This window comes from Pseudomonas kuykendallii (assembly GCF_900106975.1).
Taxonomy (GTDB): Bacteria; Pseudomonadota; Gammaproteobacteria; order Pseudomonadales; family Pseudomonadaceae; genus Pseudomonas_O; species Pseudomonas_O kuykendallii.
The window spans coordinates 889765-945593 of sequence record NZ_FNNU01000002.1; the positions used below are offsets into that span (position 1 = coordinate 889765).

Here is a 55829-nt window from a genome sequence, read left to right on the forward strand (position 1 = left end):
CATCACGTCTTCGGTGAAGGTGGCGGAGAACAGCAGGGTCTGGCGTTCGCCCTTCATCGGCGTCTGCCGGATGATCTGCCGCACCTGTGGGATGAAGCCCATGTCGAGCATGCGGTCGGCTTCGTCGAGCACCATCACCTCGACCATGTCCAGATGCACTTCGCCACGCTGGTTGAAGTCCAGCAGGCGCCCCGGCGTCGCCACCAAGATGTCGCAGTAGCGGGCCTCGAGTTGCTTGAGCTGCTTGTCGAAGTCCATGCCGCCGACGAAGGTCATCACGTTGAGACCGCTGTACTTGGTCAGCGCCGCCGCGTCCTTGGCGATCTGCACCACCAGTTCGCGGGTCGGCGCGATGATCAGCGCGCGCGGTTCGCCCATGTAGCGTTCCCTGGGCGGCGGGGTCTGCAGCAGCTGGGTGATGATCGAGATGAGGAAGGCGGCGGTCTTGCCGGTACCGGTCTGGGCGCGGCCGATGGCGTCCTGGCCCTTGAGAGTGAAGCCCAGTACCTGCGCCTGGATCGGCGTGCAGTAGGGAAAACCGAGGTCGTGGATGGCGTGCATCAGGCGCGGATCGAGCTTGAAGTCGTGGAAGCGGGTCTTGCCTTCGGCCGGCTCGACCTGAAAGTCGGCGAGGGTCCAGTTGTCCACCACCGGGGCCTTGGCGCTGCGCTCGCGGCGCGCACGGGCGGGTTTGCGCTCGGAAGGCTTCTCGGCCTCTGTGGCGGGGCGGGGCGGCGTGCTTTCACGCTCGGCAGCGGGTTGGTTCTGGAAGGACGGCAGGCCACGATCGGCGCTGGAAGGGGAGGCGGTTGGGCTGGATACGCCGCCAGTGACGGACTCTTCGGCTTTGCCGAACATTTTCTTGAGTGCTTTGAGCACGGTGATCTCGTCAGTTTGGTTATGGAATGAACGCCTGGCAGTGTAAAGCAAGAAGCCCACAGGGCGAAGCGCCGCGGAGGGCGGGCGCCGGGAGCGGATGCGGCGGCCGCGGGCTCAGCCGCAGAGGCGGTTGCGGCCTTGCTGCTTGGCTTGGTAGAGCGCGGCGTCGGCGCGGGAGATGAGGCTTTTCAGGGGGTCGCCGGCTTCCATCTGGCCGAGCCCGATGGACACGGTGACGCCGGGCAGAACGCCGACCGGGGAATAGAAGGTGTTGATCTGTTCGAGGCTCTGCCGCAGGCGCTCGCCGATCCCGCGGGCTTCGTCGCGGCTCATCTCGGGGAGCAGGATGACGAACTCCTCGCCGCCGAAACGCACCATGCTGTCCTTGGGTCGCAACTGGTTGCGCAGGGTGTGGGACACTAGGCAGAGGGCGTAGTCGCCCGCCAGGTGGCCGAACTTGTCGTTGTAGGCCTTGAAGTGATCGACATCGAGCATGAGCATGCAGAGGTCCTGATCGTTGAAGGCACAGCGCGTGCTTTCGCGCTCGTAGACATGTTCAAGCCAGCGCCGGTTGAACAGCCCGGTGAGGGTGTCGACGTTGGCGTTCTGCTCGGTGTCGAGAATGATGCTGTTGCCGCGACGGACCCTGCCGCAGAGCGTTTCCAGCAGTTTCTCCATGGCTTGCGGCGAGTGGGAAATCAGCCCGAACAGCGCCTGGCGCGGCAGGCGCAGCAGCCGGCACCTGCACTCGGCGACGATATAGGCGGAGGGCGGCTGGCGGTCGATCACGCTTATTTCGCCGGCGCATTCGCCGGGAAGCAGGCTGATCACCGACTGGTTGTCCAGCGAACCGAGGTAGAGCTTCAGCTGACCCTCGAGGATCAGATAAAGGTGGGCGTTGGGGTTGAACGGCGAGAGCAGGATTTCGCCGGTATCCAGTTCGCAGAGTTCGAATTCGCCGCTTACCGACTGCAGCACCTCGTCGCTGACGTTCTCCAGCAGTTCCAGTTGGCGCAGCGTTGGCAGGTCGGGCTGCCACGGCATCGTTTTCATGCCGGGCATCTGGTCGGGTGGTTGGCGAGGGCGGGCGCTGCGGGCATTGCAAGCTTCCTGTCGTTTGGCGAGCATCGGGAAATGGACAGTATTCCTGGGGCAAAGTGCCAGTAACGAATCTGAATATAGCCGGCCGGCTCGGGAGCGCCGAGCCGGCCTGTGCCCCGCCCGTTGCGACTGCTCAGTGAAAGCCCGCGACGCTCACTTCAGACGTTCCTCCAGCCAGGTGGCGATGTCCATGATTTCTTCGGGCACCACCGCGTGGGCCATCGGGTAGTCCTTCCACTGCACCGAAATGCCACGCGCGGCGAGGAAGTCGTGGGCGGCGCGGCCCAGGGCAGGCGGCACCACATCGTCGTGACGTCCGTGCAGGCAGAGCACCGGCAGGTTCTGCTGCGTCTCGGTGAACTCCAGTGCGTCGCTGAAGGTGGGCGCGTAGGTCGACAGTGCCAGCACGCCCCCCAGCGGACCGGCCCAGCGCAGGAAAGCCGTGTGCTGCACCACGGCGCCGCCCTGGGAGAAACCGGCGAGGAAGATGCGCCGCGGGTCGATGCCGTCATCGCGCTGTGCCTCGATCAGGTCGATCACGCGTTGCGCCGAGCGCTCCATCTGGTCGCGATCGATGGCCCGCGATTCGCCGCTTATGGCGAGGATGTCGTACCAGCTGGGCATCGCGTAGCCGTTGTTGATGGTCACCGGCTGAGTCGGCGCCTGTGGTAGCACGAAACGCAGGGTGTTCATGCGCTGCTGTAGTGCAAGCGCGACCGGCTCGAAGTCGTAGCGGTCCGCGCCCAGTCCATGCAACCAGATTACGCACGCGTCGGCCTGATGTGTGGGGTTAAGAATCAATGCTTCGCTCATGTATGCTCCAATTTGGTGCTGTGGCACGTTTTTAGTGCCCTGGTCGTTGCGGGCGCAGGCTATTCAGGAAAGAAGATGTCGCACCGCTGGAAGTTTTGGTATTGACCCAATTTTATCGAGCTTTTCCAATGGGTTGGTACGCGCTTTGCTAGTCAGATCGCAGCGACTGTAACGGTAACAACTGTACCGCAACGTCGTCGCCAACCCACGTAGAACAGGTTTCCCGTCATGCCGCGTGCCGCAAGGCGCTACGCTTGGCTCGTTACGTCTCCCGCCCGCTTTGATCAGCAGGCAACGCCTGGATGAGCGCCGGCAGGATCGCCCGCCGCATCGTCCGGGCCCAGGTCCGCAACCGGCCGTCCTGCTCGTCAGGGCAGTAAGCCCCACAAGGGTGCGGTGAGCGACCGAGACTCCGACACAACAAAGGCAATTGGAGGTTTTGATGAAGATGGTGAAATCCACTCTCGCTGTGCTGACCACGGCAGCGGTACTCGGTGTTAGCAGCTTCGCGCAAGCCGGCGCTACCCTCGATGCGGTACAGAAGAAAGGCTTCGTCCAGTGCGGTATCAGCGACGGTCTGCCGGGCTTCTCCTATGCCGACGCCAAAGGCCAGTACAAAGGGATCGACGTGGATGTCTGCCGCGCGGTCGCCGCTGCCGTTTTCGGTGACGCGAGCAAGGTCAAGTTCAGCCCGCTGACCGCCAAGGAGCGCTTCACCGCGCTGCAGTCCGGGGAAGTCGACGTACTCTCGCGCAACACCACCTGGACCAGTTCGCGCGATGCCGCGATGGGCCTGAACTTCACCGGCGTGACCTACTACGACGGCCAGGGCTTCCTGGTGAACAAGAAGCTCGGCGTTTCCAGTGCCAAGGAACTCGACGGTGCTACCGTCTGCATCCATGCCGGTACCACCACCGAGCTGAACCTGTCGGACTACTTCCGCGCCAACAACCTGAAATACACCCCCATCACCTACGACACCTCGGACGAGAGCGCCAAGTCGGTCGAGTCCGGCCGTTGCGACGTGCTGACCTCCGACCAGTCGCAGCTGTACGCACAGCGCATCAAGCTGGCCGCGCCGGACGACTATGTCGTTCTGCCGGAAGTTATCTCCAAGGAGCCGCTCGGCCCGTCCGTTCGTCAGGGTGACGAGGAATGGTTCGATATCGTTCGCTGGACCCTCTTCGCGATGGTCAACGCCGAGGAACTGGGCATCACTTCGAAGAACGTCGAAGAGACCGCCAAGTCCACCAAGAACCCCGACATCGCCCGCCTGCTGGGCACCGAAGGCGAGTTCGGCAAGGACCTGAAACTGCCGAAGGACTGGGTCGTCAAGATCGTCAAGGAAGTCGGCAACTACGGTGAAGTCTTCGATCGCAACGTCGGTGCCGGCAGCGAGCTGAAGATCGAGCGTGGCCTCAACGCCCTGTGGAACAAAGGTGGTCTGCAATACGCACCGCCGGTGCGCTGACCGTCGCCCCAGCCCGCCTCGTGCGGGCTGGTTCGTTCTGACCAGATGAAGCCTGACGCCCACACCTCGTGGGCGTTGGACTTCAAAGAGGGCTCCTATGCAAAACACAGCACAAGCCCCGCGCCAGCGTGGATCGGTCTGGACCGATCCTCAGGTACGTGCGTGGGTTTTCCAGATACTCGCCGTTATTCTCGTGGTCAGCTTCGGCTGGTACCTGTTCGATAACGCGCAGACCAACCTGGAACACCGCGGTATCACCTCAGGTTTCGGTTTCCTCGGCAACAGTGCCGGGTTCGGCATTTCCCAGCACCTGATCGACTACACCGAGGCCGATACCTATGGCCGGGTGTTCTTCGTCGGCCTGCTCAATACATTGCTGGTGTCGGTGGTCGGTATCGTCCTCGCCACCTTGCTCGGCTTCATCCTCGGCGTTGCACGGCTGTCGCCCAACTGGCTGATCCGCAAGCTCGCCACGGTCTATATCGAGACCTTCCGCAACATCCCGCCGCTGTTGCAGATCTTCTTCTGGTACTTCGCCGTACTCGGCCCGCTGCCGAATCCGCGCCAGAGCCTCAACTTCGGTGACCTGTTCTTCGTCAACAACCGCGGCCTGCAGATGCCGGCGCCGGTGGCAGCCGAGGCCTTCTGGCCGTTCGCCCTGTCGGTGCTGGTGGCGCTGGTCGGCATCGTCGCCCTGTGGCGCTGGGCCAAGGCCCGTCGCCATGCGACCGGCCAGCGGTTCCCCGTGGCACTGACCAGCCTGGCGCTGATCGTCGTGCTGCCGGGCCTGACCATGCTGGTCGCCGGCCTGCCGCTGCACTGGGAAGTGCCGGTACTGCAGGGTTTCAACTTCCGCGGCGGCTGGGTGATGATCCCCGAGCTGGTGTCCATCGTCCTCGCCCTGTCGATCTACACCGCGGCGTTCATCGGTGAAACCGTGCGCGCCGGCATCCAGTCGGTCAGCCACGGGCAGACCGAGGCGGCCAGTTCGCTGGGCCTTCGTCCGGGACAACTGCTGCGCCTGGTGATCATCCCGCAGGCCATGCGCGTGATCATCCCGCCGCTCACCAGCCAGTACCTCAACCTGGCGAAGAACTCCTCGCTGGCGGCCGGTATCGGCTACCCGGACATGGTCTCGCTGTTCTCCGGCACGGTGCTCAACCAGACCGGCCAGGCGATTGAAACCATGGCCATCACCATGAGCGTCTACCTGGCCATCAGCATCAGCATTTCGCTGTTGATGAACTGGTACAACAAGCGCATCGCGCTGATCGAGCGGTAAGGGGCTGCCATGACCACACATACCTTCAAGCCCGACATGCCGCCACCGGCGCTCACCTTCGGGCCGATCGCCTGGATGCGGGCCAATCTGTTCTCCGGCGTGTTCAACACCATCCTCACCCTGATCGGCCTCTACCTCGTCTGGCTGATCGTTCCACCGTTGCTGGAGTGGGCGATCTTCAAGGCCGACTGGGTCGGCACCACCCGCGCCGATTGCAGCCGCGAAGGCGCCTGCTGGGTCTTCATCAGCGACCGCTTCGGGCAGTTCATGTATGGCTTCTACCCGGCCGAACTGCGCTGGCGTGTCGACCTGACGGTGATCCTGGCGATCGTCGGTGCCGCGCCGCTGTTCTTCAAGCGCTTCGCCCCCAAGGCGAAGTACGGCATCGCCTTCCTGGTGATCTACCCGATCCTCGCCTATTGGCTGCTGCACGGTGGCTTCCTCGGCCTGGAGCAGGTCCCCACGTCGCAGTGGGGCGGCCTGATGCTGACCGTGGTGATCGCCGCCGTCGGCATCGCCGGCGCCTTGCCGCTGGGTATCCTGCTGGCGCTGGGGCGGCGCTCCAACATGCCGGCGATCAAGGTGCTCAGCGTGACCTTCATCGAGTTCTGGCGCGGCGTTCCGTTGATCACCGTGCTGTTCATGTCCTCGGTGATGCTGCCGCTGTTCCTTCCCGAAGGGCTGAGCCTGGACAAGCTGCTGCGCGCGATGGTGATGGTGATCTTCTTCGAGGCCGCCTACATCGCCGAAGTGGTACGCGGCGGCATGCAGGCGATTCCCAAGGGCCAGTACGAGGCCGCGGCCGCCATGGGTCTCGGCTATTGGCGGACCATGAGCCTGGTGATCCTGCCGCAGGCGCTGAAACTTGTGATCCCCGGGATCGTCAACACCTTCATCGCGCTGTTCAAGGACACCAGCCTGGTGATCATCATCGGCCTGTTCGACTTCCTCAACAGCATCAAGCGCGCCACCGCCGACCCGGCGTGGCTGGGGATGTCCACCGAGGGCTACGTGTTCGCTGCACTGGTCTACTGGATTTTCTGTTTCGGCATGTCGCGCTACTCCATGCACCTGGAGAACAAGCTCAACACCGGCCACAAGCGTTAGGAGCCACTGATGAACCAACCCAACCTGCAAACCAATGCCGAGCCGATCATCCAGCTGCAAGGCGTGAACAAGTGGTACGGCCAGTTCCATGTGCTGAAGGACATCAACCTCAACGTGCAGCAGGGCGAGCGCATCGTCCTCTGCGGGCCTTCCGGTTCCGGTAAATCGACCACCATCCGCTGCATCAACCGGCTGGAAGAACACCAGCAGGGCAGCATCATCGTCGACGGCATCGAGCTGACCAACGACCTCAAGCAGATCGAGACGATCCGCAGCGAAGTCGGCATGGTATTCCAGCACTTCAACCTGTTCCCGCACCTCACCGTGCTGCAGAACTGCACCCTGGCACCGATGTGGGTGCGCAAGATGCCGAAGAAGGAAGCCGAGGAAATCGCGATGCATTACCTGCAGCGCGTGCGCATCCCCGAACAGGCCAACAAGTTTCCCGGCCAGCTCTCCGGCGGCCAGCAACAGCGCGTGGCGATCGCCCGGGCGCTGTGCATGAAGCCGAAGATCATGCTGTTCGACGAGCCGACCTCGGCGCTCGATCCGGAGATGGTCAAGGAAGTGCTCGACACCATGATCGGCCTCGCCGAAGACGGCATGACCATGCTCTGCGTGACCCACGAAATGGGCTTCGCCCGCACCGTGGCGAACCGGGTGATCTTCATGGACAAGGGGGAGATCGTCGAGCAGGCCGAGCCGAACACCTTCTTCGACAATCCGCAGAACGAACGAACCCGCCTGTTCCTCGGGCAGATCCTGCACTGAGGATTCGCCGGCAAAGAAAGGGAGCCTTCGGGCTCCCTTTTTTATGTTCGCGACGCGCTCAATGTGTGGCGGACTCCTGCTCGCTCAGGCGGCGGCGGAAGGCGCCGGGCGTTTCGCCGCAGAGCTGCTTGAAACGCTTGGCGAAGGTCGCGCGGTCCGCGTAGCCGACCTGCAAGGCCACCTGTTCCAGCGAGCGGGACGGGTTGCGCAGGGCCTCCTGGGCCACGCCGATACGCAGCCGCTGCAGGTAGTCGGCGGGTGTCAGCCCGGTCGCCTGGCGGAAGCGGCGCAGCAGCGTTCGCGGTGAACAGTGCGCCTGTTCGGCCAGGCGCTGGAGATCGATGGGCTCGGCGTGATGCGCGCGCAGCCAGGCCAGCAGCGCGGTCATCGGCGATTCGTGCGCGCCGGCGTCCGGCAGCAGCGGAACGAAGCGTGACTGGTTGCCCCGCTCTCGGTCGACCACCAGGGCGCTGGCGAGGCGTTGCGCCAGGGCTTCGCCGCCGAGCCGGGCGACCAGGTGCAGGCAGAGGTCGAGCCCGGCCTGCGCGCCGCCGGAGCAGAAGCGCGTGCCGTCCTCGGTGAGCAGCCGCTCGATGCACAGCTCGACGGCGGGGAAGCGCTGGCGGAAGGCATCCTCAAGCGCCCAGTGAGTGGTCGCCCGGTGGCCGTCGAGCTGTCCCGCTTCCGCGAGGAGGAAGGCGCCGCTGCACAGGCTCGCCAGGCGCTGGGTTGGCGGCCGCCGGCGCAGCCAGTCGATCAGCGCGCCGTTGCCGGCGAGCGCGGCCTTCACGTTGCTGCCGCTGGCCGGCAACAGCACCAGATCGGCGGATTCGGCCAGACGCAGGTCGCCATCGACCTGGATCCGCATCAGGCCGAGATCCACCGGGCGACCATCCACGCTGACCCGTGACACCTCGAACAAGCCGCCGCCGGCCAATCGTTCGGCCAGTCGAAAGGCGTCGTCGGCCATGCTCAGGCTGGAGCAGACGGTGTGCGGGCAGACGATCAGGGCGACTCGGAACATGTGCGGCTCGGAGAACAAGGTTGGCGCTTTTTGACACAACGTTGTCGTTATCGTCAATCACGGAGGTGCGGCGCAATCCGCCACACTGCGCGGGTCGAAACGTTTCGGAGTCCCTCCATGAGCCACCCCAACGCGCAGCTCATCACCCAGTTCTACCAGGCGTTCCAGCAGCGCGACGCGGAGGCCATGGCGGCCTGTTACGCGCCCGAGGTGCGCTTCTGCGACCCGGTGTTCACCGACCTGCGGGGCGAGGCCGCGGGTGACATGTGGCGGATGCTGTGCGCCCGCGCGCAGGATTTCAGCCTGACGTTCGACGGCGTCGAGGCCGACGCGCAGCAGGGCAGCGCGCGCTGGGTGGCGCACTACCTGTTCAGCCAGACCGGTCGCCGGGTGAGCAACCACATCCAGGCGCACTTCCGCTTCGCCGACGGGCTAATCGTCGAGCATCGCGATCACTTCAGCCTCTGGCGTTGGTCCGCCCAGGCGCTGGGCCTGCGCGGCGCGCTGCTCGGCTGGGCGCCGCCGGTGCAGGGGGCGATTCGCCGGCAAGCGGCCAAGGGGCTGGCGGCCTATCGCGCCGGACGCGGCTGAGGGCAGGCCCGATCCGTGCATGACGGGCGCTTCCCCAAAAGACCGCGCGCTTTCGCCGGCCAGAACAAGGACAGCCCATGCCAAGCCGTCTCAGTGCTTTCACCTTTGCCGCCCTGCTGGGGCCGCTCGCCAGCTTCTCTGCCTGGGCACTGCAGCCCAGCCAACTGAGCGATTTCTCCGAATACACCTTCGCCATGAGCTGGCATCCGGGATTCTGCGCCGGGCAGAAGCAGGCGCCGGAGTGCGCCAACCGCGAGGCCGGCCTGACCCTGCACGGGCTCTGGGCGTCGCTGCCGGATCGGCTCAAGGCCGAGGGCGTGGACACTCCGCAATGGTGGCGCGAAGGCTGCGATCACGTGACCGGCAAGGTGCCGGAGAAGAACTTCTGCGCACTGGCGCCGGTGGCGCTGGACAGCGCGTTGCGCAGTCGGCTCGAGCAGGTCATGCCGAGCACCGAGAGCTGCCTGGAACGCCATGAATACGTCAAGCACGCGGCCTGCTTCGGTTTCGACAAGGACGCCTTCTTCCGCCGGAACATCGAGCTGTTCGACAGCGTCAGCCAGTCGTCCTTCGGCGCGCTGCTGGCCGCGCCGGAGCGCCGGGAGATCGGTCGCAACGAGCTGATCCGAGCCTATGGCGATGCGTTCGGCACCCGCGATACCCGCTCGCTGAAGCTGGTCTGCGACGTCCACGACGGGCGCGCCTGGCTAAGCAGCGTGGAGATCGGCATCACCCGCGAGGGACTGGACACCTTTCCCGCCGCTGCCAGCCTGACGCCGCTGCTGCGCGGCAACTGTCCGGCACGCATCCAGCTGCGTTAACCGCCACGCGCGCGGGCACCTCCCCGGTGCGCATGGCGCACCCTACGAAGCGGTGCGGATACCAACCTCGCCGGAGACCGGTCGAACTCCCGCACGGTGCGCCGCGCGCACCGCCACGCGTGCGGACACCGCCTCGGTGCGCATGGCGCACCCTACGGCGAGCGGCGCGGAAATCGCCCTCGCCATGGATCGGCCGGACCTCGTAGGGTGCGCCGCGCGCACCGCACGCTCCCGCACATCGCCCCGGTGCGCATGACGCACCCTACGGCGTGCGGCGCGGAAATCGACCTCGCCATGGATCGGCCGGACCTCGTAGGGTGCGCCGCACGCTCCCGCACATTGCCCCGGTGCGCCGCGCGCACCGCGACATTCCCGCACATCGCCCCGGTGCGCATGGCGCACCCTACGGTGAGCGGTGCGGAAATCGACCTCGCCATGGACCGGTCGAACTCCCGTAGGGTGCGCCGCGCGCACCGCCACGCGTGCGAACAGCGCATCGGTCACCCTGCCAGAGGTGCATGCGCCGTTGTGCCGCAATTCTTAGCCGGCTATCCTTTTCCGCCCTCCGCTGGGCGACGTCCGTCGTTCGCGGAGCACGATAAAGGACCGGCCAGGACCGGTCGCCCATTGCGAAGCGAGCCGCACATGCCTGATCACGATCGTCCGCTGCCCGACCGGCACGCGGGTTCCCCCGCGCCCCTCAACGATCTGCTGATCGATGCCGAAGCCGACGACGAGCCGGTGTCCCGGCCGTCGCTGCTGCGCCATCCGCTGTTCCTCTTGTTCGGCCTGGTGCTGGTGGCGCTGAACCTGCGCCCGGCGCTGTCGAGCATTTCCCCGCTGCTGGGCGAAGTGTCCGCCAGCCTGCACCTGTCCGCCGCCGCAGCCGGGCTGCTGACTACCCTGCCAGTGCTCTGCCTGGGCCTGTTCGCGCCGTTCGCGCCGCGCCTGGCCCGGCGTTTCGGCGCCGAGCGGGTGATCCTCGGCATCCTCCTGCTACTCGCCTTCGGCATCGTCCTGCGCAGCCTGTTCGCGGTGCCCGGTCTGTTCGCCGGCAGCCTGCTTGCCGGCGCCAGCATCGGCATTATCGGCGTGCTGCTGCCTGGCATCGTCAAGCGCGACTTCCCGAAACAGGCCGGCAGCATGACCGGTGTGTACACCATGGCCCTGTGCCTAGGCGCGGCTACGGCGGCTGGCAGCACGGTGCCGCTGCGCGATGCATTCGGCAGCTGGAGCCTGGCGCTGGGCTTCTGGGCCCTGCCGCCGCTGCTGGCCGCGCTGGTCTGGCTGCCGCAGGCGCGGCGCGGGCACGCCGTGGCGCACGTCGCCTACCGTGTCAGCGGCTTGTGGCGCGACCCGCTGGCCTGGCAGGTCACCCTCTACATGGGCTTGCAGTCGTCGCTGGCCTATATCGTCTTCGGCTGGCTGCCGTCGATCCTCATCGACCGCGGGCTGACGCCGGTGCAGGCCGGGCTGATGCTGTCGGCCTCGGTGCTGGTGCAGCTGATCACCGCGCTGAGCACGCCCTGGCTGGCCACCCGCGGCAGGGACCAGCGTCCCGCCGTGGTGGTGGTGATGGGCCTGACCCTCTGCGGGCTGCTCTGCTGCCTGTACGCGCCGCTGTCCGGCCTGTGGCTGTGGATCGTCATCCTCGGCCTGGGGCAGGGCGGCACCTTCAGCCTCGGTCTGGCGCTGATCGTGCTGCGCTCGCGCGATGCGCACGTGGCCGCCAGCCTGTCGGGCATGGCCCAGGGCGTCGGCTATACGTTGGCCGCCTTGGGACCGCTGGCCATGGGCCTGGTGCACGACTTCACCGGCAACTGGTCGGCGTCGGGGATCATCTTCGTCGCCATCGCTTTGGTCGGCACGCTGTTCGGCCTGGGCGCCGGCCGCGCGCTCTACGTGCGCGCGAGCGCCGAGCGGCTGTGAGCGAAGCGGTCGAAGCGCCCGCCGGCGAAGCCAAGCCGTGGTTCGTCTACCTGGTGCGCGCCGCCAACGGCGCGCTCTACTGCGGCATCAGCGACGACCCGCAACGGCGCTTCGCCATGCATTGCAGCGGCAAGGGCGCGCGCTTCTTCCACTCCAGCCCGGCGCAGGCGCTGGTGTACGTGGAGGCCTGCCCCGGCAAGGGCGACGCGCTGCGCCGCGAGCGGGCGATCAAGCGACTGAAGAAGGTCGCCAAGGAACAGCTGATCGCCATGCATGGCGCTGATGCCACGCCATCCGCCTGAGTGGCTGGGACGCCGGGTAGCCGGCGGGTAAGCTGGCCGCCCACGAACAACAACAGCGGAAGCCAGCATGCACGACCTCATCCTGCACCACTATCCAGCCTCGCCGTTCGCCCACAAGACCCGCCTGCTGCTCGGCTTCAAGCAGCTCAGCTGGCACTCGGTGAGCATTCCGCCGGTGATGCCCAAGCCCGATCTGCTGGCCCTCACCGGTGGCTACCGCAAGACGCCGGTGTTGCAGGTCGGTGCGGACATCTACTGCGATACCGCATTGATCGCCCGCCGCCTGGAGGCGGAGAAGGCCGCCCCCACGCTGTTCCCGCAGGGCCAGGCATTCAACGTCGCCGCCTTCGCCCAGTGGGCCGATTCGGTCGTGTTCCAGCACGCCGTCACCCTGGTGTTCCAGCCCGAATCCGTCGCGGTGCGTTTCGCCCGCCTGTCGCCGGAGGCGATCCAGGGCTTCCTCGCCGACCGCGCCGGGCTGTTCAGCGGCGGTTCGGCGTCGCGTCTGCCGGCCGAGCTGGCGCGGCACAACTGGCCGACGCTGATGACACGCCTTCAGCAGCAACTGGCGCAGGGCGGCGAGTTCCTCTTCGGCGAGGCGTCCATCGCCGATTTCGCCATGGCCCACCCGCTGTGGTTCCTCAAGGCCACGCCGGTCACCGCGCCGCTGGTGGACGCCTACCCCGAGGTCGTTCGCTGGCTGCAGCGGGTGCTGGATTTCGGCCAGGGTTCGCCCAGCGAGATGAGCGCCGCCGAGGCCATTGAGGTCGCCCGCCAGGCGAGCCCGGCGGCGTTGCCGCAGACCTCGATCGAGGAGCCGAACGGTTTCGCGCTGGGCCAGCGGGTGCTGATCGCGGCGACCGACTACGGCGTCGATCCGGTGGAAGGCGAGTTGCTCCACGCCGGTGCCGAAGAGCTGATCCTGCGTCGCGAGGACGCGCGCGCCGGCGTGGTCCATGTGCACTTCCCGCGCGTCGGCTTCCGCATCGAGGCGCTCTGAGGCACGGCTCAATAGGCGGCGAGGATGCTCTGCGGGTCGTAGCCGTGGATCACCGTGCCCTTGACGTCGATCACCGGCACGCCGCGGCCGCCGAGCGCGTCGTAGGCGCGGCGGCCGTCGGCGGATTTCTCGATGTCGAGTTCGCGGTAGGGAATCGCGCGTTCGGCGAGGAAGGCGCGGGTCTTGGCGCAATAGCCGCACCAGGACGTCGCGTAGAGAATCACCTCGCCGGTGCGCGCCTGGCTGGGCACCGGCTGGCTCAGGCCGAGCAAAGGCTCGACGCGGTCCCAGTGTTGCCAGAGGGCGAGTGCGGCGAGGATCAGCAGGATGCGTTTCATCGTCAGTCCTTGCGGCGTTTGAGCTGATCCTTCAACTGGGTCGGCAGCTGGCGAATGATCAGCATGTCGCGGCCCTCGTCGTATTCGATCTTCGACCCCAACAGGTGCGCCTCGAAGCTGATCGACAGCCCTTCGGCGCGCCCGGTGAAGCGCTGGAACTGGTTCAGCGTGCGCTTGTCCGGCGGAATCTCCGGCGACAGGCCGTAGTCGCGGTTGCGGATGTGGTCGTAGAACGCCTTCGGCCGGTCCTCGTCGATCACCCCGGAGAGTTCTTCCAGGGTCATCGGCTCGCCGAGCTTGGCCTGGGTGGTGGCGTAGCCGACCAGCGCGCTGGTCTTCTCCCGCGCCTGTTCTTCCGGCAGGTCCTCGCTCTCGACGAAATCGCTGAAGGCCTTGAGCAGGGTGCGCGTTTCGCTCGGCGCATCGACGCCCTCCTGGCAGCCGATGAAGTCGCGGAAGTAGTCCGAGACCTTCTTGCCGTTCTTGCCGCGGATGAAGGAGATGTACTGCTTGGACTGCTTGTTGTTCTGCCACTCGGAGATATTGATGCGCGCCGCCAGGTGCAGTTGGCCGAGGTCGAGGTGCTTGGCCGGCGCCACGTCCAGCGCCTCGGTCACGGTGACGCCTTCGCTGTGGTGGAGCAGGGCGATCGCCAGGTAGTCGGTCATGCCCTGCTGGTAATGGGCGAAGAGCACGTGGCCGCCGGTGGAGAGGTTGGATTCCTCCATCAGCTTCTGCAGCTGTTCGACGGCCTGGCGGCTGAAGGCGGTGAAGTCCCGTTCCCCGTCCAGGTACTGCTTCAGCCAGCCGCTGAACGGATAGGCGCCGGATTCCTCGTGGAACAGGCCCCAGGCCTTGCCCTGCTTGGCGTTGTAGCTTTGGTTGAGGTCCGCCAGCAGGTTCTCGATGGCCTGCGACTCGTGCAGCTCGCTGTCGCGTGCGTGCAGCACGGCGGGCGTGCCGTCGGGTTTCTTGTCGATCAGGTGGACGATGGCGTGGCGGATCGGCATGGCGGTCTCGTGGCGAACGGGAAAGACGCGCAGTTTACCCGAGGCACGCGATTGCGGCGTCAGTGCAGTGAGAGCAGGAAGGTCTCGACGGCCGCAGGACTGCGCAGGCGTACCCGCTGGATGTGGGCGAGGCGCGGGTCGGCGAAGGCCTCGACGTAGCGCCGCCGGTTGCTGCGGAAGTTCTTCAGCGTCCAGAGCAGGATCGAGTCGCGGCTGAGGAACGAGCGGCGGAAACTCTCGCGGTTGCCGGTGCCCGGCCACAGCTCTTCGCCGCTGAAGGAGCGCCGCAGTGCCCGGCTGATGGCCTGGTAAAGGGTGCGGATCAACGAGTAGTCGATCCAGACGATCATCTGCACGTCCCGCCACTTCATCGCGGCGGTGCGCTGGTAGTTGCCGTCGAGCACCCAGCCCGGCTGTGCCAGCGCGCGTTGCAGGCGGGCGAAGAAGCTCGGGTCGTCGGATTCCTGCCAGCCGGGGCGCCAGAACAGCGCGTCCATCTCGACGTAGGGCTGGCCGAGCTGATGGGCCAGGCGCCGCGCGAAAGTGCTCTTGCCGCTGCCGCTGGTGCCGACCACGTTGATCCGTCGCGGAGCGTCCATGCGTACGTGCCTTACACCTGGCGCGGCGGCTCGCCGCGCAGCAGTTCGACCAGCGCCGGCAGCTCGCGCATGTCCCTGAGCAGCGCCTCGACGCCCAGTTCGCGCAGCACTTCGCCGTGCTCCGGCGGAATGTGGCCGGCGCCGAGGAAGCCGATCACGCGCATTCCGGCGGTCAGCGCGGCGGTGGCGCCGGTGGCGCTGTCTTCGACCACCAGGCAGCGCGACGGCACGACGCCGGCACGCCTGGCCGCCAGCAGGTAGAGGTCCGGCGCCGGTTTCGGCCGCTCCACGTCTTCGGCGGCGAAGATCCCGGCGTCGACGCGTTCGCGCAGACCGGCGCGCTGCAACGCGTGCTCGACGCTGGCCCGGCGGCTGTTGCTGACCACCGCCAGCGGCAGGTCGACGGCCAGCAGCGCCTCGCGCACGCCGGCGATTGGCGCGGCGTCCCGGAAGGTCGCGGCTTCGCTGCGCTGGCGCAGCTCGGTGTGGAAACCGTCCGGCAGCTCGACGCCGAAGTGGGCCTCGACGCGGGCGAGGATGTCGTGGCTCTGCAGGCCGAAGGTGCCGGCCAGGAGGATGTCCAGTTCCTGCAGCGGGAAGCGCTCGCCGAGTACCTCGCGGCGCAGGCGTTCGACGATGATTTCGCTGTCGACGATCACGCCGTCGCAATCGCTGATCAGCAGGTCGATATAGGAATTCATGCGGCCCGGCCCTTGCTGGAAAGCCTGTCTTGATAACACAGGCCCGCGCCGAGGGTCACCCTTGGGCGGCGGCGGCCCGACGGGGCGGTCGCCGCCCATGCAGCGCCACAAGCACGCCGAGCAGCGCCAGCGCGTACAGCGCCTGAACGCCCAGCGCCACCAGCACCAGCGCGCAAAGCGCCACGGAAAGTCCCGCCAGCCAGCGCCAGAGGCCCTCCAGCAGCACCCAGCCGGCGGCCATGCTGAGCAGGTAGATGAGCACGAAGTTGCCGTTGGCGTAGCGGATCAGCTCGTCCACCGACAGCGACAGCAGGCTGCTCGCCAGCGAACACAGCGCGCAGCAGGCAACGATCAGCAGCAGCGCGCGGGCCGGCACGCCGTGCCGGTTGAGCCGCGCCAGGCCGGCCGGCGCCTTGCCTTCGTCGGCCAGGCTCCAGAGCAACCGGGCGAACCCCAGCAGATAGACGTTGGTGGAGGCGAAGCAGGCCAGGTAGCCGAGCAGCGCCAGCAGCCAGCGGCCGCGTTCGCCGAACAGCTGGCCGACCAGGTCGGGCAGCGAGGTGGCATCGCGCTGGGCGTCGCCGTAGTGGCCGAAGTTCAGCACCGCCAGCGAGCAGGCCCAGTACACCAGCCCGGCGAGCAGGGTGCCGAGCAGCAGCGCCAGCGGGAAGTCGCGCTGCGGGCGGCGGAATTCCTCGCCGAGGTGGGCGAACGCCTCGATGCCGACGAAGCACCAGAACATCACCGCCAGCGCCGTCGGCAGGCGCGACCAGTCCGGCGAGGCGCTGTTCAACAGCGACAGGCTGGCTCCCGGCAGATCGCCGGCCCACCAGATCAGCGCGATGCAGGCGACGATGGCCACCGCGATCGCCGCCTGCAGGCTGCCGGAGGCGCGCATCGGCCGTTGCCCGAGCAACAGGATGATCGCCAGCGTGCCGAGCTGGATCGCCAGCGCCTGGCCGGGCGTGATGACGAACACCGATTGCCAGAAGCCCACGCCGATGTGCAGCGCGGCGGGCACGCCGACCGGAATCACCGCGAGGAACAGCCAGGCGCTGACCCGCTCCAGGCGCAGCCCGAAAGCGCGGCCGATCAGGTGCGGCGCGCCGCCGGCGTGGGGAAAGCGCCGGCCGAGCTGGGCGAAAGTGAAGGCCACCGGCAACACCAGCAGGATCAGCAACGGCCAGGCCCACAGCGAAGCGATGCCGGCGCTGCTGGCGGCGAGGGCGGGGACCACGAAGATCCCGGTTCCCAGTAGCGAAGTGGCGAGCAGGGCGATGCCTTGCAGCAGGCCCAGCTCCTTGTTCAGACGGCTCATACGGTATGCTCGCGGGCTTGAAACGACGGTACGCCATGCTAGGCATCCGCCGCCATTCAGGTTGCCGGCTTTGCCCGGCAGAGTGGCGCAAGCCGCCGCCGAATCGCCTGTCACCGTTTTGCGAGAACCCCGTGGACAAGTTCGATCGCCAGATCATCGCCCTGTTGCGCAGCGACGCGCGCACCCCCGTCACCCGCATCGCCGAAAGCGTCGCGCTGTCGCGCTCGGCGGTGGCCGAACGCATCCGCCAACTGGAGGAACGCGGCGTGATCCAGGGCTATCACGCCCGCGTTGCGGACCCCGAAAGCAACGCGATCAAGGCCTACCTCGAACTGTTCTATCACGAGAGCCGCTGCGAGCAGTACGTCGAGCGGATGCGCGCATTCCCGGAAATCCAGCGCTGCAGCGGCATCAGCGGCGAGACCGACATGCTGGTCTACCTGGAGGTCGCGAGCATGGCGCGGCTCGGCGAAATCCGCGGGCAGATCGAGAACTTCCCCGGCATGCAGCGGGTGAAGACCCACGTCGTGGTGACCGACTGGGCGTTCTGACCCGCCCGGATTTCCCCGCGCAGCTCCGTAGGGTGCGCCGCGCGCACCGATGGCCGATCGTCTGCGGCGCGAATCGCTTCACTCGTTGCGGTGCGCATGGCGCACCCTAGGTACTGGGCGTAGGGCGTCTGTTCCGGTTTGCGCGCCTGCCCCCGTCACGATGATCGACGCCGCTCGCGCTGTCGTGCGCCGGTCGAGTCGGTACAATGTCGGCCAATCGGGCCCGCGGGCGGGCCGTCACCTATTCGCGAGGGCTGGGCAATGACGTTCAAAGTATTCGTAGACGGCCAGGAAGGCACCACCGGGTTGCGCCTGCTCGACTACCTCGGCGGTCGTTCGGATATCGAGCTGCTGCGCATCGACGAGGCCAAGCGCAAGGATTCCGCCGAGCGCGCGCGTTTCCTCAACGCCGCCGACGTGGCCTTCCTCTGCCTGCCCGACGCCGCCTCGCGCGAGGCCGTCGCACTGGTCGACAACCCCGACACCTGCATCATCGACGCCAGCACCGCGTTCCGTACCGACAGCGGCTGGGCCTACGGCCTGCCGGAACTCGCGCCCGGCCAGCGCGAGGCGATCCGCGCCAGCAAGCGCATCGCCAACCCCGGCTGCCATGCCACCGCCTTCATCCTGCTGGTACGCCCGCTGGTGGATGCCGGCCTGCTGCCCGCCGACTACCCGCTCAGCGCCTTCTCGCTGACCGGCTACAGCGGCGGCGGCAAGCAGATGATCGCCGAGTACGAAGCCGGCGCTAACGCCAGGCTGAAGAGCCCGCGCGCCTATGCCCTCGGTCAGGCGCACAAGCACCTGCCGGAAATGCGCGTGCAGACCGGGATCGCCGCGGCGCCGGTGTTCAACCCCATCGTCGGTGACTTCCTCAAGGGCCTGTCGGTGACCGTTCCGCTGCAAGTCAGCCACCTGCCGGCCGGCGCCAGCGTGGAAAGCCTGCACGCCGCGCTGGTCAGGCATTACGCCGGCGAGCCGTTCATCCGCGTGATGCCGCTGGATGGCGCCGACAACCTCGACGGCGGTTTCCTCGACGTGCAGGCCTGCAACGAGAGCAACCGCGCCGACCTGTTCGTCTTCGGCAATGCCGAGCGCGTGACCCTGGTCGCGCGCCTCGACAACCTCGGCAAGGGCGCTGCCGGCGCCGCCGTGCAGTGCATGAACGTGCACATCGGCGCTGCGGAAAACACCGGGCTCAACAGCGGCCTGTGATCCTCCCGGCGGGCTCGGCAAACGAGCCCGCCAGCAAGGGCACCACGATGGAAACCCTCTCCCTGTTCGATACGCCGCCGGCCGCCGCGCCCGTCGACGGCCTGCGCCTGCTGCACACCTCCGATTGGCACCTCGGCCAGCACTTCATGGGCAAGACCCGCCAGGCCGAGCACCAGGCGTTCTGCGACTGGCTGATCGGCCAGGTGCGCGAGCAGGCGGTGGACGTGGTGCTGATCGCCGGCGACATCTTCGATACCGGCGCGCCGCCCAGCTACGCCCGCGAGCAGTACAACCGCTTCGTCGTCGACCTGCGCGACAGCGGTGCGCAACTGGTCGTGCTCGGCGGCAACCACGACTCGGTGGCAACCCTAGGCGAATCGCGCAGCCTGCTCGGGCGGCTCGGCGCGCGGGTGGTCCCGGCGGTGGCGGAAAACCCGGAAGACCAGTTGCTGGTGCTCGACAAACGCGACGGCTCGCCGGGTGCGCTGCTCTGCGCGATCCCCTTCCTCCGCCCGCGCGACCTGCTCCGCAGCGAAGCGGGGCAGAGCGCCGAGGACAAGCAACGCTCGCTGCAGGAAGCCATCGCCGGGCACTACCGGGAACTCTTCGCGCTGGCCGAGCGGCGCCGCGCCGAACTCGGCGGCGCATTGCCGATCATCGCCAGCGGCCACCTGACCACGGTGGGTGCCAGTGCCAGCGATTCGGTGCGGGAAATCTACGTCGGCGCGCTGGAGGCCTTTCCCACCAACGCCTTTCCGGCGGCGGCCTACATCGCCCTTGGGCACATCCACCGGCCGCAGAAGGTCGGCGGCCTGGAGCACATCCGCTACTGCGGCTCGCCGATCCCGCTGGCCTTCGACGAAGCGCGGCAGGAAAAACAGGTGCTGCTGGTGGACCTCGACAGCGACGGCCTGCGCGCGGTAACGCCGCTGCCGGTGCCGCGCTTCCAGCCGCTGGCTTCGCTGCACGGCTCGCTGGCGGAACTCAGGGGCGCGATCGCCGAAGCGGCGCGCGAGGGCAGCGCGACGCTGCCGGTGTGGCTGGATGTCTGCGTCGCCAGCGACGACTACCTGGCCGACCTCTCGGCACCGGTCGGCGCACTCTGCGAAGGGCTGCCGGTGGAAGTCCTGCGCCTGCGCCGCGAGCGCGGCCAGGGCGTCGCCCGTCTGCTCGGCGACTCCCGCGAAACCCTCGACGAGCTCACCCCGCACGACGTCTTCGCCCGCCGCCTCGCCAGCGAAACCCTCGACGACGCCCTGCAGCAGCGTCTCCACGATCTGCACCGGCAGGTGCTCGGCGAGTTGCAGGACGGGGAATAGGGCATGAACCGCCTGGTGGGCAGGTGAAGCGTTGCCCACCCTACGGAACTGGAGCACACCCGCGTAGGGTGGGTTAGCCGCGACGGGCGAAGGTTGGGCCAGGCGCGGAAGCCGGCGCGCGGCGTAACCCGCCAGGGGGTGACATGCCGGACTCCGCCCGGTGGGTTACGCGGCTTTCGGCCTCGGATCGTCAGGGGCTATCGCGCGATGCCGCTAACCCACCCTACGAGACTTGTCACGCCCGGTCGGCAGGGTCTCTGCGCTGCCGTTAGAATGCCAACCCCGACCTGATCAGCTCCCACCATGAAAATCCTCTCGCTGCGCCTGAAGAACCTCAACTCGCTCAAGGGCGAGTGGAAGATCGACTTCACCGCAGAGCCGTTCCGCGACAACGGGTTGTTCGCCATCACCGGGCCGACCGGGGCGGGCAAGACCACCTTGCTCGATGCCATCTGCCTGGCGCTTTACCACCGCACGCCGCGGATGAGTGCGCTGTCGGCGAGCAGCAACGAGCTGATGACGCGGCACTGCGCCGATTGCCTGGCCGAGGTCGAGTTTGAGGTGAAGGGGCAGGGCTACCGGGCGTTCTGGAGCCAGCGCCGGGCGCGCGACAAGGCCGACGGCGCGTTGCAGGCGCCGCGTGCCGAGCTGGCGCGGCTGGACGGGCAGATCATCAGCGACAAGCTGAGCGAGAAGCCGCGCGAGGTGGAGCGCCTCACCGGGCTGGATTTCGAGCGTTTCACCAAGTCGATGCTGCTGGCCCAGGGTGGTTTCGCCGCTTTTCTCGAGACTTCTGCAAACAAGCGCGCCGAGCTGCTGGAGGAGCTGACCGGTACCGACATCTACGGGCAGCTGTCGCAGCGGGTATTCCAGCGCACCAATGAGGTCAAGGCGACGCTGGAGCAACTGCGCGCGCGCGCCGAGGGCGTCGAGTTGCTCGACGAGCCGCAGCGTGCCGGGTTGGCCGAGGAGGCTGCGCGCCTGGCAGGCGAGGAGGCGACATTGCACCGGCAACTCGTCAGCGCCCAGGGCGAACGCCAATGGCTCGATGAGCTGGGCAGGGCCGAGGCGCGCCGGCAGGATGCGCTGGCCGGCGAAGACCGGGCGCGACAGGCGCTCGACGCGGCGGCGGGCGATCTGCAACGCCTCGCCGACAGCGAGCCGGCGGCGCGACTGCTGCCGGTGCAGCGTCATCGCCTGGAAGCGGAGCAGGCGCTGCAGGACACCCGGCGGTCGTTGCAGGCGGTCCTCGACGAACAGGCGGCAGTATCCGCCGAAGCCTTGCGTCAGCTCTGGCAGGCGCAGCGCTTTTCCGCGCGGCTGGCGGACGAGCGCGGCGAGGCGTTGACGGCCGTCGTCGAGCAGCGACGAAGCCTGGACGCCGATTTGAGCGAACGCGCGTCGCACGCGGCCCTGGCCGAGCAACTGAGCGGCTGGCGCAGCCGGTTCGAGGCACGCAGCACCTGCCAGCAGGAAATCGCCGAGGCGCAGGCGCGCCAGCAGGGCGTTGCCCGCCAATTGCACGCGCTGGGCGTCGATGTCGCCGACCGGCAGCAGCACCTGCAGAGCGCGCAGGCACAGCTGCAGGCGGCGCGGCAGGCGCTGGAGGCGCCGCAGCGGGATTGGCAGTCGACCCTCGACGGCCGCAGCGAGGCCGAGTGGCGCGCCGACTGGCAGCGCCTGCTGGCCCGCGGCAATGCCCTGGAACAGCTGCGCCAGCTCGGCGAGCGGCGCACGCAACTGGCCGGCCAGGTCGAGCAGGCGCGCGTCACGCTGGCCGAGCGGCAGCATCAGCAGGACGAGAAGAACGCCGAGGTCGCGGCGCTGCGCGAGCGCTACCGCGACCTCAAGCAGCAGGTACAGGACAAGAAGACGCTGCTCGCCCAGGAGGAGCGCATCCAGGCGCTGGAAACCCATCGCGCGCAGTTGCAGCCCGGCGATGCCTGCCCGCTGTGCGGCGCCCGCGAGCATCCGGCGATCGCCGCGTATCAGGCGCTGGACGCCTCGGAAACCGCCCGCGCCCTGGCGGAAAAGGAGGCGGAGCTGGAGGCCCTGGGCGAGCGCGGCCAGGAACTCGCCCGGCAGGCCTCGGCGCTGGACGAGCAGCTCCGCCAGGCCGGCGAGCTGCTGGCGTCCGGCGAGGAGCAGCGGCTGGAGCTGGACCAGGCCTGGCAGCAGCAGTGCGAAGCCCTGGCGCTGGAACCCGGCGACTCCTCGGCCACCGCCGGGGCGCATGCCGATCAGGTCGCGGCGCTGGCCGAGGTGCAGCGTCGGCTGGAGGCGCTGGATGGCCTGAAGCAGCAGCTGGAGAGCGCCCGCCTCGAACTGCAGCGCGCGCAGCAGGCCGAAGCGGACGCCGCGCAGACGCTGGCCCTGGCGCAACGCGACCAGCTCGCCCGGCAAACCGCGCTGGACGAGCTGGGCCGCCAGTTGAGCAAGCTGCACGCGCAGCAGGCGCAAGCGGACGAGACGCTGGCTGCCGAACTGCGAACCCTCGGGTACGCGCTGCCGGCCGATGGCGCCGCCTGGCTGCGCGAGCGCGAAGCCGATTCCCAGGCCTGGCAGCAGGCGCAGGCGCGGCTGCAGGCGTTGCGCGAACGGCAGACAACGCTGGAGCACGCCGCCGCCGATGCCCGCGAGCTGGCCGGCAAGTGGCTGCAGCGCTGGCAGGCGGCGCAGCACGCGGATCTGCCCGAGGACGCGCCGCCGGCCGATCTGGAGGCCGCGATAGGCGAGGCGGAATCGCAGCTCGCCGGCGCGCAGCAGCGCAGCGCCGAATTGCAGGGCACCCGGCACAGCCTGGAACAGCGCCTGGCGCAGGACCAGGTCACGTTCGCCGAAGCCGAGCAGGCCTGGCGCGCGGCGCTGGAAGACAGCCCCTTCGCCGACACCCAGGCGTTTCTCGAGGCCTGCCTGGACGAGGCGCAGCGCGCCACCCTGCAGGACGCCAGGGAGCGCCTGCACACCGCGCTGGCCCAGGCGCAGGCATTGCGAGCGTCGGCCGAACAGGCGCTGGCCGACCTGCGCGCCGCACCCAGGACCGACGCGGACGCCGCGCAGCTGGATGCGCGCCTGGCCGAGCTGGGCGCCGCGCTGCGCAGCCTGACCCAGCGCCAGGGCGAGATCCGCGCGCAACTGCAGGGCGACGAACAGCGCCGGCAGAACCAGCAGGCGCTGTTCGCTGCGATCGCCGCGCAGGAGGGCGAGCACCAGCTCTGGCAGCACCTCAACGGCCTGATTGGGTCGGCAGACGGCGCCAAGTACCGCAAGTTCGCCCAGGGCCTGACCCTCGACCACCTGGTGCATCTCGCCAATCGCCAGCTGGAACGCTTGCACGGGCGCTACCTGCTGGCGCGCAAATCGGTCGGCGAACTGGAGCTGGAAGTGATCGACACCTGGCAGGCGGATGTCGCCCGCGACACGCGCACGCTGTCCGGGGGCGAGAGCTTCCTGGTCAGCCTGGCGCTGGCCCTGGCGCTGTCCGATCTGGTCAGCCACAAGACCAGCATCGATTCTCTGTTCCTCGACGAGGGCTTCGGCACGCTGGACGGCGAAACCCTGGAAATCGCCCTCGACGCGCTGGACAGCCTCAACGCCAGCGGCAAGATGATCGGCATCATCAGTCACGTCGAGGCGCTGAAGGAGCGCATTCCGGTGCAGCTCAAGGTCAGCAAGGGCCACGGCATGGGCTACAGCAGCCTGGAGAAGCGCTTCGCCGTCGAACCCCGGGTGCCGGCGACGCCGTAATAGCCGGTAAAGAATTCGCTCCGCGGACCGCCCGCGTTTTTAGGGGCCGCGAGCGCTCAACGGCGGCCGTTGCAGGCATCATTGCCGAACTGTCGCCGCGTTATGGCGTCCATTGCCACGTTTACCCCTGCCGCCGCCTCGCGGGTGCGCGGTTCCCAGAACCTCCGTCGTGAAGTGATCCATGCAAAGACGAAATCTGTTGAAAGCGTCCATGGCGCTGGCCGCCCTGACTGGCCTGCCGGCGTCCGGTTTCTTCGCCGCCCGCGCGCTCGCCGACACCGCCAACGGCGCCGCCGAACCCTTCGACTTCAAGCGCCTGCAGGCGCAGGCCAAGGCGCTCGCCGGCAAGCCCTACGTGGATACCCGCGAGACGCTGCCGCCGACCCTGGCGAAGATGACCCCGCAGCAGTTCAACGCCATTCAGTACGACCCCGAGCATTCGCTGTGGAAGGACCTCGAAGGCCAGCTCGACGTGCAGTTCTTCCACGTCGGCATGGCGTTCCGCCAGCCGGTGCGCATGCACGGCATCGACCCGGCCACGCGGCTGTCGCGCGAAGTGCACTTCCGCCCGGAACTGTTCAACTACGCCAGCAGCGGCGTCGATGTCGCCCAGCTCAAGGGCGACCTCGGCTTCTCCGGGTTCAAGGCGTTCAAGCAGCCGAACATCGACAAGTACGACATCGTCTCCTTCCTCGGCGCCAGCTACTTCCGCGCGGTGGACAAGACCGGCCAGTACGGCCTCTCGGCGCGCGGCCTGGCGATCAACACCTACGCCGGCGGCCCCGAGGAATTCCCCAACTTCGTCGAGTTCTGGTTCGAGACGCCGGACAAGGACAGCACCCGCTTCGTGCTCTACGCGCTGCTCGATTCGCCCAGCGCCACCGGCGCCTACCGCTTCGACATCGACTGCCTGCCGGACCAGGTGGTGATGTCCATCGATGCCCACGTCAACGCGCGCCAAGCGATCAAGCAGCTCGGCATCACGCCGATGACCAGCATGTTCAGCTGCGGCGGCCACGAGCGGCGCATGTGCGACACCATCCACCCGAACATCCACGATTCCGACCGACTGTCGATGTGGCGCGGCAATGGCGAGTGGGTCTGTCGCCCGCTGAACAATCCGGAGCGCATCCAGTTCAACGCCTTCGCCGACAACAACCCGAAGGGCTTCGGCCTGGTGCAGAGCGACCACGACTTCGCCACCTACCAGGACACCGTGGACTGGTACAGCCGCCGCCCGAGCCTGTGGGTCGAGCCGACCAACGACTGGGGCGAGGGCAGCGTCGACCTGATGGAGCTGCCGACCACCGGCGAGACGCTGGACAACATCGTGGTGTTCTGGAATCCCAAGCGCGCGATCACCGCCGGCACTTCGCTGAACTACGCGTACAAGCTCTACTGGGCCGCGCTGCCACCGGTGCAGCCGTCGCTGGCCCGGGTGCTCGCCACGCGTTCCGGGATGGGCGGCTTCATCGAGGGCTGGGCGCCGGGCGAGCATTACCCGGAGGTCTGGGCGCGGCGCTTCGCCATCGACTTCACCGGCGGCCCGCTGGACGCCATGGCCCCCAGCGAGGGCATCGAGCTGGTGGTCACCGCGTCCAGTGGCGAGGCGAAGGACTTCCACATCCTCGCGCTGCATCCGGAGGTGAAGGGCTTCCGCGCGCTGTTCGACTGGTTCCCCACCAATGACAGCGTCGACCCCGTGGAATTTCGCGCCTTCATCCGCCGCGCCAGCGACAAGCAGGTGCTCAGCGAGACCTGGCTCTACCAGTACTTCCCGCCGGCGCCGGAGAAGCGCAAGTACCCGTAGGCGGGATTCGGTGGACGGCTGAAAAAGCCCGCATCGAGCGGGCTTTTCCGTCTACCAGGGGCGTTGCCTTCCCTCTCACCCAGTCCCTCTCCCATGAATGGGGAGCGGCGTGCGCGCCAGCCGTAGGGTGGGCTTCAGCCCACGCGATGCAGTGCAGCGAACCGCCCCTACAGATACCCCTCCGCCTGCAGCCGGAACAGCTGCGCGTAGCGGCCTTCGGCGGTGAGCAGCTGCGCGTGGCTGCCCTGTTCGAGGATGCGCCCGTGTTCCAGCACGATGATCTGCTCGGCGCTGCGCACGCTGGAGAAACGGTGCGAGATGAGGATGGTCATCTTGCCCGCGGCGTGCTCGCGGAAGCGTGCGAACACCTCGGCTTCGGCGGCGGCGTCCATCGCGGCGGTGGGTTCGTCGAGCACCAGGATGTCCGCCGAGCGGCGCATCCACGAGCGCGACAGGGCGATCTTCTGCCATTGCCCGCCGGAGAGCTCCTGGCCGTCGCGGAACCAGCGGCCGAGCTGGGTCGCGTAGCCCTGATCGAGGTCGTCGATGAAGTCGCTGGCCATGCCGCGTTCGGCGGCTTCGCGCCAGCGCTCCGGATCGTCGAAGGCCTCGACGTCGCCAACGCCTAGGTTCTCGCCGACGCTCAGCTGGTAGCGGGTGAAGTCCTGGAAGATCACCCCGATCCGCCGCCGCAGCGCCTCGGCGTTCCAGTCCTGCAAGTCGCTGCCGTCGAGCAGCACGCGCCCCTCGCTGGGCGCATACAGACGCGTCAGCAGCTTGATCAGCGTGGTCTTGCCGGAGCCGTTCTGGCCGACCAGCGCCAGGCTGTGGCCGGGCTCCAGGTGCAGGTCGATGCCCTGCAGCGCCGGCCGGCTGGCGCCCGGGTACTGGAAGCCGACACCCTCGAAGCGCAGGCCGTCGCCCGGCAGCACGCCGGCCTGCAATGCGCCGCGTTCCTCGGCGACCGGCTGTTCCAGATAGTCGTAGAGATTGGACAGGTAGAGGTTGTCCTCGTACATCCCGCCGATGGCGGACAGGCTGCTGGCCACGGCGGACTGGCCCTGGCGGAACAGCAGCAGGTACATGGTCATGTCGCCCAGGCTCAGGCGCCCGCCCACGGTGTCCAGCACCACCCAGGCGTAGGCGCCGTAGAACGCCAGCGTGCCCAGCAGGCCGAGGCCGAAACCCCAGCCGTCGCGACGCAGGGTCAGCGCGCGGTCCTCGGCGTAGAGCTTGGCGAAGATCTCCCGGTAGCGTTGCAGCAGCAGCGGGGCGAGGCCGAACAGCTTCACTTCCTTGACGCTGTCCTCGCGCGCCAGCAGCGTCTCCAGGTAGTTCTGCATGCGTGATTCGGGAGAGCGCCAGCTGAACAGGCGGAAGGCATCGCCGGAAAACTTCGCTTCGGCGAAGAACACCGGCAGCGCGCCGGCCAGCAGGATCAGCAGCGCCCAGGGTGAGAAGCCGATCAGCAGCACGCCGAAGCTGATCAGCGACAGCGCGTTCTGCGCCAGGGCGAAGGTCTTGTTGACCAGCGCCAGCGGTCTCACCGAGGCGTCGCGACGCGCGCGCAGCATCTTGTCGTAGAACTCGGAATCCTCGAACTGCGCCAGCGACAGGCGCTGCGCCTTCTCCAGGATCAGCAGGTTGACCTTCTGCCCGAGCAGCGCGCGCAGCAGGGCCTGTTGCACCGACAGCCCGCGCTGCGCGGCGGCGATCGCGGCGACCACGCCGGCCTCCATCAGCAGGTAGCGCAGCACCGGCCACAACGGCGCCTCGCCCTGCACGCGGTGCAGTTCCATCGCCGCCACCACCGCATCGACGATCTGCTTGCCCAGCCAGGCGGCCAGCGCCGGCAGCACGCCGGCCACCAGCGTCGCGGCCATCAGGCCGAGGGTCAGCGGCCGCGAGGTGCTCCAGACCAGCGACAGCGCGCGGCCGGCATAGCCGAGCAGGGTGGCCGCGCGGGGCAGGCGGGTTCGCGGAACGGCGGGGGCGACGCTGGGCTTCATGGAGGACGGGACTTTGGCTCAAGGGTGGCTGGGGGCCGTCGAGGTTCGGTTCGCGGCAACGCGGCTCGCGATGCACGCTCGACAGCCCCTAGTGTTTCACAGCCGCGCCCGGCCTGGCTCAATCCAGCTGCGCCAGTTGCTCCAGGGTGACCACGCTGGCGATGCTGCCGAGCAGGCGGATCGAGTCGACGTGGTCGGCCAGGGTCGCGGCGGCGCAGGCTTCCTCGAGGATCAGCACCTCGAAGTCGCGATCGTGGGCATCGCGGGCGGCGCTCTGGATCGCCATCGCCGTGCTCACCCCGGCGAGCACCACGCGGGTAACGCCGCGGGCGCGCAGGGCCGGCTCCAGGCCGGTGCCGTGGAAGGCGTTGACGCGTGGTTTGACCAGTACCATGTCGGCCAGCGCGGACTCCAGCACCGGGTGGAATTCGGTGCCTGGCGAGCCGATCTCCAGCACGCCCATTTCCTTCGCCTTGCCGAACAGCCGGGAATGCCTGGGCAGGTTCGGATAACCCTTGTCGAAGCCGACCTTGACCAGCACCGAGAGCCAGCCCTTGCGCCGTGCGATGGCCAGCGCGTGGTTGGCCTTGGCGATCACGTCGCGGTCGATGACCTGCTGCGCGGCGGCGGCCATCCTGCCGCTGGGATGGGTGATGTCGACGATGTAGTCCAGGCCGATGAATGCGGTAGTCATGCGTACTCCATTTTTCGGGGAACACCCTCATTGGATACGCGCCGCGCGGATGATTCACCGCAGCGGCTCAGCCAGCCGACGACCGTCCACCTTGCCCGCGCGCGTCGTGCCATGCCTGCCGTTGCGCCGCGTCGTGGAAGGTCCAGGCGACGAAGCGGCTCTGCTTCTGGCCCTGCGCCATCTCCACCGTGCACTGCTGGTGCGCGCCGGCGCGTTTCAACGCGGCGCTCACCGCCGGCAGGTTGGATGCCTTGGACACCAGCGTGCTGAACCACAGCACCTGGCTGGCGCAGGCGGCGCTCTCGGCGATCAGCCGGCTGACGAAGGCCACCTCGCCGCCCTCGCAGTAAAGCTCGTTGCTCTGCCCGCCGAAGTTGAGCGTCGGCAGCTGGCGGCTCGGGTCGAGCTTGCCGAGGTTGCGCCATTTGCGCTGGCTGCCGCGCGTGGCTTCGTCGCGCGTGGCATGGAACGGCGGGTTGCAGAGCGTCAGGTCGAAGCGCTCGTCGGCGTGCAGCAGGCCCTGGAGAATCTGTTCCGGGCGTTCCTGCAGGCGCAGCGCGATGGCCTTGTCCAGGCGATTGCTGCGCAGGATCACCCCGGCGGCCTTGAGCGCCACGCGGTCGATGTCCGAGCCGAGGAAGCGCCAGCCGTAGTCGGCGTGGCCGAGCAGCGGGTAAATGCAGTTGGCGCCGCAGCCGATGTCCAGCACACGTACCCCGGCGCCGCGCGGGATTTCAGCGCCGTTGTCGGCGGCGAGCAGGTCGGCGAGGCCGTGCAGGTAGTCGGCGCGGCCGGGAATCGGCGGGCACAGGTAGCCGGGCGGAATGTCCCAGTGGGCGATTCCGTAGAGCTGCCTGAGCAGCGCGCGGTTGAACACCTTCACCGCTTCCGGGTTGGCGAAGTCGATGCTCTGCTTGCCGTACGGATTGAGGATGACGAAGGCCGCCAGCTCCGGGCTGCTGGCGATCAGCGCGGGGAAGTCGTAGCGACCCTGGTGGCGGTTGCGCGGGTGCAACAGGGGCTTGGTGGCGGCGGGCTTGTTCGGCATGGCGGGTTATCGGTTGGCGCGGCGGGGCATTGTCCCACAAGCCGCGCCGGCCGCGCTGTATCACCGCATCGCCATCGCTCCGCCCTGCGTAGGGTGCGCCGCGCGCACCGTCACCGCGCTAGAACGGAAACAGCCAGGGCACCATCGCCACGCTGACCGCCATCACCAGCAGGGTGAAGGGCACGCCGACACGGACGAAATCGCCGAAGCGGTAATGCCCCGGCCCCAGCACCAGGGTGTTCACCGGCGAGGAGATCGGCGTCATGAACGCCGCCGACGCCGCCAGTGCGACGATCATGGCGAACGGGTAGGGCGAGGCGCCTAGGCGTTCGGCGGTGCTCAGCGCGACCGGCGCCATCAGCACCGCGGTGGCGGTGTTGGAGATGAACAGGCCGATCAGCGCGGTGACCACGAACAACCCGGCGAGCAGCGCGCGCGGGCCGGCGTCGCCCAGCGCGCCGACCAGGCCGTTCACCGCCAGCTCGATGCCGCCGGTTTTCTGCAACGCCAGGGCGAACGGCAGCATGCCGACGATCAGCAGCAGGCTCTGCCAGTGGATCGCCTTGTAGGCGCTGTCCATGTCGATGCAGCGGAACGCGCCCATCAGCAGGCAGCCGATCAGCGCGGCGATCACGTTCGGCACCAGGCCGCTGACCATCAGCGCCACCATCACCGCCAACGCCAGCAGCGCGTGCGGCGCCTTGCGCGCGGCCGGCGCCACTTCGTCCACTTCCGCCGGCAGGCTGAGCACGAGGAAATCCCGACCCAGGCTCTGCAACCGGTGAATTTCCTTCCAGGCGCCGGCCACCAGCAGGATGTCGCCGGTCTTCAGCTTTTCGTCCACCAGCAGGCCGTCGAGCGCCTCGCGGTTGCGCCGCAGGCCGACCACGTTGAGCTTGTGGCGGCTGCGGAAACCCAGTTCCTGGATGGTCTTGCCCGGCAGTTCGGAGTCCGGCGGCAGCGCCACTTCGGCCAGGCCGAGCACATGGGAGTGGATGCTGTAGTAGGAGGTCTGCAACGGCAGCGGCTCCAGGCCGAGTTCGTCGTAGGCGCCGAGCAGGGCGATGGCCGGGCTGGCCAGGTCGATCAGCAGGATGTCGCCGGGCAGCAGCTCGGTGTTGCCGGTGGCCATCAGCAGCAGGCTGCGGAACTTGTGCTGGCGCTCGACGGCGATCACGTTGATGCCGTACTGCTGGCGCAGCTCCAGCTCGTTCAGCGCCTGGTTCGCCAGCCGCGAGTCGGCGCGCACGCGCAGGCGCCGCTCGCGTTCGCTCAGGCGATAGCTCTGCGCCAGGTCGGCGAGGGTGCGCCGGGCGTCCTGCTCGCCGTTTTCCGCGTCGCGACTGCCCAGCCAGCGCCGCGCCAGCAGCAGGTAGCCGATGCCCAGGGCAAGTATCGTCAGGCCGATCGGCGCGAAGGCGAAGAAGCCGAAACCGGCCAGTCCTTCGCGCACCAGCTCGGCGTGCACCACCATGTTCGGCGGCGTGGCGACCAGCGTCAGCATGCCGCTGATCAGCCCGGCGAACGCCAGCGGCATCAACAGGCGGCTGGCGGCCACGCGCATCCGCGCGGCGACGCCGAGCACCACCGGGATGAAGATCGCCACCACCCCGGTGGAACTCATCACCGAGCCGAGCCCGGCGACCATCAGCATCAACAGCACCAGCAGGCGCGTCTCGCTGCTGCCGGCGCGATGCACCAGCCAGTCGCCGAGGCGATAGGCGATGCCGGTGCGCACCAGGCCGTCGCCGATGACGAACAGCGCGGCGATCAGCAGCACGCTGGGGTCGCTGAACCCGGCGAGCACCTCGTGCAGTTCGAGAATGCCGGTGAGCGGCAGGGCGACTATCATCAGCAGCGCGACCACGTCCACCCGCGGCCGGTTGCGCACGAACAGCGTGATGCACAGGACGAGCAGGGCGAGGACCAGCAGCAGGTCTTTATTCATCGTCGGACGGTCGATTGGCGGACGGCGAAGGGCTCACGGGTACTCCAGGACCGCCTTGATCATCGGCAGGTGCCGCTCGATCCAGCCCTTGTCGATGGCGCCCCAGTCACGAATCGCGTAGCGCCCGGCGTTGTTGCGCTCGCCTTCCTGCTGCTCGAAGACGCACTGGATATCCAGGTCGGCCAGCGCCGCCAGGGTGTCCTGGGCGGTGCGCCGCGGCATCCCGGTGGCCTCCGTCAACGCCGGCACGCTGGTCGCCGCGCCGCTGTCGATCAGCCAGGCGACGTAGAGGCGACGGTAGAAGCTGGTCTTGGTCTTGCTGACGTCCATTCCGAGTGTCCTTGAATGCCTCTGGAACAGGCGGCCTTTCGCCGCCCACCTAATGCACAAGGCCCGCGGGTGCGGGCCTTGGCGGCGTTACAGGCTGGCGATCTTGTGTCGCTGTTCGGCGAGGTTGGCCAGCGCCTGTTCGGCTTCGGCGAGTTTGGCGCGCTCCTTGTCGATGACGTCGGCGGGCGCCTTGTCGACGAAGCCGGCGTTGGACAGCTTGCCGCCGACGCGCTTGACCTCGCCTTCCAGGCGCTGGATTTCCTTGTCCAGGCGCCCCAGTTCGGCGGCCTTGTCGATCAGGCCGGCCATCGGCACCAGCACCTGCATGTCGCCGACCAGCGCGGTGGCGGACATCGGCGCGTCCTCGCCAGCGGCGAGCACGCGCACCGATTCCAGCTTGGCCAGCTTGTTCAGCAGCGGCGCGTTGTCGTTCAGCCGGCGCAGGTCCTGCTCGCTGGCATTGGCGACGATGATGTCGATGCGCTTGGCCATGGAGATGTTCATCTCGCCACGGATCTGCCGCACGCCGAGCATCAGCGTCTTGACCCACTCGATGTCGCCTTCGGCGGCGGCGTCGATGCGGCTTTCGTTGGCGACCGGCCAGGGTTGCAGCATGATCGTTTCGCCGCTGACGCCGGCCTGGGCCTTGATGCGCTGCCAGATTTCCTCGGTGATGAAGGGCATGAACGGGTGAGCCAGGCGCAGGATCACTTCCAGCACGCGTACCAGGGTGCGGCGGGTGCCGCGCTGGCGTGCCAGTTTATTTGCGTTCTCGGCCGCTTCCGGCGTCCTGCCTTCAGCGGCACTCGTACCTCCCTGTACAGCGTCCCACAGCACCGGCTTGACCAGCTCCAGGTACCAGGCGCAGTACTCGTCCCAGACGAATTCGTAGAGCGCCTGGGCGGCCAGGTCGAAGCGGAAGGCGTCGAGGTGGCGCGTCACGTCCTGCTCGCAGCGTTGCAGCGCGGAGATGATCCAGCGGTCCACCGAGGACAGCTCGACCGGCTCGCCATTCACGCCGGTGTCCTGGCCATCGGTGTTCTCGATGACGAAGTTGGCGGCGTTCCACAGCTTGTTGCAGAAGTTGCGGTAGCCCTCGACGCGGCCCATGTCGAACTTGATGTCGCGACCGGTGGAGGCCAGCGAACAGAAGGTGAAGCGCAGCGCGTCGGTGCCGTAGCTGGCGATGCCTTGCGGGAACTCGGCCTTGGTCTGCTTGGCGATCTTCTCGGCCATCTTCGGCTGCATCAGGCCGCTGGTGCGTTTCTCCAGCAGCGCGTCCAGCGAGATGCCGTCGACGATGTCCAGCGGGTCGAGCACGTTGCCCTTGGACTTGGACATCTTCTGCCCCTGGCCGTCGCGCACCAGGCCGTGCACGTAAACGGTCTTGAACGGGATCTGCCCGGTCAGGTGAGTCGACAGCATGATCATCCGCGCGACCCAGAAGAAGATGATGTCGAAGCCGGTGACCAGCACGTCGGTGGGATGGAAGGTCTTCAGGAAGTCGGTCTGCTCGGGCCAGCCGAGGGTCGAGAAGGTCCACAGTCCGGAGCTGAACCAGGTGTCGAGCACGTCGTCGTCCTGGCGCAGCGGGGTGTCTTCCAGGCCGTGTTTGGCGCGTACTTCGGCTTCGTCGCGGCCGACGTAGACGTTACCGGCCTCGTCGTACCAGGCTGGGATGCGGTGGCCCCACCAGAGCTGGCGGCTGATGCACCAGTCCTGGATGTCGCGCATCCAGCTGAAGTACATGTTCTCGTACTGCTTGGGCACGAACTGGATCTCGCCACTCTCGACCACGGCGATGGCCTTCTCGGCCAGCGGCTTGGTTGAGACGTACCACTGGTCGGTCAGCCAGGGTTCGATGACGGTGCCGGAGCGGTCGCCCTTGGGCACTTTCAGCGCATGGTCCTCGATCTTCTCCAGCAGGCCGAGCGCCTCGAAGGCGGCGACGATGCGCTTGCGCGCCTCGAAGCGGTCGAGGCCGGCGTATTCGGCCGGCAGGCTGCCGTCGAAGTCGGCGTCGACGCTGCCGTCGATGTGGAACGCCTGGGCGCTCGCCAGCACGGCGGCGTTCTTGTCGAAGATGTTGATCAGCGGCAGGTTGTGGCGCTTGCCGACTTCGTAGTCGTTGAAGTCGTGAGCCGGGGTGATCTTCACGCAGCCGGTGCCGAACTCGGGGTCGCAGTAGTCGTCGGCGACGATCGGGATGCGCCGGCCGAGCAGCGGCAGTTCGACGAACGTGCCGATCAGCGCTTGGTAGCGTTCGTCGTTCGGGTTCACCGCGACGGCGGAGTCACCGAGCATGGTTTCCGGGCGGGTGGTGGCGACGATCAGGTAGTCCGCGCCCTCGGCGGTCTTCGCGCCGTCGGCCAGCGGGTAGCGCAGATTCCACAGGTGGCCCTTCTCGTCGTGACTTTCCACTTCGAGGTCGGAGATCGCCGTGTGCAGCTTGGTGTCCCAGTTGACCAGGCGCTTGCCGCGGTAGATCAGGCCGTCCTCGTGCAGCCTCACGAAGGCTTCCTTCACCGCTTCGGAGAGGCCGTCGTCCATGGTGAAGCGCTCGCGCGACCAGTCCACCGAAGAGCCCAGGCGGCGGATCTGCCGGCTGATGTTGCCGCCGGATTCGGCCTTCCACTGCCACACCTTGTCGAGGAACTTCTCGCGGCCGAGGTCATGGCGCGACAGGCCCTGGGCGCCGAGCTGGCGCTCCACCAGCATCTGCGTGGCGATACCGGCGTGGTCGGTGCCCGGCTGCCACAGGGTGTTGCGGCCCTGCATGCGGCGGAAGCGGATCAGTGCATCCATGATCGCGTTGTTGAAGCCGTGGCCCATATGCAGGCTGCCGGTGACGTTCGGCGGCGGGATCATGATGGTGTACGGCTCGCCGGCACCCTGGGGGGCAAAATAGTTGTTCGCTTCCCAGGTCTGGTACCAGGAAGTCTCGATGGCGTGCGGCTGGTAGGTCTTGTCCATGCGGTGCGGGACTCTTGAAAGCGGCTGATCAGGAAAGCCGGCAAGTATAAAGGGGATGGCGGGCAGGGCCTAGGCACGCGGAGCGAGGCTGCCGCGTGCGGGCTGTTGCGCGGCGAGGGCGCGTTTTTGCGGCGTTCAGCGCTTGCGTTGCGCCAGCAGGCGATCCAGGCGGGCGTCGAGACGTCGGCGCAGTTCGGCTTCGATCTGCGGCACGAAGTCGTCGATCACGTCCTGCAGCAACAGTTGCGCGGCGGAACGCAGCTCGCCGTCCAGGCGCGCCAGCTCGGCGGCGCCCGGCGAGAGGTGGCGGCGCAGGCTCTGGGCGATCTCGGCCTGCTGCATGGGCGTCTGGGCGAGGTTCGGCTGCGCCAGCGGCACCACTGGCGGTGTCGGGGTGACCGGTGCCTGCGGCGCTTGCATGAGCGGTACGGGTGCCGGTTCGGGTTCTTCCTCGACGACCTCGCAGAGCAGGGGGATCTCCGGTGCATCCAGCGAATCGGTCAGCAGCGGCGGTTCCTGGTCCGGCGGCGTGAGTACGCGGCGGATCGACTCGAGTTCGTCGAGCAGGTGGGCGGGCTTGCGCGGAGGTTGATGGCTGTCCATGGATGGCTTCAAAGGCGAGGCAGGCGGTGGTCCTGCGGAGGATAGCCGCGCTCCCGGTAGAAACGGAAACTCTCGCGGGCCGCCTGACGGATGGCGGGATCTTCCACCACCAGCTCGGCGACCCGGGCGAAGCGCTCGAAAAACGCCGGCACGGCCAGGTCGAGGTTGATCAGCAGATCGCAATGCGCCACGGGCGCATCGCCCAGGCCGAGGGCGATTGGGGCCTGGCTGTCGTCTTCGGCCAGCCCGTGCGGAACGAAGGCCTCGCCCTTGAACGTCCACAACCGCGCATCCAGTGCCTCGCGCTGTTCGGCGTTCTGGCAGTGAAGGTAGATGCGGTGACCGAGGCGCCAGGCCTTCTCGCTGAGCTTGCAGGCGAACTCCACCCGGGCCGCCGGATCGGCGGTGGGGAGCACGTAGAAATCGATCTGGGGCATGGGATTCTCGTCGTGCTGCCCGACGCCTCGCGGCGCCGGGCAGCGGGCACTCAGCCCTGGGTGCGATCCAGCAGGTATTGCGTCAGCAGCGGAACCGGGCGGCCGGTGGCGCCTTTCTCCTTGCCGCCGCTGATCCACGCGGTGCCGGCGATGTCCAGGTGCGCCCACTTGTAGGCCTTGGCGAAGCGCGACAGGAAGCAGCCGGCGGTGATGGTGCCGGCCTTCGGTCCGCCGATGTTGGCGATGTCGGCGAACGGACTGTCGAGCTGCTCCTGGTATTCGTCGAACAGCGGCAGCTGCCAGGCGCGATCGTCGGCGCGGCGACCGGCGTCGAGGACCTGTTCGATCAGACCGTCGTCGTTGCCCATCAGGCCCGAGGTGTTGCTGCCCAGGGCGACGATGCAGGCGCCGGTCAGCGTGGCCAGGTCGATCACCGCCTGCGGCTTGAAGCGCTCGGCGTAGGTGAGGGTGTCGCACAACACCAGGCGGCCTTCGGCGTCGGTGTTGAGGATTTCCACGGTCTGCCCGCTCATGGTCGTGACGATGTCGCCAGGGCGCGTGGCGCGGCCGCTGGGCATGTTCTCTGCGCAGGCCAGCAGGCACACCAGGTTGATCGGCAGCTGCAGCTCCAGCACCGCGCGCAGGGTGCCGAACACGCTGGCGGCGCCGCACATGTCGTACTTCATCTCATCCATACCGGCGGCCGGCTTGATGCTGATGCCGCCGGTGTCGAAGGTGATGCCCTTGCCGACCAGCGCGTAGGGTTGTTCGCCCTTCTTGCCGCCGTTGTACTGCATGACGATCAGCCGCGGGGGCTGCTCGCTGCCCTGGGCGACGGCGAGGAACGAACCCATGCCCAGCGCCTTGAGCTTCTTCTCGTCGTGGATCTCGACCTTCAGGCCGGGATAGGTCTTGCCCAGCGCCTTGGCCTCTTCGGCCAGGAAGCTCGGTGTGCACAGGTTCGGCGGCAGGTTGCCCAGATCCTTGGTGAAGGCCATGCCGGTGGCGATGGCGCGGGCGTGAAGGATGCCGCGCTCGACCTCGGCCTGGGCGAGCTTGTCGGTGATCAGGGTGATCTTCTTCAGCGGGCGCGCTTCGGCCTTCTGGCTCTTGAAACGATCGAACACGTAGGTGCCGTCGGCCAGGGTTTCCACGGTCAGGCGGGCCTTGCCGTAGGCGTCGCGGTTCTTCACCTCGAGGTCGCCCAGGGCGAAGGCCGCGTCGGCGCCGCCGAGGCCTTTGAGCGCCGCGTGCGCAGCGCCCACCAGCTTGCGGAACTGGCGGTCGGAAAGCGGGCTTTCCTTGCCGCAGCCGACCAGCAGCACGCGCTCGGCCTTGAGGTTGGGCAGGCTGTGCAGGAGCAAAGTCTGGCCCGGCTTGCCGGCCAGGTCGCCGCGCTTGAGCAGGGTGGCGATAGCGCCGCCGCTCGCCGTGTCGACCGCCTGGGCGAGGTTGCCGAGTACGCGGCCTTCGCCAACGGGAATCACCAGGGTGGCGGTTTTTACGGTTTCCGGGCGAGCGCTTTTGACTAGGAATTCCATCGAGATTTGTCCCCGAGACAAGGTGTCTGCTATGCAGGAAGGCGACGGCGCATGGGGCCGCCGCGTGATCCGGAAGATGCCGCGAAGACCGTCGGTGCCTTGAACCGGGGGCAGGGCGACGGTCGTGGAGCGAGTCAGTCATGGTCTGTCCGGGGATGCGCTGATCCGTCCGGACGGGTGCTCACCCCGATCTGCGCCGGCGTGTCGCGGTGTGCTCCGTATCCTACTGTCGCGGCGCGCGGATGCCCAGCCTTGGCGCAGCGGATCGCACGCCGATGGAACCCTTGGCGCGCCGGCGGCCTCCAACGGCATGACGCCCCAAGGTGTCTCCCCATAACGGAAACGGAGGCTTTCCATGCTCAAGCACACGCTCACTGCCACCCTGGCAGCTGCCGCCGCACTCACCGCCGGAATGGCCCTGGCCGATCGTCCGGGCGCCGACTGGATCACCATCGACCAGGCGCTGGCGAAAGCCAAGGCCGCCGGTTACACCCAGGTCCACAAGATCGAGGCCGACGACGGCGGTTACTGGGAGGGAGAAGGCGTGAAGCAGGACGGCAAGGTCTACGAGTTCCGCGTCGACGGCAAGACCGGCGACTTCACTCGCGACAAGCTGGACTGATCGACCGCGCCAGCCGAAGGGCCCCGCCACTGCGGGGCCTTTTCATGTGCGCGTGCGGCTGCCGAGCACCAGCGCGATGCCGCCGAGCACCGCGATCGACACCAGCAGCAGGCGCAGCGTCAGGGTTTCGCCCAGCAGCAGGCTGCCGCCCAGGGCGGCGAGGATGGGTACGCTGAGTTGCACCGTCGAGGCCTGCAGCGCACCCAGGCCGCGCAGCGCGGTGTACCAGATGGCGTAGCCGACGCCCGAGGCGAGCGCGCCGGAAAGCAAGGCATAGGTCACGCCGGGCAGGTCCCAGTCGCGCCGGGTGACGAGTGCCAGGCAGAGCAGCACGGCGAACGGAATGGCGCGCAGAAAATTGCCGGCGGTGGCAGCGAGCGGGTCGGCGACGCCGCGTCCGAGCAGCGAATAGAGCGCCCAGGCGAGGCCGGCGAGCAGCATCAGCAGCGCGCTGCCGAGGGGCGGCGCACTGGCCCCCGGCAGCAGGAGCACAAGCAGCCCGCCAAGGGCGAGCAGCAGCCCGAGTGTCGCCCAGCGGCCAAGACGTTCGCCGCGCATCACCCCGTAGAGCAGCATGCTCGACTGCACGGCACCGAACAGCAGCAGGGCGCCGACGCCGGCGTCCAGTTGCAGATAGGCGAAGGAAAACGCCGCGGCATAGGTGAACAGGGCGGCGGCACCGGACCAGCTCCCGTGGGGTCTTCCGCGCGAGCGGCGTAGCTGCAGGAGCAGGCTCAGCATCAGTGCGCCGGCGAGGAGGCGCAGCCCGGTGAAGCTGGCGGCATCGATGGCGGTGTGTTTGAGCGCCAGGCGGCAGAGCAGCGAATTGCCGGCGAAGGCGAGCATGGCGAGGCTGGTCAGCGATAGCGTTCGGGCGTTCATCTCGTCTCTGCGCAGAGTCCGATCGGGCTACCCTGGAGTCTATGCGTCGGGGCTCGGGTTCGCGCCTGGCCAAAGGTAGAGGGTGGCTCGTTCATCGGTAGAAGGTCGCCGGTTGCGCCGGCCGCAGGCGGGCGGGAGGATAGCGATCCGAGTTCGCCGTGACACCCGCGCGCAATCGCAGGATAATGCCGGCCTCTTTTTAAATCGGCCGCCCGTGGGCGTGCCGGCCGCGGGTGGTGCACTGGGTTGCCGCCCGAGCCCGACAACCCTGGAGTGGTCTGGTTTGATCGTCTTTCGTTACCTATCCCGAGAGCTGCTGATTACCCTGAGCGCGGTCAGTGCGGTGCTGCTGGTGATCATCATGAGCGGGCGCTTCATCAAGTACCTCGCCCAGGCTGCCCAGGGCTTGCTCGATCCGGGCGTGCTGCTGCTGATCATGCTCTACCGGATGCCCGGCTTTCTCGAACTGATCCTGCCGCTGGGGCTGTTCCTCGGCATCCTGCTGGCCTACGGACGGCTCTACCTCGACAGCGAAATGACCGTGCTGGCAGCCACCGGCATGAGCCAGCAGCGCCTGGTGGCCTACAGCCTCGCGCCGGCCACGGTGGTCGCCCTGCTGGTGGCCTGGCTGAGCATGGGGCTGGCGCCCCAGGGCATCGGCCAGGTGGCGCGCATTCTCAACGCACAGGACGCCCTCACCGAGTTCGATACGCTGGAGCCGGGGCGCTTCCAGTCCATGCGCGACGGCTCGCGGGTCACCTACACCGAGACCCTGTCGGAGAATCGCGACGCGCTGGGCGGGCTGTTCATCTCCGAGAAGCAGTTGTCCCGCGACAAGGCCAAGGAACGCGGCATCACCGTGCTGGTGGCCGAATCCGGGCGCCAGGAAATTCGCGAGGATGGCAGCCGTTACCTGATCCTGAAGAATGGCTACCGCTACGACGGCAACCCCGGCGAGGCCAATTACCGCGCGATCCGGTACGACACCTACGGCGTGCTGCTGCCGCGCCCGGAGGTCAGCGCCGAGATCAGCGATCGCGAGGCGATCCCGACCTCGCAGCTGTTCGGCAGTGACAACATCCGCTACATCGCCGAACTGCAATGGCGCCTGTCGATTCCGCTGCTGGTGTTCGTCATCACGCTGCTCGCCGTTCCGCTGGCGCGGGTCAATCCGCGTCAGGGGCGCTTTCTCAAGCTGCTGCCGGCGATCCTGCTCTACATGGCCTATCTGTCGCTGCTGATCGCCATGCGCGGCGCGCTGGACAAGGGGCGGATTCCGCCGGCGCTGGGGCTGTGGTGGGTGCATCTGCTGTTCTTCGCCATCGGCATGCTGATGCTTTATTGGGAATCGTTGCGCCTGAAACTGGCGGCGCGTCGTGCTGGAGCTGCGACCCATGGTTAAGTTGGATCGCTACATCGGCACCAGCGTGTTCTTCGCCATCCTCAGCGTGCTCGGCGTGATCGTCGGCCTCGCCCTGCTGTTCGCCTTCATCGACGAGCTGGGCGATATCGAGGACAGCTACGGCCTGCTCGACGCGGCCTGGTACGTGCTGCTGACCGCGCCGCGGCGAATCTACGAGATGCTGCCGATGGCGGCGCTGATCGGCTGCCTCATCGGTCTCGGCACGCTGGCCAGCAACAGCGAGCTGACCATCATGCGTGCGGCCGGGGTGTCGATCGGGCGGATCGTCTGGTCGGTGATGCGGCCGATGCTGATGCTGATGGTCGTCGGCATCCTGATCGGCGAATACCTCGCGCCGCAAACCGAGAACCAGGCCCAGTCGTTCCGCGCGATGGCCCAGGGCAGCGGTGACGCGCAAAGCGCCAAGCACGGCCTGTGGCATCGCCAGGGCAACGAGTACGTGCACATCAACGCCGTGCAGCCGAGTGGCATCCTGTACGGGGTGACGCGCTACCGCTTCGACGATCAGCGCCACCTGCAGTCATCCAGTTTCGCCCGCCAGGCCCATTACATCGGCGACCACTGGCAGCTGCAGGACGTGACCACCACGCTGTTCAAGGAGCGCAGCACCGAAGTGCAGACGGCGGCGGAAGAGTCCTGGGATATCGAGCTCAGCCCGCAAATGCTCGGCACCGTGGTGATGGAGCCGGACGCGCTGTCGCTCGTGGGGTTGTGGAAGTACATCGGCTATCTCGCCGATCAGGAACTGAACAACCAGCGCTACTGGCTGGCGTTCTGGAGCAAGCTGCTGCAACCGCTGGTGACCGCCGCGCTGGTGCTGATGGCGATCAGTTTCATCTTCGGTCCGCTGCGCTCGGTGACCCTCGGCCAGCGCATCTTCACCGGCGTGCTGGTGGGCTTCGTGTTCCGCATCGCCCAGGATCTGCTCGGTCCATCGAGTCTGGTGTTCGGCTTCTCGCCGTTGCTGGCGGTGCTGGTGCCGGCCGCGATCTGCGCGCTGGCCGGCGGCTGGTTGCTCAGGCGCGCGGGCTGAGGCGGGCGCTCACTTCTTGTGAATGTGCTTGGGCAGCCGCACCACCTGGCTGTCCGAGTAGATGTCGTGCCAGCTGCGCTTGCGCTTGTCCCAGAGGATCCACAGGTAGCCGAGCCCGCCGAGCAGCCAGGAGCCGATGGCGATCACGAAGCGCAGCAGGGCCTGCCACAGGCTGACCGCCGAGCCGTCCGCGTTCTGGATGCGGAGCCCCCAGACCTGCATGCCGAGCGTCTGTCCCGAGTGGGTCCAGAACTTGGCGAAGAAACCGAACAGCGCGAACAGCAGCAGCGTCGACAGCAGCGGGTCGCCGTCCAGCGCACCGGAGTCGGTGAGGCGCTTGGTCTCGTCGACGCCGTAGATGCCCATCAGCGCCAGCTTGTAGGCGAAGGCAACGACGATCAGCAGTGCGACGCAGAGCAGGAAATCGTAGAACAGCGCGGCAAGGCGACGGCCAAGACCGGCGGGAGGAAACTCGCCTTGCGGACGAAGCAGGTGTTTCGGCATATGGAAGGGCTCGCTGGATAAAGCGCCATTCTAGTGAATGGCGCGCACAAAAAAGCCCCTGATGTCACCATCAGGGGCTTTTTCTTGCGAAGGCGATTAGGCCAGGATTTGAACCTGGTCAGCTTGCATGCCTTTCTGGCCTTGGACGGCCACGAAGCTAACTTTCTGGCCTTCTTTCAGGCTCTTGAAGCCGTTACCTTCGATTGCACGGAAGTGAACGAACAGATCCGGGCCGCTTTCGGGAGTGATGAAGCCGAAGCCCTTCTCGTCGTTGAACCACTTAACGGTGCCGTTTTGACGATTCGACATGTCTTATTTCCTTGAAACTAGAGTTGATGGCAGCCTCTACGACAATAGAGGGCTGGAACTGGTTGCAAAGAGTAAGAGAAGTCGAGCGGGATGTAGCGGATCTTAGGATCTACTGCACCAGGTCACGATTCAACAGCGACCCATGCAAACACAGTGGGCACACTCTACGCTAACTCCCGGGCCGTTGCCAACCCTGGAATGCGTGGTTTTTGCTGCCTGGGACGGGCTCTGCGAGGCTTTGGCAGAAACGCCGTGTGAGCTGGTGTCTGAGCGCTTTGTAGCGAGCGGCGACCTGTAAAGTCGCCGGGGATGAAACGTGTTGGTGCCCCGGGGGAGACTCGAACTCCCACTCCTTTCGAAAACGGATTTTGAATCCGCCGCGTCTACCGATTCCGCCACCGGGGCAATGGCGGCGGAGTATAGGGAGGCGCCTGCGTCGGGTCAATCGCGCTGCGTGGTCAGCGCGAGGCTTTTCCGTTAAGATTCGCGCCCTGAGCAAGACGACCCAGACATGCGCGTTTCCGACTTCCATTTCGACCTTCCCGAATCCCTGATCGCCCGCTATCCGCTTGCCGAGCGTCGCGCCAGCCGCCTGCTGGTGCTCGATGGCGAGAGCGGTGCGCTGGCGCATCGGCGCTTCACCGACCTGCTCGATCATCTGCGTCCCGGCGACCTCATGGTGTTCAACGACACCCGGGTAATTCCGGCGCGGCTGTTCGGCCAGAAGGCTTCCGGCGGCAAGCTGGAGATCCTCGTCGAGCGTGTGCTGGACGAGTATCGGGTGCTCGCCCATGTGCGCTCGAGCAAGTCGCCGAAGCCCGGCACCGAAATCCTCGTCGAGGGTGGTGGTCGCGCGGAGATGCTGGCGCGCCACGATGCGCTGTTCGAGTTGCGTTTCGACGAGCCCGCGCTGGCGTTGCTTGATCGTGTCGGGCACATGCCATTGCCTCCTTATATAGTGCGCGCCGATGACGCTGCCGATCGCGAGCGCTACCAGACCGTCTACGCGCAGCGCTCCGGCGCGGTGGCCGCGCCTACCGCCGGCCTGCATTTCGATGAGGCACTGCTCGAGTCGATCCGCGCTAAAGGCGTGGAAACCGCGTTCGTCACGCTCCACGTCGGCGCTGGCACCTTCCAGCCCGTGCGCGTCGAGCGTATCGAGGATCACCCCATGCACCGCGAGTGGCTGGAAGTCAGCCAGGGTGTCGTCGACGCCGTCGCCGCGTGCCGCGCGCGGGGCGGGCGGGTGATCGCAGTCGGCACCACCAGCGTGCGCTCGCTGGAAAGCGCCGCGCGCGACGGTCAGCTCAAGGCGTTCAGTGGCGACACCGACATCTTCATCTACCCGGGGCGACCCTTCCATGTGATCGATGCCCTGGTGACCAACTTCCATCTGCCCGAATCCACGCTGTTGATGCTGGTGTCCGCGTTCGCCGGTTATCCCGAGACGATGGCCGCCTATGCGGCTGCGGTGGAAAACGGTTACCGCTTCTTCAGTTACGGCGACGCCATGTACATCACCCGCAATCCCGCCGCGCGCGGCCCCGAGGACTTCGCATGAGCCACATGACCTTCGAACTGCTCGCCACCGAGGGCAGGGCCCGGCGCGGACGCCTGACCTTCCCGCGTGGCGTGGTGGAGACCCCGGCGTTCATGCCAGTGGGGACCTACGGCACGGTGAAGGGCATGCTGCCGCGCGACATCGAGGCGATCGGCGCGCAGATCATTCTCGGCAATACCTTCCACCTGTGGTTGCGTCCGGGCACCGAGGTGATCCGCGAGCATGGTGACCTGCACGACTTCATGCAGTGGAAGGGGCCGATCCTCACCGACTCCGGCGGTTTCCAGGTGTTCAGCCTGGGCGCGATGCGCAAGATCAAGGAGGAGGGCGTCTACTTCGCTTCTCCGGTGGATGGCGCCAAGGTGTTCATGGGGCCGGAAGAGTCGATGCGCGTGCAGCGCGAACTGGGCTCGGACATCGTGATGATCTTCGATGAGTGCACGCCTTACCCGGCTGACGAAGACGTAGCGCGCCGCTCCATGGAGCTGTCGCTGCGCTGGGCCGAGCGCTCGAAGATCGCCCATGCGGACAACCCTTCGGCGCTGTTCGGCATCGTCCAGGGAGGCATGCACGAAAACCTGCGCATGCGTTCGCTGGAGCGTCTTTGCGAAATCGGCTTCGACGGCCTGGCCATCGGCGGGCTGTCGGTGGGCGAGCCGAAGGAGGAGATGATCCGTGTGCTGGATTTCCTGCCGGCGCAGATGCCGGCGGACAAGCCGCGCTACCTGATGGGCGTGGGCAAGCCCGAAGACCTGGTCGAAGGCGTGCGCCGCGGCGTCGACATGTTCGATTGCGTGATGCCCACGCGCAACGCCCGCAACGGTCATCTGTTCACCGCCGATGGGGTGGTGAAGATCCGCAACGCGGGACATCGCCACGATCAGTCGCCCCTGGAGGCCGACTGCGATTGTTACACCTGCAAACATTTCTCCCGCGCCTATCTGCACCATCTGGATAAATGCGGCGAAATGCTCGGGAGCATGTTGAATACAATCCATAACCTGCGTCATTACCAGCGCCTGATGGCTGGTTTGCGCGGGGCAATTCAACAGGGTACATTGGCCGCCTTCGTCGACGCCTTCTACGCCCGACGCGGCCTGCCAACGCCGCCTTTGGATTGAAATTCCTTCCTTATTTCAAGAACTTGCAACAGGGGTGCTACATGAGCTTTCTGATTCCCGCCGCTTACGCCGACGCTGCCGCTCCGGCCGCCGGACCTGCCGGCACCGGCTTCGAATGGGTCTTTCTGGTCGGCTTCCTGGTCATCTTCTATCTGATGATCTGGCGTCCGCAGGCCAAGCGCTCGAAAGAGCACAAGAACCTCCTCGGCAACCTGCAGAAGGGTGACGAAGTGGTCACTTCCGGCGGGATCGCCGGCAAGGTGGTCAAGGTCGCCGATGACTTCGTCGTCGTCGAAGTCTCCGACACCGTCGAGATGAAATTCCAGAAGGCCGCTATCGCTGCAACCTTGCCCAAGGGCACGCTGAAAGCCATCTGAGTCCTACCTTTTCCTTTCTTCCACGGGGCGCTTTAGGGCGCCCCGCGTCATAAGCGGGCGGCGTCATGCTGAACAAATACCCTCTGTGGAAATACCTGCTGATCCTGGCGGTGCTGGCGATCGGCCTGGTCTATTCCGCGCCCAATCTCTATCCGGACGACCCGGCCATCCAGCTCACCGGCAGCAGCACGGCACTGAAGATCGACCAGGCGACTGTCGATCGTGCCAGCCAGGCACTGAGTGATGCGGGTATCGCCGTCAAGGCGGCCGAAGTCGCCCAGCACGGCGGCCTGCTGCGTCTGACCAAGCTCGCTGATCAGTTGCCGGCCAAGGATGTCGTGCGCAAGGCGCTGGGGGATGATTACGTCGTCGCCCTGAACCTGGCTCCGACCACGCCGAACTGGCTGCGCAACCTGCATGCGACGCCGATGAAGCTCGGTCTCGACCTGTCCGGTGGTGTGCACTTCCTTCTCGAAGTGGACATGGAGAAGGCCCTCGATGCGCGCATCAAGGTCTACGAGGGTGAGGTAAAGAGCCTGCTGCGCAAGGAGCGTGTTCGCTACCGCAGCCTGCCGGCGCAGGAAAATGCCTTCCAGCTGGGCTTCACCGATGCCGAGTCCGCGCAGAAGGCGCAGGATCTGATCCGCAAGGGCTTCAACGATTTCGACCTGACCACGACCGAGCGCAATGGTCAGCAGGTGCTGCGCCTTAGCCTTACCCAGGCCAAGTTGGCCGAGATTCGCGAATACTCGATCAAGCAGAACCTCACCACCGTGCGTAACCGGGTGAACGAGCTGGGCGTCGCCGAGCCGCTGGTGCAGCGCCAGGGCGCCAACCGCATCGTCGTCGAGCTGCCGGGCGTGCAGGACACCGCGGAAGCCAAGCGGATCCTCGGCAAGACCGCGAGCCTGGAGTTCCGCCTGGCGGCCGAGGCCGATGCCTCCCGCGCCACCACCGAATCCTTTGGCTTCCGCGAGCCGGGCCGTCCGCCGGTTCAGCTCGAGCGCAGCCTGATCATCACTGGCGACCAGGTTACCGACGCCAGCGCCAGCTTCGACGAGAACGGTCGCCCGCAGGTGAACATCCGTCTTGACGGCCACGGCGGTGAGCTGATGAACCGCGCGACCCGCAACAACGTCGGGCGCAGCATGGCGGTGATCTTCATCGAACAGCGTCCGGTCACTACCTACAGCAAGCAGGTGGTCGATGGCGTCGAGAAGGAAGTCGCCACGCAGAGCTTCAAGGAAGAGAAACAGATCATCAGCCTGGCGACCATTCAGTCGCCGCTGGGCGGGCAGTTCCGCATCACCGGCCTGAACGGCCAGGGCGAGTCCTCCGAACTGGCGCTGCTGCTGCGCGCCGGCGGTCTGGCCGCGCCGATGTACTTCGCCGAAGAACGCACCATCGGCCCGAGCCTGGGTGCCGAGAACATCGTCAAGGGTATCGAATCCACCGAGTGGGCGATGGTCTTCGTGTCGATCTTCATCATCGCCATCTATCGGTTCTTCGGTGTTCTGGCGACCGTCGCGCTGGCCTTCAACCTGGTGTTGCTGGTTGGCCTGATGTCGGTGATCGGCGCCACCCTGACCCTGCCGGGCATCGCCGGTATCGTGCTGACGCTGGGTATGGCGGTGGATGCCAACGTTCTGATCTATTCGCGAATCCGCGAGGAGCTGGCCAACGGCCTTTCGGTACAGCGCGCGATCCACGAAGGCTTCGATCGCGCCTACAGCGCGATCATCGACAGTAACCTGACCACGCTGCTGGTCGGCGCGATCCTGTTCGCCCTGGGTACCGGTCCGGTCAAGGGCTTCGCCGTGACCATGTCGCTGGGGATCATCACCTCGATGTTCACCGCCATCATGTTCACCCGCGGTTTGGTCAACCTGATCTTCGGTGGCCGTAACTTCAAGAAGCTGTGGATCTAAGGTGCCGTCATGATCAAGTCCACCATCCGTTTCATGGCGATACGCAACATCGCGTTCGCCATCACCCTGGTCATCAGCTTCATCGGTCTTGGCAGCCTGGTCGCCAAGGGCCTGAACTTCGGCCTGGATTTTACCGGCGGCACGCTGATCGAGCTGGCCTACGAGAAGCCCGCGAACCTCGAGCTGATCAAGTCCGAGCTGGGGCAGGCCGGTTATCCGGAGTCTATCGTGCAGAGCTTCGGCGCCAGTACCGACGTGCTGGTTCGCCTGGCTGGCGAAGATCCGCAGCTGGGCAACAAGGTTGCCGAGGCGCTGCGCAAGATCGATGCGGACACGCGGTTCGAGGTCAAGCGCGTCGAGTTCGTCGGCCCGCAGGTCGGTGAAGAGCTGCGCGATCAGGGCGGCCTCGCCATGCTCCTGGCGCTGGGCGGCATCCTCATCTACCTGGCGTTCCGCTTCCAGTGGAAGTTTGGCGTCGGCGCCGTGGCGTCCCTGGCGCACGACGTGATCGTCACCCTCGGGCTGCTGGCGTTCTTCCAGGTGCCTTTCGACCTGACCGTGCTCGCCGCCGTGCTGGCGATGATCGGCTACTCGCTGAACGACACCATCATCATCTACGACCGTGTGCGGGAGAACTTCCGTCTGCTGCGCCGGGCGACGCTGATCGAGAACATCGACATCTCGGTCACGCAGACCCTGCTGCGGACCATCGCTACGTCGTTGTCCACGGCGCTGGCACTCTTCGCGCTGCTGTTCTTCGGCGGCGACAGCCTGGCGAACTTCGCGATCACGCTGTTGATCGGTGTGGTCGTTGGTACCTACTCGTCGGTCTACATCGGCGCCACGGTGCTGGTCTGGCTGGGCCTGAGTTCCGAGGACCTGATCCCGCCGGCAGCCAAGGAAGTCGACGAGCGCCCGTGACGGGCCGATGAGCTTGCCGAACTAACACTTCCGACTTCTGTCCAAGGCAGGGAATGGAGCGTAAACGCTCGCAGTGGATGGTAGTCAGGAGGTGCGTGTGAACAAGTCGATGCTCGTCGGTGCGGTGCTTGGTGCCGTAGTTGTTACGGCCGGGGGCGCGGTGGCTTACAGCGTGGTCGGCAACGGTCCGGACTACGCGAAGGTCGTAGCGGTTCAGCCGGTAAAGGAAACCATCAAGACACCTCGCGAGGTCTGCAAGGATGTCACGGTCACCCGGCAAAAGCCCGTGCAGGACCAGTACAAGATCGCCGGTACGGCGATCGGCGCCATCGCTGGCGGTTTGCTGGGCAACCAGGTCGGCGGCGGTAACGGCAAGAAGCTAGCTACCGTGGCCGGTGCCGTAGGTGGCGGCTACGCTGGCAACCAGGTTCAGGGTCACATGCAGGCCGGTGACACCTATACGACCACGCAGACCCGTTGCAATACGGTCAACGAGACCAGCGAGAAAATCGTGGGTTACGACGTCAAGTACGACCTCGACGGCAAGATCGGTCAGGTGCGTATGGACCGTGATCCAGGTCCGCAGATTCCGGTCAGCAATGGCCAGCTGGTGATCGGTCAGAGCACTGCCCAGTAAATCAGCGACAATAAAAAAAGCGCCCCGTGGGGCGCTTTTTTAATGCCTGGAAATCACCCAGGTCAGCGCTTCAGCGAGGCCGGAAGGTGCGGCTGGATGGCGGTCAACACGGCCTTGAAGCACTTGGTGTTGCCCGCGACGATATTGCCCTTCTCGAGAAATTCGTGGCTGCCGGTGAAATCGCTGACGAGGCCGCCGGCTTCCTGAACCAGCAGCGCGCCGGCGGCCATGTCCCATTCCGACAGGCCGAATTCCCAGAACGCATCGAAGCGGCCCGCGGCCACGTAGGCGAGGTCCAGGCTGGCGGCGCCGGCGCGACGGATGCCGGCGGTCTGGCCGGTCAGGGCGCGGAACATGCCGAGGTAGTTTTCCAGGTTGTCCATCTGACCTTCGCGGAACGGGAAGCCGGTGCCGAGAAGGGCGCCTTCCAGGCCCTTGCGCGGGCTGACGCGCATGCGGCGGCCGTTCAGGGCGGCGCCGCGGCCGCGGCTGGCGGTGAATTCTTCCTGACGTACCGGGTCGAGGATCACGGCGTGTTCCAGGCGGCCGCGGTACTTGCAGGCGATGCTGACGGCGAAGTGCGGTACGCCACGCAGGAAGTTGGTGGTGCCATCCAGCGGATCGATGATCCACAGGTAGTCCTTGCCGTCGCCGCTGCCTTCGCTGAAGCCGCTTTCTTCGCCAAGGATGGAATGGGTCGGGTAGGCCTTGCGCAGCGCGGTGACGATGGTCTGTTCGGCGGCGTGATCGACTTCGCTGACGTAATCGTTGGCGTCTTTCTCGTTGATCGAGATGACGTCCAGGCGTTCGATGGAGCGGAAGATCAGTTCACCGGCGCTGCGGGCTGCGCGCAGGGCGATGTTCAGCATGGGCTGCATGGAGTTTCACCTGGGTCGTCGAATAAAGCCGGCCATACTAGCAGAAAAGCGCGATTGATGCAGTCCGAACGGAGCCTTCGCGTAGCGTGGCGAAAGGGGCTTCTGTAAGATTTATCCCCCTTTTAGAACGCTTGCGGAGCCGACCTTGCTGCAGAACATTCGCGTGGTCCTGGTCAATACCAGTCATCCGGGCAATATCGGCGGCGCGGCGCGGGCCATGAAGAACATGGGGTTCGCGGATCTGGTGCTGGTCGATCCGCTGGAGTTTCCGAGTCCGAAGGCCGACGCTCGTGCATCCGGCGCCACCGATGTGCTCACTGCGGCGCGTGTCGTGGCGACGCTGGAGGAGGCGCTGGTCGGTTGCAGCCTGGTGCTTGGCACGAGCGCTCGCGATCGGCGCATTCCCTGGCCGCTGCTGGATCCGCGTGAGTCTGCGGTCACCTCCCTGGAGCAGGCCGCCAAGGGCGGCAAGGTGGCGCTGGTGTTCGGGCGGGAGTATGCCGGGCTGACCAATGAGGAGCTGCAGCGCTGCCACTACCATGTGCATATTCCTTCGGACCCGGAGTTTGGCTCGTTGAATCTCGCCGCCGCGGTGCAGGTGCTGACTTACGAGGTCCGCATGGCCTGGCTCGCGCAGCAGAACAAGCCGACCAAGATGGAAAAGACCGAGGCGCTAGCTGAGGGCGATGCGGAGGTGTGTACGGCCGAGGAGATGGAGTCATTCTACCGCCATCTGGAGCGCGTCATGCTGGACATCCGTTTTCTCGATCCCGAAAAGCCCCGCCACCTGATGCCGCGCCTTCGCCGGCTATACGGGCGTGCGGGGGTGAGCAAGCTGGAAATGAACATCTTGCGTGGCATTCTCACGGAAACCCAGAAAGCCATCCGCGGCGAGCCACACAAGCGTGGTGGCTCCTGATTGCGGTGGGATAGGCGAGCTTGGCGGTAGGGGATTACCTTCTGCTATGATTCTGCGCCGCTTCGCTGGACTAATCCGACTGAGTTGATAGGTCTTATAGTTGACTTAAATACTCGGAGATTGGATAATCGGTTCAAACCAGCGAATTCTGTGGTACCACTCATGCGATTGACCACTAAAGGCCGTTACGCCGTCACCGCCATGCTCGATCTGGCCCTGCATGCGCAAAGCGGGCCGGTTTCCCTGGCCGACATTTCCGAGCGCCAGGGCATTTCCCTGTCCTATCTGGAGCAGCTCTTCGCCAAGCTTCGTCGTGGCGGGCTGGTGTCCAGCGTGCGTGGGCCGGGCGGCGGCTATCAGCTGTCCCGGGACATGTGCGGCATTCAGGTCGCCCAGGTGATCGATGCCGTCAACGAGTCCGTCGATGCGACCCGTTGCCAGGGGCTCGGCGATTGCCATTCCGGCGATACCTGCCTGACCCACCACCTGTGGTGCGACCTGAGCGACCAGATTCACGAATTCCTCAGTGGCATCAGCCTGGCCGATCTGGTCACCCGCCGCGAAGTGCAGGAAGTTGCCCTGCGGCAGGATCAGCGCCGTATTTCCACGGGCAGGCCGATGAGCCTGGACAAGATTCAAGCGTCCGCCGTCGAATAGACGGACATAACAGGGCGCCGGCCGCGAGGCCTCGATACCTGATTAGGAGATCACCGATGAGATTGCCGATTTATCTGGACTATTCCGCCACCACCCCAGTCGATCCGCGAGTTGCGCAGAAGATGGTCGAGTGCCTGACCATGGACGGCAATTTCGGCAACCCCGCGTCGCGTTCCCACGTGTTCGGCTGGCGCGCTGAAGAAGCCGTCGAAACCGCACGCCGCCAGGTGGCCGATCTGGTCAATGCCGACCCGCGTGAAATCGTCTGGACCTCCGGTGCCACCGAATCGGACAACCTCGCCCTCAAGGGTGTCGCGCATTTCTACGCGAGCAAGGGCAAGCACATCGTCACCACCAAGATCGAGCACAAGGCGATCCTGGACACCGCTCGCCAGCTCGAGCGCGAAGGCTTCGAGGTCACCTACCTCGATCCGCGCGAAGATGGCCTGATCACCGCCGAGATGGTCGAAGCCGTGCTGCGCGAGGACACCATTCTGGTGTCGGTCATGCACGTGAACAACGAGATCGGCACGGTCAACGATATCGCGGCCATCGGCGAGCTGACCCGTTCGCGGGGCATCCTCTTCCACGTCGACGCGGCGCAGTCCACCGGCAAGGTCGAGATCGACCTGGAAAAGCTGAAGGTCGACCTGATGTCCTTCTCCGCGCACAAGACCTACGGCCCCAAAGGCATTGGCGCGCTCTACGTGCGTCGCAAACCGCGCGTTCGCCTGGAAGCCCAGACCCACGGTGGCGGCCACGAGCGCGGCATGCGTTCCGGCACCCTGGCGACCCACCAGATCGTCGGCATGGGCGAGGCGTTCCGCATCGCCAAGCAGGACATGGTCAAGGACGCCGAGCACGTTCGCGCTCTGAGCGCCCGTTTCTACCGTCAGGTCGAGTCGCTCGAAGAGCTCTACGTGAACGGCAGCCTGACCTCCCGCGTGCCGCACAACCTGAACCTCAGCTTCAATTACGTCGAGGGCGAGTCGCTGATCATGGCGCTCAAGGACCTCGCGGTGTCCTCGGGTTCGGCCTGTACCTCGGCATCGCTGGAGCCGTCCTACGTGCTGCGCGCCCTGGGTCGCAACGATGAGCTGGCACACAGCTCGATCCGCTTCACCTTCGGTCGTTTCACTACCGAGGACGACATCGACTACGCGGCGCAGAAAGTCTGCGAAGCAGTAACCAAGTTGCGCGAATTGTCGCCGCTTTGGGACATGTACAAAGAGGGTGTCGACCTTTCCCAGGTCGAATGGCAGGCGCACTAGACGCCACCCACAAGCCGCCCGCGTGATTACAGAGGAATTGCATCATGGCTTACAGTGAAAAGGTCATCGACCATTACGAGAATCCGCGCAACGTCGGCAAGCTCAACGCCGAGGATCCGGACGTAGGCACCGGCATGGTCGGTGCGCCGGCCTGTGGCGACGTCATGCGCCTGCAGATCAAGGTGAACGAGCAGGGCGTGATCGAAGACGCCAAGTTCAAGACCTACGGTTGCGGTTCGGCGATCGCCTCCAGCTCCCTCGCCACCGAGTGGATGAAGGGCAAGACGCTCGATGAAGCCGAACTGATCAAGAACACCACCATCGCCGAAGAGTTGGCGTTGCCGCCGGTGAAGATCCACTGCTCGGTTCTGGCGGAGGACGCCATCAAGGCGGCTGTGCGCGACTACAAGCACAAGAAAGGCCTGATCTGAGGAGGCGCCAATGGCCATCAGCATGACTGAAGCGGCGGTTCGCCACGTTCGTCGCTCCCTCGAAGGGCGCGGCAAGGGCGAGGGCATCCGTCTGGGCGTTCGCACCACAGGATGCTCGGGGCTGGCCTACGTGCTGGAGTTCGTCGACGAGTTCAGCAGCGATGATCAGGTCTTCGAGACCAATGGCGTACGCGTGATCGTCGATCCGAAGAGCCTGGTCTACCTCGATGGCACCGAGCTGGACTTCGTCCGCGAAGGGCTCAACGAGGGCTTCAAGTTCAACAACCCCAACGTGCGCGGCGAATGCGGCTGCGGCGAGAGCTTCAATACCTGAGGCTATCGTGGGCACTCCCTGTCATTTCGCGCTGTTCGACCTGCAGCCCGGTTTTCGCATCGACCTCGAGCAACTGGCGGTGCGTTATCGGGAGCTGGCTCGTGCCACCCATCCGGATCGTTTCGCCGATGCGCCCGCCAGCGAGCAGCGCATTGCGCTCGAGCGCGCGGCGGGGCTCAATGAGGCCTACCGAACGCTGAAGAATGCGCCCCAGCGCGCCCGCTACCTTCTGGCGATTCGTGGCCACGAACTGCCCCTGGAAGTCACCGTGCAGGACCCGCAGTTCCTGCTGCAGCAGATGCAGTGGCGCGAGGAGCTCGAGGAACTGCAGGACGAGGCCGATCTGGCCGGCGTCGCGGTCTTCAAGCGGCGCCTGAAAGCGGCCCAGGAAGCGCTCGAGGAAAGCTTCGCCGCCAGCTGGGAGGACCCCGCGCAGCGCGAGGAGTCCGAGCGGCTGGTGAGGCGCATGCAGTTTCTCGACAAGCTTTCCCAGGAAGTGCGCCAGCTCGAAGAGCGCCTCGACGATTAACCCACGCATCGCCGACGCGATGCGTCCGAAACGCAGGCAACCATGGCTTTACTGCAGATCGCTGAACCCGGGCAAACCCCTCAGCCGCACCAGCGTCGCCTGGCGGTGGGCATTGACCTGGGCACCACCAATTCCCTGGTCGCCGCCGTGCGCAGCGGCCTCTCCGAACCGCTCCCCGATGAGCAGGGCCGCGTCATCCTGCCGTCTGCCGTTCGCTATCACGCCGATCGCGTGGAAGTCGGCGAGGCGGCACGCAATGCCGCTTCCAGCGATCCGCTGAACAGCATTCTTTCGATCAAGCGGCTGATGGGGCGCGGCATTGCCGACGTCAAGCAACTGGGCGACCAGTTGCCCTACCGCTTCGTCGAGGGCGAGTCGCACATGCCCTTCATTGACACCGTGCAGGGGCCGAAGAGCCCGGTAGAGGTGTCCGCCGACATCCTCGGCGTGCTGCGCAAGCGTGCCGAGCAGACCCTCGGTGGCGAGCTGGTCGGCGCGGTGATCACGGTGCCGGCCTACTTCGACGACGCCCAGCGCCAGGCCACCAAGGATGCCGCGCGGCTCGCCGGCCTCAACGTGCTGCGCCTGCTCAACGAGCCCACCGCCGCCGCGGTCGCCTACGGGCTGGACCAGCAGGCCGAGGGCCTGGTGGCGATCTACGACCTGGGCGGCGGCACCTTCGACATTTCCATCCTGCGCCTGTCGCGCGGGGTCTTCGAGGTGCTGGCCACCGGCGGCGACAGCGCCCTGGGCGGCGACGATTTCGATCACGCCATCGCCAGCTGGATCATCGAAAACGCCGGGCTTTCCGCCGATCTCGATCCGTCCACTCAGCGCAGCCTGCTGCAGAACGCCTGTGCCGCCAAGGAGGCGCTGAGCTCGGCGCAGTCGGTCGAGGTGGTCCAGGGCGACTGGAAGGGCACGCTGACGCGTGCGCAGTTCGAGCAATTGATCGAGCCGCTGCTGGCGCGCAGCCTCAAGGCCTGCCGCCGCGCGCTGCGCGACGCCGGCATCGAGCGCGAGGAGGTCGGGGCGGTGGTGATGGTCGGCGGTTCGACCCGCGTACCCCGCGTGCGTGAAGTGGTCGGCGAACTGTTCGGTCGCGAACCGCTGACCGATATCGACCCGGACCAGGTGGTCGCCATCGGTGCGGCGATTCAGGCCGACACCCTGGCGGGCAACAAGCGCGATGGCGAGGAGCTGTTGCTGCTCGACGTGATTCCGCTGTCGCTCGGCCTGGAAACCATGGGCGGACTGATGGAGAAGGTCATCCCGCGCAACACCACGATTCCGGTGGCGCGCGCGCAGGACTTCACCACCTACAAGGACGGCCAGTCGGCAATGATGGTCCACGTCCTGCAGGGCGAGCGCGAGCTGATCAAGGATTGCCGTTCCCTGGCTCGCTTCGAGCTGCGCGGGATTCCGCCGATGGTCGCCGGCGCGGCGAAGATTCGCGTGACCTTCCAGGTGGACGCGGACGGGTTGCTCGGCGTCTCGGCGCGCGAGCTGTCTAGCGGGGTCGAGTCGAGCATCCAGGTCAAGCCGTCCTACGGTCTTACCGATGGCGAGATCGCCCGTATGCTGCAGGATTCCTTCCGCAATGCCGGCGACGATAAGGCTGCGCGCGAGCTGCGCGAGCAGCAGGTGGATGCGCAGCGCTTGCTGGAAGCCGTGCAGGGCGCACTCGATGCCGACGGGGAGCGCCTGCTCGATGACGAGGAGCGCCTGGCCATCGAGGCGCAGATGGACGAGTTGCGCCGTCTGCTCGACGGTACCGACGGCCTGGCCATCGAGCAGCAGACCAAGCGCCTGAGCAACATTACCGACGCCTTCGCCGCTCGCCGCCTCGACTCCACGGTCAAGGCGGCACTGGCGGGGCGTCGACTGAACGAAATCGAGGAATAAGATGCCGCAAATCGTTTTTCTGCCGCACGCCGAACAATGCCCCGAGGGCGCGGTGATCGAGGCGCAGCCTGGCGAAACCATCATTGCCGCGGCGATGCGTAACGGTATCGAGATCGAGCACGCCTGCGAAATGTCCTGCGCCTGCACCACCTGCCACGTGGTCGTCCGGGAAGGTTTCGCTTCGTTGGAGGCCTCCGACGAGCTGGAGGACGACATGCTCGACAAGGCCTGGGGGCTGGAGCCGGAATCGCGCCTCTCGTGCCAGGCCGTGGTCGGCGAGAAGGACCTGACGGTCGAGATTCCGC

Annotated in this window: 53 protein-coding genes and 1 tRNA gene (2 of these 54 only partly in view); 31 read left to right on the forward strand and 23 right to left on the reverse strand. The window is 66.7% G+C overall.

The window, feature by feature from the left end; all coding sequences use genetic code 11:
- From rhlB to BLV15_RS09325, 3 genes are all read right to left on the reverse strand, one after another.
- A protein-coding gene (gene rhlB, locus BLV15_RS09315; protein ID WP_090226984.1) for an ATP-dependent RNA helicase RhlB crosses the window boundary here: on the reverse strand, positions 1-879 show its 5' portion. Its footprint begins 573 nt before the window's first position; only the first 879 of its 1452 coding nucleotides appear in the window; its start codon is at positions 877-879; the stop codon falls past the left edge of the window.
- 114 nt (positions 880-993) lie between these two features.
- On the reverse strand, positions 994-1932 hold the full coding sequence (locus BLV15_RS09320) for a GGDEF domain-containing protein (RefSeq protein ID WP_090226987.1): 939 nt from the start codon (positions 1930-1932) through the stop codon (positions 994-996).
- Between the two features lie 201 nt (positions 1933-2133).
- Positions 2134-2793: an alpha/beta hydrolase gene (locus BLV15_RS09325; RefSeq protein ID WP_090226988.1), complete on the reverse strand. Its 660-nt coding sequence runs from the start codon at positions 2791-2793 to the stop codon at positions 2134-2136.
- 442 nt (positions 2794-3235) lie between these two features.
- Here BLV15_RS09325 and BLV15_RS09330 point away from each other — a divergent pair, with 442 nt between their 5' ends.
- The 4 genes from BLV15_RS09330 (at position 3236) to BLV15_RS09345 (ending at position 7424) form a co-directional block, all read left to right on the forward strand.
- Positions 3236-4264, forward strand: a complete 1029-nt coding sequence (locus tag BLV15_RS09330; RefSeq protein WP_090226991.1) for an amino acid ABC transporter substrate-binding protein — start codon at positions 3236-3238, stop codon at positions 4262-4264.
- 97 nt (positions 4265-4361) lie between these two features.
- Positions 4362-5546 carry an amino acid ABC transporter permease gene (locus BLV15_RS09335; protein WP_090226992.1) on the forward strand — a complete coding sequence of 395 codons (1185 nt, stop codon included), beginning with the start codon at positions 4362-4364 and terminating at the stop codon, positions 5544-5546.
- A 9-nt stretch (positions 5547-5555) separates the two neighbouring features.
- Entirely contained in the window at positions 5556-6653 is a 1098-nt protein-coding gene (locus BLV15_RS09340; protein ID WP_090226993.1) for an amino acid ABC transporter permease, read from the forward strand.
- Between the two features lie 9 nt (positions 6654-6662).
- On the forward strand, positions 6663-7424 hold the full coding sequence (locus BLV15_RS09345; RefSeq protein WP_090226996.1) for an amino acid ABC transporter ATP-binding protein: 762 nt from the start codon (positions 6663-6665) through the stop codon (positions 7422-7424).
- 58 nt (positions 7425-7482) lie between these two features.
- Here the strand turns inward: BLV15_RS09345 and BLV15_RS09350 are convergent, their stop codons facing one another.
- Positions 7483-8448: a GlxA family transcriptional regulator gene (locus tag BLV15_RS09350; protein WP_090226998.1), complete on the reverse strand. Its 966-nt coding sequence runs from the start codon at positions 8446-8448 to the stop codon at positions 7483-7485.
- A 117-nt stretch (positions 8449-8565) separates the two neighbouring features.
- Between BLV15_RS09350 and BLV15_RS09355 the strand changes: the two genes are divergently transcribed.
- From BLV15_RS09355 to BLV15_RS09375, 5 genes are all read left to right on the forward strand, one after another.
- Positions 8566-9039, forward strand: coding sequence for a nuclear transport factor 2 family protein (locus BLV15_RS09355; RefSeq protein ID WP_090227001.1), 474 nt, complete (start codon positions 8566-8568; stop codon positions 9037-9039).
- A 77-nt stretch (positions 9040-9116) separates the two neighbouring features.
- Positions 9117-9860 carry a ribonuclease T2 family protein gene (locus BLV15_RS09360; RefSeq protein ID WP_090227003.1) on the forward strand — a complete coding sequence of 248 codons (744 nt, stop codon included), beginning with the start codon at positions 9117-9119 and terminating at the stop codon, positions 9858-9860.
- Positions 9861-10505: 645 nt separating this feature from the next.
- The gene (locus BLV15_RS09365; RefSeq protein ID WP_090227006.1) at positions 10506-11789 is read left to right on the forward strand and encodes a CynX/NimT family MFS transporter; all 1284 of its coding nucleotides are present in this window, start codon (positions 10506-10508) and stop codon (positions 11787-11789) included.
- Positions 11786-12091, forward strand: coding sequence for a GIY-YIG nuclease family protein (locus BLV15_RS09370; protein WP_090227007.1), 306 nt, complete (start codon positions 11786-11788; stop codon positions 12089-12091). Before BLV15_RS09365 ends, BLV15_RS09370 begins: the two co-directional genes overlap by 4 nt.
- Before the next feature lie 67 nt (positions 12092-12158).
- Positions 12159-13091 (forward strand): glutathione S-transferase family protein, encoded by a 933-nt coding sequence (locus BLV15_RS09375; protein WP_090227010.1) that lies wholly within the window; start codon positions 12159-12161, stop codon positions 13089-13091.
- A gap of 8 nt (positions 13092-13099) precedes the next feature.
- Here the strand turns inward: BLV15_RS09375 and BLV15_RS09380 are convergent, their stop codons facing one another.
- Genes BLV15_RS09380 through yjeH form a run of 5 tightly spaced genes read right to left on the reverse strand, consistent with a single transcriptional unit; the run spans position 13100 to position 17057 of the window.
- On the reverse strand, positions 13100-13429 hold the full coding sequence (locus BLV15_RS09380) for a glutaredoxin family protein (RefSeq protein WP_090227013.1): 330 nt from the start codon (positions 13427-13429) through the stop codon (positions 13100-13102).
- Positions 13430-13431: 2 nt separating this feature from the next.
- A complete protein-coding gene (gene yejK / locus BLV15_RS09385) occupies positions 13432-14439 on the reverse strand; it encodes a nucleoid-associated protein YejK (protein WP_090227015.1) in 1008 nt (335 codons plus the stop codon).
- A 59-nt stretch (positions 14440-14498) separates the two neighbouring features.
- Complete coding sequence (locus BLV15_RS09390) at positions 14499-15038, reverse strand: P-loop NTPase family protein (RefSeq protein ID WP_090227017.1); 540 nt, start codon at positions 15036-15038, stop codon at positions 14499-14501.
- A gap of 11 nt (positions 15039-15049) precedes the next feature.
- Complete coding sequence (locus BLV15_RS09395) at positions 15050-15739, reverse strand: HAD family hydrolase (RefSeq protein WP_090227020.1); 690 nt, start codon at positions 15737-15739, stop codon at positions 15050-15052.
- Positions 15740-15794: 55 nt separating this feature from the next.
- A complete protein-coding gene (yjeH, locus tag BLV15_RS09400; protein ID WP_090227023.1) occupies positions 15795-17057 on the reverse strand; it encodes an L-methionine/branched-chain amino acid transporter in 1263 nt (420 codons plus the stop codon).
- Between the two features lie 131 nt (positions 17058-17188).
- On the opposite strand from yjeH, the gene BLV15_RS09405 reads away from it, so the two are divergent.
- The 5 genes from BLV15_RS09405 to BLV15_RS09425 all read left to right on the forward strand — a co-directional run bounded on the left by BLV15_RS09405 (position 17189) and on the right by BLV15_RS09425 (position 25699).
- A complete protein-coding gene (locus tag BLV15_RS09405) occupies positions 17189-17608 on the forward strand; it encodes an Lrp/AsnC family transcriptional regulator (RefSeq protein ID WP_090227026.1) in 420 nt (139 codons plus the stop codon).
- Positions 17609-17869: 261 nt separating this feature from the next.
- Positions 17870-18823, forward strand: coding sequence for an N-acetyl-gamma-glutamyl-phosphate reductase (argC, locus tag BLV15_RS09410; protein WP_090227028.1), 954 nt, complete (start codon positions 17870-17872; stop codon positions 18821-18823).
- A 101-nt stretch (positions 18824-18924) separates the two neighbouring features.
- The gene (gene sbcD, locus BLV15_RS09415; protein ID WP_090227447.1) at positions 18925-20142 is read left to right on the forward strand and encodes an exonuclease subunit SbcD; all 1218 of its coding nucleotides are present in this window, start codon (positions 18925-18927) and stop codon (positions 20140-20142) included.
- A 303-nt stretch (positions 20143-20445) separates the two neighbouring features.
- Entirely contained in the window at positions 20446-23889 is a 3444-nt protein-coding gene (gene sbcC / locus BLV15_RS09420) for an exonuclease subunit SbcC (RefSeq protein WP_090227031.1), read from the forward strand.
- Between the two features lie 181 nt (positions 23890-24070).
- Positions 24071-25699 (forward strand): OpgD/OpgG family glucan biosynthesis protein, encoded by a 1629-nt coding sequence (locus tag BLV15_RS09425; RefSeq protein WP_090227034.1) that lies wholly within the window; start codon positions 24071-24073, stop codon positions 25697-25699.
- A gap of 167 nt (positions 25700-25866) precedes the next feature.
- On the opposite strand, the gene BLV15_RS09430 is transcribed toward BLV15_RS09425, so the two are convergent.
- From BLV15_RS09430 to BLV15_RS09470, 9 genes are all read right to left on the reverse strand, one after another.
- On the reverse strand, positions 25867-27708 hold the full coding sequence (locus BLV15_RS09430) for an ABC transporter ATP-binding protein (protein WP_090227036.1): 1842 nt from the start codon (positions 27706-27708) through the stop codon (positions 25867-25869).
- Positions 27709-27826: 118 nt separating this feature from the next.
- Positions 27827-28402, reverse strand: coding sequence for a cysteine hydrolase family protein (locus BLV15_RS09435; RefSeq protein WP_090227039.1), 576 nt, complete (start codon positions 28400-28402; stop codon positions 27827-27829).
- Between the two features lie 67 nt (positions 28403-28469).
- Positions 28470-29450, reverse strand: a complete 981-nt coding sequence (gene rlmF, locus BLV15_RS09440) for a 23S rRNA (adenine(1618)-N(6))-methyltransferase RlmF (protein ID WP_090227042.1) — start codon at positions 29448-29450, stop codon at positions 28470-28472.
- A 118-nt stretch (positions 29451-29568) separates the two neighbouring features.
- A complete protein-coding gene (locus tag BLV15_RS09445; protein ID WP_090227044.1) occupies positions 29569-31398 on the reverse strand; it encodes an SLC13 family permease in 1830 nt (609 codons plus the stop codon).
- Positions 31399-31431: 33 nt separating this feature from the next.
- The gene (locus BLV15_RS09450) at positions 31432-31728 is read right to left on the reverse strand and encodes a winged helix-turn-helix domain-containing protein (RefSeq protein ID WP_090227048.1); all 297 of its coding nucleotides are present in this window, start codon (positions 31726-31728) and stop codon (positions 31432-31434) included.
- Between the two features lie 87 nt (positions 31729-31815).
- On the reverse strand, positions 31816-34701 hold the full coding sequence (locus BLV15_RS09455; protein ID WP_090227051.1) for a valine--tRNA ligase: 2886 nt from the start codon (positions 34699-34701) through the stop codon (positions 31816-31818).
- A gap of 135 nt (positions 34702-34836) precedes the next feature.
- Positions 34837-35304, reverse strand: coding sequence for a hypothetical protein (locus BLV15_RS09460; RefSeq protein ID WP_090227054.1), 468 nt, complete (start codon positions 35302-35304; stop codon positions 34837-34839).
- Between the two features lie 8 nt (positions 35305-35312).
- Positions 35313-35741 (reverse strand): DNA polymerase III subunit chi, encoded by a 429-nt coding sequence (locus BLV15_RS09465; RefSeq protein WP_090227056.1) that lies wholly within the window; start codon positions 35739-35741, stop codon positions 35313-35315.
- Between the two features lie 50 nt (positions 35742-35791).
- On the reverse strand, positions 35792-37282 hold the full coding sequence (locus tag BLV15_RS09470; protein ID WP_090227059.1) for a leucyl aminopeptidase: 1491 nt from the start codon (positions 37280-37282) through the stop codon (positions 35792-35794).
- A gap of 355 nt (positions 37283-37637) precedes the next feature.
- On the opposite strand from BLV15_RS09470, the gene BLV15_RS09475 reads away from it, so the two are divergent.
- Complete coding sequence (locus BLV15_RS09475) at positions 37638-37904, forward strand: PepSY domain-containing protein (RefSeq protein WP_090227062.1); 267 nt, start codon at positions 37638-37640, stop codon at positions 37902-37904.
- Between the two features lie 42 nt (positions 37905-37946).
- Here BLV15_RS09475 and BLV15_RS09480 read toward each other — a convergent pair whose 3' ends face one another.
- Positions 37947-38786 (reverse strand): DMT family transporter, encoded by an 840-nt coding sequence (locus tag BLV15_RS09480; protein WP_090227063.1) that lies wholly within the window; start codon positions 38784-38786, stop codon positions 37947-37949.
- A 283-nt stretch (positions 38787-39069) separates the two neighbouring features.
- Between BLV15_RS09480 and lptF the strand changes: the two genes are divergently transcribed.
- Both lptF and lptG read left to right on the forward strand, forming a co-directional pair.
- Positions 39070-40188 carry an LPS export ABC transporter permease LptF gene (lptF, locus tag BLV15_RS09485; protein ID WP_090227066.1) on the forward strand — a complete coding sequence of 373 codons (1119 nt, stop codon included), beginning with the start codon at positions 39070-39072 and terminating at the stop codon, positions 40186-40188.
- A complete protein-coding gene (gene lptG / locus BLV15_RS09490) occupies positions 40181-41242 on the forward strand; it encodes an LPS export ABC transporter permease LptG (protein WP_090227069.1) in 1062 nt (353 codons plus the stop codon). Before lptF ends, lptG begins: the two co-directional genes overlap by 8 nt.
- Positions 41243-41251: 9 nt before the next feature.
- Here the strand turns inward: lptG and BLV15_RS09495 are convergent, their stop codons facing one another.
- The 3 genes from BLV15_RS09495 to BLV15_RS09505 form a co-directional block, all read right to left on the reverse strand.
- The gene (locus BLV15_RS09495; RefSeq protein ID WP_090227071.1) at positions 41252-41746 is read right to left on the reverse strand and encodes an RDD family protein; all 495 of its coding nucleotides are present in this window, start codon (positions 41744-41746) and stop codon (positions 41252-41254) included.
- A gap of 96 nt (positions 41747-41842) precedes the next feature.
- Complete coding sequence (locus BLV15_RS09500; protein ID WP_090227075.1) at positions 41843-42055, reverse strand: cold-shock protein; 213 nt, start codon at positions 42053-42055, stop codon at positions 41843-41845.
- A 320-nt stretch (positions 42056-42375) separates the two neighbouring features.
- Positions 42376-42460 (reverse strand) — tRNA-Leu (locus tag BLV15_RS09505).
- Positions 42461-42566: 106 nt separating this feature from the next.
- Here BLV15_RS09505 and queA point away from each other — a divergent pair.
- The 6 genes from queA (at position 42567) to BLV15_RS09535 (ending at position 48600) form a co-directional block, all read left to right on the forward strand.
- Positions 42567-43616, forward strand: coding sequence for a tRNA preQ1(34) S-adenosylmethionine ribosyltransferase-isomerase QueA (gene queA / locus BLV15_RS09510; RefSeq protein WP_090227078.1), 1050 nt, complete (start codon positions 42567-42569; stop codon positions 43614-43616).
- 5 nt (positions 43617-43621) lie between these two features.
- On the forward strand, positions 43622-44737 hold the full coding sequence (gene tgt, locus BLV15_RS09515; RefSeq protein WP_090227450.1) for a tRNA guanosine(34) transglycosylase Tgt: 1116 nt from the start codon (positions 43622-43624) through the stop codon (positions 44735-44737).
- Positions 44738-44778: 41 nt separating this feature from the next.
- A complete protein-coding gene (yajC, locus tag BLV15_RS09520; protein WP_090227081.1) occupies positions 44779-45114 on the forward strand; it encodes a preprotein translocase subunit YajC in 336 nt (111 codons plus the stop codon).
- A gap of 65 nt (positions 45115-45179) precedes the next feature.
- Positions 45180-47042: a protein translocase subunit SecD gene (gene secD / locus BLV15_RS09525; RefSeq protein ID WP_090227083.1), complete on the forward strand. Its 1863-nt coding sequence runs from the start codon at positions 45180-45182 to the stop codon at positions 47040-47042.
- A 9-nt stretch (positions 47043-47051) separates the two neighbouring features.
- A complete protein-coding gene (gene secF / locus BLV15_RS09530) occupies positions 47052-47963 on the forward strand; it encodes a protein translocase subunit SecF (RefSeq protein ID WP_090227085.1) in 912 nt (303 codons plus the stop codon).
- 97 nt (positions 47964-48060) lie between these two features.
- On the forward strand, positions 48061-48600 hold the full coding sequence (locus BLV15_RS09535) for a glycine zipper 2TM domain-containing protein (RefSeq protein ID WP_090227088.1): 540 nt from the start codon (positions 48061-48063) through the stop codon (positions 48598-48600).
- Positions 48601-48662: 62 nt separating this feature from the next.
- On the opposite strand, the gene suhB is transcribed toward BLV15_RS09535, so the two are convergent.
- Positions 48663-49478 carry a type III secretion system regulator SuhB gene (gene suhB, locus BLV15_RS09540; RefSeq protein ID WP_090227091.1) on the reverse strand — a complete coding sequence of 272 codons (816 nt, stop codon included), beginning with the start codon at positions 49476-49478 and terminating at the stop codon, positions 48663-48665.
- 145 nt (positions 49479-49623) lie between these two features.
- Here suhB and trmJ point away from each other — a divergent pair, with 145 nt between their 5' ends.
- The 8 genes from trmJ to fdx form a co-directional block, all read left to right on the forward strand.
- Positions 49624-50397 (forward strand): tRNA (cytosine(32)/uridine(32)-2'-O)-methyltransferase TrmJ, encoded by a 774-nt coding sequence (gene trmJ, locus BLV15_RS09545; RefSeq protein ID WP_090227093.1) that lies wholly within the window; start codon positions 49624-49626, stop codon positions 50395-50397.
- A 162-nt stretch (positions 50398-50559) separates the two neighbouring features.
- On the forward strand, positions 50560-51054 hold the full coding sequence (iscR, locus tag BLV15_RS09550) for a Fe-S cluster assembly transcriptional regulator IscR (RefSeq protein WP_090227096.1): 495 nt from the start codon (positions 50560-50562) through the stop codon (positions 51052-51054).
- A gap of 56 nt (positions 51055-51110) precedes the next feature.
- Positions 51111-52325, forward strand: coding sequence for an IscS subfamily cysteine desulfurase (locus BLV15_RS09555; protein ID WP_090227099.1), 1215 nt, complete (start codon positions 51111-51113; stop codon positions 52323-52325).
- A gap of 44 nt (positions 52326-52369) precedes the next feature.
- On the forward strand, positions 52370-52756 hold the full coding sequence (gene iscU, locus BLV15_RS09560; RefSeq protein WP_090227102.1) for a Fe-S cluster assembly scaffold IscU: 387 nt from the start codon (positions 52370-52372) through the stop codon (positions 52754-52756).
- A 10-nt stretch (positions 52757-52766) separates the two neighbouring features.
- Positions 52767-53090 (forward strand): iron-sulfur cluster assembly protein IscA, encoded by a 324-nt coding sequence (iscA, locus tag BLV15_RS09565; RefSeq protein WP_090227104.1) that lies wholly within the window; start codon positions 52767-52769, stop codon positions 53088-53090.
- A gap of 7 nt (positions 53091-53097) precedes the next feature.
- On the forward strand, positions 53098-53619 hold the full coding sequence (gene hscB, locus BLV15_RS09570) for a co-chaperone HscB (protein WP_090227107.1): 522 nt from the start codon (positions 53098-53100) through the stop codon (positions 53617-53619).
- A 42-nt stretch (positions 53620-53661) separates the two neighbouring features.
- On the forward strand, positions 53662-55524 hold the full coding sequence (gene hscA / locus BLV15_RS09575; protein ID WP_090227109.1) for a Fe-S protein assembly chaperone HscA: 1863 nt from the start codon (positions 53662-53664) through the stop codon (positions 55522-55524).
- Position 55525: 1 nt separating this feature from the next.
- On the forward strand, positions 55526-55829 hold the 5' portion of the coding sequence (gene fdx, locus BLV15_RS09580) for an ISC system 2Fe-2S type ferredoxin (RefSeq protein ID WP_090227112.1). It continues 35 nt past the right edge of the window; 304 of the gene's 339 nt are visible here — the first part of the coding sequence; the start codon lies at positions 55526-55528; the stop codon falls past the right edge of the window.

Coding starts and splice junctions, on each gene's coding strand:
- rlmF (WP_090227042.1), bottom strand. CDS start 29,450: ATGCCGAACAAGCCCGCCGCCACCAAGCCCCTGTTGCACCCGCGCAAC.
- BLV15_RS09555 (WP_090227099.1), top strand. CDS start 51,111: ATGAGATTGCCGATTTATCTGGACTATTCCGCCACCACCCCAGTCGAT.
- BLV15_RS09480 (WP_090227063.1), bottom strand. CDS start 38,786: ATGAACGCCCGAACGCTATCGCTGACCAGCCTCGCCATGCTCGCCTTC.
- suhB (WP_090227091.1), bottom strand. CDS start 49,478: ATGCAGCCCATGCTGAACATCGCCCTGCGCGCAGCCCGCAGCGCCGGT.
- yejK (WP_090227015.1), bottom strand. CDS start 14,439: ATGCCGATCCGCCACGCCATCGTCCACCTGATCGACAAGAAACCCGAC.
- BLV15_RS09340 (WP_090226993.1), top strand. CDS start 5,556: ATGACCACACATACCTTCAAGCCCGACATGCCGCCACCGGCGCTCACC.
- hscA (WP_090227109.1), top strand. CDS start 53,662: ATGGCTTTACTGCAGATCGCTGAACCCGGGCAAACCCCTCAGCCGCAC.
- BLV15_RS09380 (WP_090227013.1), bottom strand. CDS start 13,429: ATGAAACGCATCCTGCTGATCCTCGCCGCACTCGCCCTCTGGCAACAC.
- queA (WP_090227078.1), top strand. CDS start 42,567: ATGCGCGTTTCCGACTTCCATTTCGACCTTCCCGAATCCCTGATCGCC.
- iscU (WP_090227102.1), top strand. CDS start 52,370: ATGGCTTACAGTGAAAAGGTCATCGACCATTACGAGAATCCGCGCAAC.
- BLV15_RS09475 (WP_090227062.1), top strand. CDS start 37,638: ATGCTCAAGCACACGCTCACTGCCACCCTGGCAGCTGCCGCCGCACTC.
- BLV15_RS09335 (WP_090226992.1), top strand. CDS start 4,362: ATGCAAAACACAGCACAAGCCCCGCGCCAGCGTGGATCGGTCTGGACC.
- BLV15_RS09330 (WP_090226991.1), top strand. CDS start 3,236: ATGAAGATGGTGAAATCCACTCTCGCTGTGCTGACCACGGCAGCGGTA.
- argC (WP_090227028.1), top strand. CDS start 17,870: ATGACGTTCAAAGTATTCGTAGACGGCCAGGAAGGCACCACCGGGTTG.
- sbcC (WP_090227031.1), top strand. CDS start 20,446: ATGAAAATCCTCTCGCTGCGCCTGAAGAACCTCAACTCGCTCAAGGGC.
- BLV15_RS09345 (WP_090226996.1), top strand. CDS start 6,663: ATGAACCAACCCAACCTGCAAACCAATGCCGAGCCGATCATCCAGCTG.
- iscA (WP_090227104.1), top strand. CDS start 52,767: ATGGCCATCAGCATGACTGAAGCGGCGGTTCGCCACGTTCGTCGCTCC.
- BLV15_RS09355 (WP_090227001.1), top strand. CDS start 8,566: ATGAGCCACCCCAACGCGCAGCTCATCACCCAGTTCTACCAGGCGTTC.
- BLV15_RS09360 (WP_090227003.1), top strand. CDS start 9,117: ATGCCAAGCCGTCTCAGTGCTTTCACCTTTGCCGCCCTGCTGGGGCCG.
- BLV15_RS09495 (WP_090227071.1), bottom strand. CDS start 41,746: ATGCCGAAACACCTGCTTCGTCCGCAAGGCGAGTTTCCTCCCGCCGGT.
- secF (WP_090227085.1), top strand. CDS start 47,052: ATGATCAAGTCCACCATCCGTTTCATGGCGATACGCAACATCGCGTTC.
- BLV15_RS09465 (WP_090227056.1), bottom strand. CDS start 35,741: ATGCCCCAGATCGATTTCTACGTGCTCCCCACCGCCGATCCGGCGGCC.
- BLV15_RS09390 (WP_090227017.1), bottom strand. CDS start 15,038: ATGGACGCTCCGCGACGGATCAACGTGGTCGGCACCAGCGGCAGCGGC.
- BLV15_RS09470 (WP_090227059.1), bottom strand. CDS start 37,282: ATGGAATTCCTAGTCAAAAGCGCTCGCCCGGAAACCGTAAAAACCGCC.
- BLV15_RS09430 (WP_090227036.1), bottom strand. CDS start 27,708: ATGAAGCCCAGCGTCGCCCCCGCCGTTCCGCGAACCCGCCTGCCCCGC.
- yajC (WP_090227081.1), top strand. CDS start 44,779: ATGAGCTTTCTGATTCCCGCCGCTTACGCCGACGCTGCCGCTCCGGCC.
- BLV15_RS09395 (WP_090227020.1), bottom strand. CDS start 15,739: ATGAATTCCTATATCGACCTGCTGATCAGCGATTGCGACGGCGTGATC.
- BLV15_RS09500 (WP_090227075.1), bottom strand. CDS start 42,055: ATGTCGAATCGTCAAAACGGCACCGTTAAGTGGTTCAACGACGAGAAG.
- tgt (WP_090227450.1), top strand. CDS start 43,622: ATGACCTTCGAACTGCTCGCCACCGAGGGCAGGGCCCGGCGCGGACGC.
- BLV15_RS09460 (WP_090227054.1), bottom strand. CDS start 35,304: ATGGACAGCCATCAACCTCCGCGCAAGCCCGCCCACCTGCTCGACGAA.
- BLV15_RS09455 (WP_090227051.1), bottom strand. CDS start 34,701: ATGGACAAGACCTACCAGCCGCACGCCATCGAGACTTCCTGGTACCAG.
- secD (WP_090227083.1), top strand. CDS start 45,180: ATGCTGAACAAATACCCTCTGTGGAAATACCTGCTGATCCTGGCGGTG.
- BLV15_RS09365 (WP_090227006.1), top strand. CDS start 10,506: ATGCCTGATCACGATCGTCCGCTGCCCGACCGGCACGCGGGTTCCCCC.
- BLV15_RS09425 (WP_090227034.1), top strand. CDS start 24,071: ATGCAAAGACGAAATCTGTTGAAAGCGTCCATGGCGCTGGCCGCCCTG.
- iscR (WP_090227096.1), top strand. CDS start 50,560: ATGCGATTGACCACTAAAGGCCGTTACGCCGTCACCGCCATGCTCGAT.
- BLV15_RS09445 (WP_090227044.1), bottom strand. CDS start 31,398: ATGAATAAAGACCTGCTGCTGGTCCTCGCCCTGCTCGTCCTGTGCATC.
- BLV15_RS09450 (WP_090227048.1), bottom strand. CDS start 31,728: ATGGACGTCAGCAAGACCAAGACCAGCTTCTACCGTCGCCTCTACGTC.
- BLV15_RS09375 (WP_090227010.1), top strand. CDS start 12,159: ATGCACGACCTCATCCTGCACCACTATCCAGCCTCGCCGTTCGCCCAC.
- BLV15_RS09350 (WP_090226998.1), bottom strand. CDS start 8,448: ATGTTCCGAGTCGCCCTGATCGTCTGCCCGCACACCGTCTGCTCCAGC.
- yjeH (WP_090227023.1), bottom strand. CDS start 17,057: ATGAGCCGTCTGAACAAGGAGCTGGGCCTGCTGCAAGGCATCGCCCTG.
- BLV15_RS09320 (WP_090226987.1), bottom strand. CDS start 1,932: ATGAAAACGATGCCGTGGCAGCCCGACCTGCCAACGCTGCGCCAACTG.
- lptG (WP_090227069.1), top strand. CDS start 40,181: ATGGTTAAGTTGGATCGCTACATCGGCACCAGCGTGTTCTTCGCCATC.
- BLV15_RS09435 (WP_090227039.1), bottom strand. CDS start 28,402: ATGACTACCGCATTCATCGGCCTGGACTACATCGTCGACATCACCCAT.
- BLV15_RS09325 (WP_090226988.1), bottom strand. CDS start 2,793: ATGAGCGAAGCATTGATTCTTAACCCCACACATCAGGCCGACGCGTGC.